53 protein-coding genes, 1 pseudogene and 2 riboswitches (1 of these 56 only partly in view) are annotated in these 55,581 nt (G+C 74.9%); of the genes and pseudogenes, 19 read left to right on the plus strand and 35 right to left on the minus strand.

Features of this window, described 5'->3' with window-relative positions; translation table 11 throughout:
- Positions 1–1,199 (plus strand): annotated as a pseudogene (locus SM611_RS32685) (hypothetical protein); the annotation flags it as partial.
- Between the two features lie 94 nt (positions 1,200–1,293).
- Positions 1,294–2,430: a helix-turn-helix transcriptional regulator gene (locus SM611_RS32690; RefSeq protein WP_371954192.1), complete on the plus strand. Its 1,137-nt coding sequence runs from the start codon at positions 1,294–1,296 to the stop codon at positions 2,428–2,430.
- A gap of 58 nt (positions 2,431–2,488) precedes the next feature.
- On the opposite strand, the gene SM611_RS32695 is transcribed toward SM611_RS32690, so the two are convergent.
- The 6 genes from SM611_RS32695 to SM611_RS32720 all read right to left on the minus strand — a co-directional run bounded on the left by SM611_RS32695 (position 2,489) and on the right by SM611_RS32720 (position 7,856).
- Entirely contained in the window at positions 2,489–3,115 is a 627-nt protein-coding gene (locus SM611_RS32695; RefSeq protein WP_371954193.1) for an ATP-binding protein, read from the minus strand.
- 357 nt (positions 3,116–3,472) lie between these two features.
- The gene (locus tag SM611_RS32700; protein ID WP_371954194.1) at positions 3,473–3,673 is read right to left on the minus strand and encodes a DUF3040 domain-containing protein; all 201 of its coding nucleotides are present in this window, start codon (positions 3,671–3,673) and stop codon (positions 3,473–3,475) included.
- Between the two features lie 57 nt (positions 3,674–3,730).
- A complete protein-coding gene (locus tag SM611_RS32705; RefSeq protein WP_371954195.1) occupies positions 3,731–5,305 on the minus strand; it encodes a glycoside hydrolase family 10-like protein in 1,575 nt (524 codons plus the stop codon).
- A gap of 171 nt (positions 5,306–5,476) precedes the next feature.
- The gene (locus SM611_RS32710) at positions 5,477–6,427 is read right to left on the minus strand and encodes a S1C family serine protease (protein ID WP_371954196.1); all 951 of its coding nucleotides are present in this window, start codon (positions 6,425–6,427) and stop codon (positions 5,477–5,479) included.
- Between the two features lie 62 nt (positions 6,428–6,489).
- The gene (locus tag SM611_RS32715) at positions 6,490–7,011 is read right to left on the minus strand and encodes a GNAT family N-acetyltransferase (RefSeq protein WP_371954197.1); all 522 of its coding nucleotides are present in this window, start codon (positions 7,009–7,011) and stop codon (positions 6,490–6,492) included.
- 44 nt (positions 7,012–7,055) lie between these two features.
- Positions 7,056–7,856, minus strand: coding sequence for an SDR family NAD(P)-dependent oxidoreductase (locus tag SM611_RS32720; protein WP_371954198.1), 801 nt, complete (start codon positions 7,854–7,856; stop codon positions 7,056–7,058).
- A gap of 114 nt (positions 7,857–7,970) precedes the next feature.
- Here SM611_RS32720 and SM611_RS32725 point away from each other — a divergent pair, with 114 nt between their 5' ends.
- From SM611_RS32725 to SM611_RS32750, 6 genes are all read left to right on the plus strand, one after another.
- On the plus strand, positions 7,971–8,657 hold the full coding sequence (locus tag SM611_RS32725) for a spermidine synthase family protein (RefSeq protein ID WP_371954199.1): 687 nt from the start codon (positions 7,971–7,973) through the stop codon (positions 8,655–8,657).
- A gap of 129 nt (positions 8,658–8,786) precedes the next feature.
- Positions 8,787–9,374 (plus strand): biotin transporter BioY, encoded by a 588-nt coding sequence (locus tag SM611_RS32730; RefSeq protein WP_371954200.1) that lies wholly within the window; start codon positions 8,787–8,789, stop codon positions 9,372–9,374.
- A 212-nt stretch (positions 9,375–9,586) separates the two neighbouring features.
- Positions 9,587–10,822, plus strand: a complete 1,236-nt coding sequence (locus SM611_RS32735) for an isochorismate synthase (protein WP_371954201.1) — start codon at positions 9,587–9,589, stop codon at positions 10,820–10,822.
- A 45-nt stretch (positions 10,823–10,867) separates the two neighbouring features.
- Positions 10,868–11,902, plus strand: coding sequence for a helix-turn-helix transcriptional regulator (locus SM611_RS32740; protein ID WP_371954202.1), 1,035 nt, complete (start codon positions 10,868–10,870; stop codon positions 11,900–11,902).
- Positions 11,903–11,988: 86 nt separating this feature from the next.
- Positions 11,989–12,471, plus strand: coding sequence for a cation:proton antiporter regulatory subunit (locus SM611_RS32745; RefSeq protein ID WP_371954203.1), 483 nt, complete (start codon positions 11,989–11,991; stop codon positions 12,469–12,471).
- Between the two features lie 6 nt (positions 12,472–12,477).
- Positions 12,478–13,728, plus strand: coding sequence for a cation:proton antiporter (locus SM611_RS32750; RefSeq protein WP_371954204.1), 1,251 nt, complete (start codon positions 12,478–12,480; stop codon positions 13,726–13,728).
- 37 nt (positions 13,729–13,765) lie between these two features.
- Here SM611_RS32750 and SM611_RS32755 read toward each other — a convergent pair whose 3' ends face one another.
- Positions 13,766–14,584 carry an Fpg/Nei family DNA glycosylase gene (locus SM611_RS32755; RefSeq protein ID WP_371954205.1) on the minus strand — a complete coding sequence of 273 codons (819 nt, stop codon included), beginning with the start codon at positions 14,582–14,584 and terminating at the stop codon, positions 13,766–13,768.
- A gap of 22 nt (positions 14,585–14,606) precedes the next feature.
- Positions 14,607–15,647 carry a fatty acid desaturase family protein gene (locus tag SM611_RS32760; protein ID WP_371954206.1) on the minus strand — a complete coding sequence of 347 codons (1,041 nt, stop codon included), beginning with the start codon at positions 15,645–15,647 and terminating at the stop codon, positions 14,607–14,609.
- Positions 15,648–15,852: 205 nt separating this feature from the next.
- Here SM611_RS32760 and SM611_RS32765 point away from each other — a divergent pair, with 205 nt between their 5' ends.
- The gene (locus SM611_RS32765) at positions 15,853–16,632 is read left to right on the plus strand and encodes a tyrosine-protein phosphatase (protein ID WP_371954207.1); all 780 of its coding nucleotides are present in this window, start codon (positions 15,853–15,855) and stop codon (positions 16,630–16,632) included.
- 152 nt (positions 16,633–16,784) lie between these two features.
- On the opposite strand, the gene menD is transcribed toward SM611_RS32765, so the two are convergent.
- The 3 genes from menD to SM611_RS32780 form a co-directional block, all read right to left on the minus strand.
- Positions 16,785–18,452, minus strand: a complete 1,668-nt coding sequence (gene menD / locus SM611_RS32770; RefSeq protein WP_371954208.1) for a 2-succinyl-5-enolpyruvyl-6-hydroxy-3-cyclohexene-1-carboxylic-acid synthase — start codon at positions 18,450–18,452, stop codon at positions 16,785–16,787.
- Complete coding sequence (locus SM611_RS32775; RefSeq protein ID WP_371954295.1) at positions 18,449–19,381, minus strand: o-succinylbenzoate synthase; 933 nt, start codon at positions 19,379–19,381, stop codon at positions 18,449–18,451. The genes menD and SM611_RS32775 overlap by 4 nt, the downstream gene beginning before the upstream one ends.
- 85 nt (positions 19,382–19,466) lie before the next feature.
- Positions 19,467–20,366, minus strand: coding sequence for a 1,4-dihydroxy-2-naphthoyl-CoA synthase (locus SM611_RS32780; RefSeq protein ID WP_371954209.1), 900 nt, complete (start codon positions 20,364–20,366; stop codon positions 19,467–19,469).
- A 108-nt stretch (positions 20,367–20,474) separates the two neighbouring features.
- Here SM611_RS32780 and SM611_RS32785 point away from each other — a divergent pair, with 108 nt between their 5' ends.
- Complete coding sequence (locus tag SM611_RS32785) at positions 20,475–21,638, plus strand: AMP-binding protein (RefSeq protein ID WP_371954210.1); 1,164 nt, start codon at positions 20,475–20,477, stop codon at positions 21,636–21,638.
- 482 nt (positions 21,639–22,120) lie between these two features.
- Positions 22,121–23,485 carry an RNA polymerase sigma factor gene (locus SM611_RS32790; protein WP_371954211.1) on the plus strand — a complete coding sequence of 455 codons (1,365 nt, stop codon included), beginning with the start codon at positions 22,121–22,123 and terminating at the stop codon, positions 23,483–23,485.
- A gap of 145 nt (positions 23,486–23,630) precedes the next feature.
- On the opposite strand, the gene SM611_RS32795 is transcribed toward SM611_RS32790, so the two are convergent.
- Together SM611_RS32795 and SM611_RS32800 are read right to left on the minus strand one after the other, a co-directional pair.
- Complete coding sequence (locus tag SM611_RS32795; RefSeq protein WP_371954212.1) at positions 23,631–24,536, minus strand: ABC transporter permease; 906 nt, start codon at positions 24,534–24,536, stop codon at positions 23,631–23,633.
- A 2-nt stretch (positions 24,537–24,538) separates the two neighbouring features.
- A complete protein-coding gene (locus SM611_RS32800) occupies positions 24,539–25,522 on the minus strand; it encodes an ATP-binding cassette domain-containing protein (protein WP_371954213.1) in 984 nt (327 codons plus the stop codon).
- A 118-nt stretch (positions 25,523–25,640) separates the two neighbouring features.
- Here SM611_RS32800 and SM611_RS32805 point away from each other — a divergent pair, with 118 nt between their 5' ends.
- The gene (locus tag SM611_RS32805; protein ID WP_371954214.1) at positions 25,641–26,141 is read left to right on the plus strand and encodes a MarR family winged helix-turn-helix transcriptional regulator; all 501 of its coding nucleotides are present in this window, start codon (positions 25,641–25,643) and stop codon (positions 26,139–26,141) included.
- Here the strand turns inward: SM611_RS32805 and SM611_RS32810 are convergent.
- From SM611_RS32810 to SM611_RS32825, 4 genes are read right to left on the minus strand one after another with little or no spacing between them, the layout of a single operon-like run.
- Complete coding sequence (locus SM611_RS32810; RefSeq protein ID WP_371954215.1) at positions 26,090–26,821, minus strand: sirohydrochlorin chelatase; 732 nt, start codon at positions 26,819–26,821, stop codon at positions 26,090–26,092. The two genes, SM611_RS32805 and SM611_RS32810, sit on opposite strands and share 52 nt — an antisense overlap.
- Positions 26,814–28,004, minus strand: a complete 1,191-nt coding sequence (locus SM611_RS32815) for a uroporphyrinogen-III synthase (RefSeq protein ID WP_371954216.1) — start codon at positions 28,002–28,004, stop codon at positions 26,814–26,816. The genes SM611_RS32810 and SM611_RS32815 overlap by 8 nt, the downstream gene beginning before the upstream one ends.
- Positions 27,988–28,380: a nitrite reductase small subunit NirD gene (nirD, locus tag SM611_RS32820; RefSeq protein ID WP_371954217.1), complete on the minus strand. Its 393-nt coding sequence runs from the start codon at positions 28,378–28,380 to the stop codon at positions 27,988–27,990. Before nirD ends, SM611_RS32815 begins: the two co-directional genes overlap by 17 nt.
- A gap of 56 nt (positions 28,381–28,436) precedes the next feature.
- A complete protein-coding gene (locus SM611_RS32825) occupies positions 28,437–30,515 on the minus strand; it encodes a molybdopterin oxidoreductase family protein (RefSeq protein ID WP_371954218.1) in 2,079 nt (692 codons plus the stop codon).
- 290 nt (positions 30,516–30,805) lie between these two features.
- Between SM611_RS32825 and SM611_RS32830 the strand changes: the two genes are divergently transcribed.
- Positions 30,806–31,300, plus strand: coding sequence for an NUDIX domain-containing protein (locus SM611_RS32830; RefSeq protein WP_371954219.1), 495 nt, complete (start codon positions 30,806–30,808; stop codon positions 31,298–31,300).
- 89 nt (positions 31,301–31,389) lie between these two features.
- On the opposite strand, the gene SM611_RS32835 is transcribed toward SM611_RS32830, so the two are convergent.
- The gene (locus SM611_RS32835) at positions 31,390–31,638 is read right to left on the minus strand and encodes a metallothionein (protein ID WP_371954220.1); all 249 of its coding nucleotides are present in this window, start codon (positions 31,636–31,638) and stop codon (positions 31,390–31,392) included.
- 191 nt (positions 31,639–31,829) lie between these two features.
- On the opposite strand from SM611_RS32835, the gene SM611_RS32840 reads away from it, so the two are divergent.
- Positions 31,830–33,167: a nitrate/nitrite transporter gene (locus tag SM611_RS32840; RefSeq protein ID WP_371954221.1), complete on the plus strand. Its 1,338-nt coding sequence runs from the start codon at positions 31,830–31,832 to the stop codon at positions 33,165–33,167.
- Here the strand turns inward: SM611_RS32840 and SM611_RS32845 are convergent.
- Both SM611_RS32845 and SM611_RS32850 read right to left on the minus strand, forming a co-directional pair.
- Positions 33,128–33,844 carry a maleylpyruvate isomerase N-terminal domain-containing protein gene (locus SM611_RS32845; RefSeq protein WP_371954222.1) on the minus strand — a complete coding sequence of 239 codons (717 nt, stop codon included), beginning with the start codon at positions 33,842–33,844 and terminating at the stop codon, positions 33,128–33,130. The two genes, SM611_RS32840 and SM611_RS32845, sit on opposite strands and share 40 nt — an antisense overlap.
- Positions 33,845–34,003: 159 nt before the next feature.
- The gene (locus SM611_RS32850; protein WP_371954223.1) at positions 34,004–34,420 is read right to left on the minus strand and encodes a plectin; all 417 of its coding nucleotides are present in this window, start codon (positions 34,418–34,420) and stop codon (positions 34,004–34,006) included.
- Positions 34,421–34,536: 116 nt separating this feature from the next.
- On the opposite strand from SM611_RS32850, the gene SM611_RS32855 reads away from it, so the two are divergent.
- On the plus strand, positions 34,537–35,103 hold the full coding sequence (locus SM611_RS32855) for a TetR family transcriptional regulator (protein ID WP_371954224.1): 567 nt from the start codon (positions 34,537–34,539) through the stop codon (positions 35,101–35,103).
- An 8-nt stretch (positions 35,104–35,111) separates the two neighbouring features.
- Here SM611_RS32855 and SM611_RS32860 read toward each other — a convergent pair whose 3' ends face one another.
- From SM611_RS32860 to SM611_RS32870, 3 genes are read right to left on the minus strand one after another with little or no spacing between them, the layout of a single operon-like run.
- On the minus strand, positions 35,112–35,753 hold the full coding sequence (locus SM611_RS32860) for a LutC/YkgG family protein (protein ID WP_371954225.1): 642 nt from the start codon (positions 35,751–35,753) through the stop codon (positions 35,112–35,114).
- The gene (locus tag SM611_RS32865; RefSeq protein WP_371954226.1) at positions 35,750–37,198 is read right to left on the minus strand and encodes a lactate utilization protein B; all 1,449 of its coding nucleotides are present in this window, start codon (positions 37,196–37,198) and stop codon (positions 35,750–35,752) included. Before SM611_RS32865 ends, SM611_RS32860 begins: the two co-directional genes overlap by 4 nt.
- Positions 37,195–37,923 carry a (Fe-S)-binding protein gene (locus SM611_RS32870; protein ID WP_371954227.1) on the minus strand — a complete coding sequence of 243 codons (729 nt, stop codon included), beginning with the start codon at positions 37,921–37,923 and terminating at the stop codon, positions 37,195–37,197. The genes SM611_RS32865 and SM611_RS32870 overlap by 4 nt, the downstream gene beginning before the upstream one ends.
- Positions 37,924–38,199: 276 nt before the next feature.
- On the opposite strand from SM611_RS32870, the gene SM611_RS32875 reads away from it, so the two are divergent.
- Positions 38,200–38,403 (plus strand): DUF5999 family protein, encoded by a 204-nt coding sequence (locus SM611_RS32875; protein WP_131943204.1) that lies wholly within the window; start codon positions 38,200–38,202, stop codon positions 38,401–38,403.
- Between the two features lie 97 nt (positions 38,404–38,500).
- Here SM611_RS32875 and SM611_RS32880 read toward each other — a convergent pair whose 3' ends face one another.
- Positions 38,501–39,136 carry an alpha/beta hydrolase family protein gene (locus tag SM611_RS32880; protein WP_371954228.1) on the minus strand — a complete coding sequence of 212 codons (636 nt, stop codon included), beginning with the start codon at positions 39,134–39,136 and terminating at the stop codon, positions 38,501–38,503.
- Between the two features lie 50 nt (positions 39,137–39,186).
- Here SM611_RS32880 and SM611_RS32885 point away from each other — a divergent pair, with 50 nt between their 5' ends.
- Complete coding sequence (locus SM611_RS32885; RefSeq protein ID WP_371954229.1) at positions 39,187–39,612, plus strand: PPOX class F420-dependent oxidoreductase; 426 nt, start codon at positions 39,187–39,189, stop codon at positions 39,610–39,612.
- Here the strand turns inward: SM611_RS32885 and SM611_RS32890 are convergent.
- Together SM611_RS32890 and gcvP are read right to left on the minus strand one after the other, a co-directional pair.
- On the minus strand, positions 39,609–40,715 hold the full coding sequence (locus SM611_RS32890) for a tetratricopeptide repeat protein (RefSeq protein WP_371954230.1): 1,107 nt from the start codon (positions 40,713–40,715) through the stop codon (positions 39,609–39,611). The genes SM611_RS32885 and SM611_RS32890 overlap by 4 nt on opposite strands.
- Before the next feature lie 132 nt (positions 40,716–40,847).
- Positions 40,848–43,718 (minus strand): aminomethyl-transferring glycine dehydrogenase, encoded by a 2,871-nt coding sequence (gene gcvP / locus SM611_RS32895; protein WP_371954231.1) that lies wholly within the window; start codon positions 43,716–43,718, stop codon positions 40,848–40,850.
- A 59-nt stretch (positions 43,719–43,777) separates the two neighbouring features.
- A riboswitch (glycine riboswitch) is annotated at positions 43,778–43,889 on the minus strand.
- Positions 43,890–43,984: riboswitch (glycine riboswitch) on the minus strand.
- Between the two features lie 283 nt (positions 43,985–44,267).
- Here gcvP and SM611_RS32900 point away from each other — a divergent pair.
- The gene (locus SM611_RS32900) at positions 44,268–46,739 is read left to right on the plus strand and encodes a lysylphosphatidylglycerol synthase transmembrane domain-containing protein (RefSeq protein ID WP_371954232.1); all 2,472 of its coding nucleotides are present in this window, start codon (positions 44,268–44,270) and stop codon (positions 46,737–46,739) included.
- A 3-nt stretch (positions 46,740–46,742) separates the two neighbouring features.
- Here SM611_RS32900 and SM611_RS32905 read toward each other — a convergent pair whose 3' ends face one another.
- From SM611_RS32905 to SM611_RS32940, 8 genes are all read right to left on the minus strand, one after another.
- A complete protein-coding gene (locus SM611_RS32905) occupies positions 46,743–47,339 on the minus strand; it encodes a MerR family transcriptional regulator (RefSeq protein WP_371954233.1) in 597 nt (198 codons plus the stop codon).
- A gap of 342 nt (positions 47,340–47,681) precedes the next feature.
- Positions 47,682–48,152: a bifunctional nuclease family protein gene (locus tag SM611_RS32910; RefSeq protein ID WP_067468341.1), complete on the minus strand. Its 471-nt coding sequence runs from the start codon at positions 48,150–48,152 to the stop codon at positions 47,682–47,684.
- Between the two features lie 142 nt (positions 48,153–48,294).
- Positions 48,295–49,023 carry a transcriptional regulator FtsR gene (gene ftsR / locus SM611_RS32915; RefSeq protein ID WP_371954234.1) on the minus strand — a complete coding sequence of 243 codons (729 nt, stop codon included), beginning with the start codon at positions 49,021–49,023 and terminating at the stop codon, positions 48,295–48,297.
- A gap of 17 nt (positions 49,024–49,040) precedes the next feature.
- Positions 49,041–49,577, minus strand: coding sequence for an FHA domain-containing protein (locus tag SM611_RS32920; RefSeq protein WP_371954235.1), 537 nt, complete (start codon positions 49,575–49,577; stop codon positions 49,041–49,043).
- Between the two features lie 310 nt (positions 49,578–49,887).
- Positions 49,888–50,598 (minus strand): DUF881 domain-containing protein, encoded by a 711-nt coding sequence (locus SM611_RS32925; protein ID WP_371954236.1) that lies wholly within the window; start codon positions 50,596–50,598, stop codon positions 49,888–49,890.
- Positions 50,595–50,927 (minus strand): small basic family protein, encoded by a 333-nt coding sequence (locus tag SM611_RS32930; protein WP_371954237.1) that lies wholly within the window; start codon positions 50,925–50,927, stop codon positions 50,595–50,597. The genes SM611_RS32925 and SM611_RS32930 overlap by 4 nt, the downstream gene beginning before the upstream one ends.
- An 82-nt stretch (positions 50,928–51,009) precedes the next feature.
- On the minus strand, positions 51,010–51,915 hold the full coding sequence (locus tag SM611_RS32935; protein ID WP_371954238.1) for a DUF881 domain-containing protein: 906 nt from the start codon (positions 51,913–51,915) through the stop codon (positions 51,010–51,012).
- Between the two features lie 56 nt (positions 51,916–51,971).
- Positions 51,972–52,610, minus strand: coding sequence for a LysE family translocator (locus SM611_RS32940; protein ID WP_371954239.1), 639 nt, complete (start codon positions 52,608–52,610; stop codon positions 51,972–51,974).
- A 93-nt stretch (positions 52,611–52,703) separates the two neighbouring features.
- Here SM611_RS32940 and SM611_RS32945 point away from each other — a divergent pair, with 93 nt between their 5' ends.
- Positions 52,704–54,044 (plus strand): aminotransferase-like domain-containing protein, encoded by a 1,341-nt coding sequence (locus SM611_RS32945; RefSeq protein WP_371954240.1) that lies wholly within the window; start codon positions 52,704–52,706, stop codon positions 54,042–54,044.
- Positions 54,045–54,073: 29 nt separating this feature from the next.
- On the opposite strand, the gene SM611_RS32950 is transcribed toward SM611_RS32945, so the two are convergent.
- Positions 54,074–55,581: the 3' portion of a sugar phosphate nucleotidyltransferase gene (locus SM611_RS32950; protein ID WP_371954241.1), read on the minus strand. It continues 991 nt past the right edge of the window; 1,508 of the gene's 2,499 nt are visible here — the last part of the coding sequence; its start codon lies off the right edge, out of view — the gene reads right to left on this strand; it ends in the stop codon at positions 54,074–54,076.

Here is a 55,581-nt window from a genome sequence, read left to right on the forward strand (position 1 = left end):
TGCCCGCCCCGGCGCCGGAGCCGTCCCCCGCGCCGCGGCCCGACGCGACCACGATGGACGCGACGGCGGGGAACACGGCCCCCGCCCCCTACCCGCCCCCGGCGCCGGACCCGGTGTGGCCGGTGGAGCCGCAGCGCACGCAGCTGGACACCGACGCGTTCAGGACCCAGCTCGACCCCGGCCCGGCGTGGCCCGGCTCCGGCGCGTCCGCGCGGCCCTCCGCCCCGCCGCCCCTGCCGGAACAGGGTCTGCCGCCGGCCCCGGATCCCCAGGCCGCCCTGCCGCCGATGCCTCCGATGCCGCGGGCCGCCGCGGATCCGGCCCCGCACGCGGACCTGCCGCCCCCGCCGGCGCCGGTCCCCGAGCCGCCGCCCCCGCTGCCGGCCGCGCCGGTCGCCGAGCCGGAGCCGCAGGTCGCCCAGGCGTACGGGATCCGGTTCCTGTGCGGCGCCGACGACATCGAGCGCGTCGTCACCGAGGTGCGGCGGCGCGGCAAGTGGGCGCGGCGGCTGCGCGGGCAGGAGGTGTCGAGCGCGTCGGCGCCCGCGCTGCTGCTGATCGGCGCGCCCTCCAGCGGGCAGCGGCGGCTGGCCCGGATGGTCGCCCGCGCGCTGGCGGAGGTGGAGGCCTCCAGTGGCGAGGTCCACTCCGTCCACGCCGAGGACCTGCGCGAGCACGGCCCCGACGGGCTGCGCGCCGCGCTGGAGGAGCACGCGGGCCACGTCCTGCTGCTGGACGGGCTGGACGGGCTGATCCTGGACGAGGCCGACGGCGCCGCGTACGCGTCCGTGCTGTACCGGACGCGGCTGGAGGGCGTCAACGACACCGCGCTGCTCGGCACGTGCGAGCCGGACCGGGTCGGGGAGCTGTCGGCGGCGTCGCCGGAGCTCACCGCGGATCTGCGCGCGGTGCGGCTGCCGGACCTGTCGGGCGCGCAGGCGCGGGCGGCGCTGGTGCGGCTGCTGGCCGAGGAGCGCAGCCTGCGGCTCGGCGCGGACGCGTGGGAGGTGGTGAACCGCGAGGCGGGGTCGCTGCGCCCGCGCGGGCGGCTGACCGGCGCGCGGCTCGTGGAGGCCTACCTGGACCGGGCCGCGACGCGGCATCTGGGCAGCGCGGAGGCCACGCAGGCGATCGGGAGCGCGCTGTCGCTGACGGCGGCCGACTTCGAGGGCCTGGCGGCGGAGCTGTCCGGCCGCTGACCGCGCACCGCCGGGGCCCGATTCCCCTTGCCCGCAGGGGATTTCGGGCCCCGCGGCGCGGCGGAATGTCGGCGCCCCGGGTCACGATGGGTGCGTGGATCGCGTAGACCGGCTGCTGGCGCTCGTCGCCGAGCTGCGGGCGGCCTCCCCCGAACCGCTGGACCCGGCCGTCCTGGCGGCGCGGCTGGGAGTCAGCGGGCGGACCGTCCGCCGCGACCTGGAGCTGCTCAGCCACGGCGGGCTGCCGGTGCGCTCCGGGCCGGGCCGCGGCTACGTCCTGCCCCCGCCGCCGGACCCGCCGCCGCTGAGCGAGGTCGAGTCGCTGATGGGCCCGGTGCACGGCACGCTCGCCGAGGCGGTCCGCACCCGCCGCGTGGTGCGGCTGGCCTACACCGATCGGGCGGGGGCGCGCAGCTTCCGCGACGTGGAGGCGCACGGCCTGGTCATCGCCCCCTACGGCGAGTACCTGGTGGGGTGGTGCCGGATGCGGGACGGGCCGCGGATGTTCCGGCTGGAGCGGATCGGCGCGGCGTTCCTGTCGGGGCGGGCCGCGGAGGTCCGCGACCTGGACGGGCTGCTGGCGGCGCTGCGGGTGCCGGTGCCGCGCCCTCCCGCGGAGCCGAGCCCGCGCGGCCGGGCGGGCCCGGCGCGGGCCCGGGCGTGGACGCTGGACCGGCTGGAGCACGTCCGGTCGCGGCTGCGCGACGCGGCCGCCGAGGCGCGCGGCCCGGCGGCGCCGGGCCGGCCGGGCGGGGGCGCGGCGGCGCTGCGCGGCGTGCTGGGGCATCTGGCGGAGTGGACGCGCTGGCAGGCGGCGGCGATCCGGTCCGCGGCGACGGGCGAGGAGCCGGTGCCGGCGGGGCGGCGACCGCCGTTCCCGCCGGGGTTCGACCGGGAGATGCCCTACCACGCGCGGGAGCGGATGATCCAGGACGCGATGGCGCTGCGCTCGCTGGGCGAGGTGGCGCGCGACCTGGAGGAGGTGCTGGACTCGGTGGGGCACTGGGCGGCGGACTGCGACGACGCGCTGTGGGAGGACGAGCTGCCCGACCCGCGCCCCTACGGCCCGCCGGGGCCGCCGCGTCCGCTGGCGGACCTGCTGGCGGGCTGGCGGGGCCCGCTCGCCCACATCGAGTGGCATCTGGACCGGCTCACCGACGAGCCGCCGCTGCCGCCGGGCGACGACGAGGAGGAGGTCTGGGTCGTCGACCGCTGCCCCCTGCAGGCCTGACCCGCCCCCCGCCGCCCCCCCGCCGCCCCGGCGTCCGGCACGCGATGCGGGCCGCGGGTCAGGGCGCGGCGCCGGGGGCGGGCCGGCGTGGCGCGGGCACCGCTGCGCCGTCGGCCGGGGCTCCGTCGGCCGAAAGCGTGCCGGCGGGGGCGGTGCCGGGTGGCGGGGTGAGGCGGCGGGTGAACCACACGGTCTTGCCGGGCGGGTGGGGCAGGGCACCGAAGGCGGTGGCGAGGGCGACGACCAGGAGCAGGCCGCGGCCGGCCTCGGACCAGTCCAGGACGCGGGGCGGCCCGCCGGGGGCGGCGGGCGGGGCGGGGTCGGCGTCGCTGACCTCGGCGGTGAGCAGGGTCCCGTCGAGGCGGAGGGCGAGGCGGACGGGGCCGCTGCCGTGTACGACGGCGTTGGTGACGAGCTCGTCGACCATGAGGACGATGTCGCCGGTGTCGGCGGGGTCGGTGACGTGCCAGTCCCGCAGGGCCCGCGCGGTGAGGCGGCGGGCGCGGGACGCGGCGGTGGCGCGGGCGGGCAGTTCCCACGCCGCGGCCGTACCGGCGCGGCCGGTCTCGGTGCCGTCGGTGTCGGTGCCATCGGTGTCCGCGCGGTCCGTGGCGGCGTCCGCGTGCGGGTGGTCTTCGGTCGCGGTCGGTTCGGGCGGTGCCGTCCCGGTCCCGGTGGTCGTCATCGTGCGGTCCCCCGTTTCGTGCGGTCGTAGTCAGGGACGCGCCCGGTCCGGGGGCGGTGCACGGGTGGAGGGAAACCCTCACCCGGGGGTGAGGTGGACCGCGCGCGCGGGTGCCGGTGGAGGAGGCACTCGCCGGGAGCCGTTAGAGTGGACGGGTCGGTGTGGCATGTGTCCCCCGGGCTCTACCTGACGCCTTCGGGGAATACCGCCGGTCCCATGCGGTCCGGGCTGGAGCTTCGTTGTGCCTTTCGCCGTGAGGCGACCACCACACCGGCTTGAACGCCGAGGCCCCGGCGGGTTCGATCTCGCCGGGGCCTCGGCGTTCGCATGTGCGCGGTGCGGGGAGGACGGGTGGTGTTAGAGGACGGCCGCCGCGATGCCGGCGCCGATCGCGGACAGGACGATGATGACGGCGGCGGCGGTGAGGACGATGACGCGGGCGCGGCGCCCGCGGGGGGCGCCGAGGCGGGCGAGGCGCTGGGCCAGCCGCGGGTCGTCCTCGCTCAGGCGGACCTCGATCTGCGTGAGGATCCGCTGCTCCTCCATCGACAGCGCCATGCTTCAAACCTCCGGGGGGTGGTCAGGTGACTGGTTCCTCCCCGCAGATCATGATCATTATCCCTTCGGGGCGTTGACCGTTGCGCCGCGGCCGGGGGCGCTCTGGTGGTGGAGGCGGTCCAGGGCGGTGACGTAGTAGGTGTAGGCGCGGCCGGGTTCGGCGGACGGGTCGATGATGCCGCCGCCGCGGACGTCGGCGATGAGCCGGCCGGGGTCGACGGGGGCGCAGCCGGGGGCGGCGCCGTCCACGCGGTAGACGGCGTAGGAGGCGGCGCCCTGGGAGGGCCGCCAGGTGACGCGGACGCCCTTGTCCTCGGTGACGGCGGCGGTGTCGTGGACGGGCGGGGGCGCGGCGCCGCCGCGGCCGGCGGGGACGGGCGCGATGGCGGGCCGCGCGTAGTGGTCGTCGCGGAGCCGGGCGGCGAACCCGCGGCGGTTGGCGGCGATGTCGGAGGCGCTGAAGAACACGTCGCCGCGGACCTGCGGGTACTTGGCGTTGAGGGTGAGGTGCCGCGACAGTTCGGCGGGCTTCTTCCAGGTGGCGTCGGCTCCGACGCGGTAGGCGGCCTGCCCGATGGTCAGCTGCACGCGGGTGCCCTTGACCTGCGCGGCCCACCAGGCGACGAGCTCGGCGTAGTCGGCGCGGGGGTCGCCGATCGGCCAGTACAGCTGGGGGGTGACGTAGTCGACCCACCCCTTCTTGATCCACTTGCGGGTGTCGGCGTAGATGTCGTCGTAGCTCTGCAGGGCGCGGGTGGACGAGCCGGCGGGGTCGTTGCCCTTGTTGCGCCAGACGCCGAAGGGGCTGATGCCGAACCGGACCCACGGCTTGGCGTCGTGGATCTTCTCCGACAGCGACTCGACGAGGGTGTCGACGTTCTTGCGCCGCCAGTCGCCGCGGTCCATGCCGTTCCCGTGGGCCTTGTAGGTGGCGCCGTCGGGGAACTCGCCGCCCTCGGGGTAGGGGTAGAAGTAGTCGTCGAAGTGCACGGCGTCGATGTCGTACTTGGTCACGACGTCCATGACGGCCTTGGTGGCCAGGTCGCGGACCTGCGGCAGGCCCGGGTCGTACCACAGGCCCGTCCCGTACTTGCGGACCCAGTCGGGGTGCTGCCGGGCGGGGCTCTCGGGCGACAGCTTCTTCACATCGCCCTGGCGGGACACGCGGTAGGGGTTGAACCAGGCGTGGAACTCCAGGTTGCGGGCGTGGGCCTCCTTGAGCATGAACGCCAGGACGTCGTAGCCGGGGTCCTTGCCCTGGGTGCCGGTGATCCACTGCGACCACGGCTCGTACGGGGAGTCGTAGAACGCGTCGGAGTTCGGGCGGATCTGGACGAACACGGCGTTCATGTTCATCGCGGCGGCGGTGTCCAGGAGCTTGACGTACTGCTTCTTCTGGCCGGCGGCCGAGCCGCCGGCGTCCTTGGGCCAGTCGATGCCGCCGACGGTGGCGATCCACATGCCGCGCAGCTGCCGGCCCCTGGAGTCGCCGGGGGCGGCGACCTCGGAGCATTCGGCCTTGGCGCCGGGCGGCACGGGGCCGCGCCCGCCGGCCTCCCGCTCCCCGAACGCGGGGATGCCGCACGCGGCGAGCGCGCCCGCCGACACCCCCGCCGTCAACGCCGCCGCCATTGCCCGGTACCTGGATCGCCTAGCCATAGCGGCCCATTGTTACGCACCCGTTGCGATGCTCGGGCCAGAACGCGAATGCCCGTGTGATCCTCTCCCGTCCCGTTTCACCCGATCCTGCCTTGCGGCGTATCGCAACGAGGCCCGGCGGCGGCGGCCGCCGCCATGGCGCGGTCAGGCGGGTTCGGGGTCGAGCTCGATCGGCTCGGCGATGACGTCGACCATGGCGCCGTTGCGCAGGACGGTGACGGGCAGAGGCCGGCCGATCGCGTCGGCGAACATCAGCTTCTGCAGCGACTGGGCCTGCGATACCGGCGCGCCGCCCGCGGTCAGGACCAGGTCGCCGCGGCGCAGCCCGGCCCGGTCGGCGGGGCTGCCCGGCACCACCTCGGCGACGCGCAGCGCGTCGTCCTGCCCGGTGCGGGCGCGCAGCGCCGCCGGGACGGGGACGGGCGCGGCCGCCAGGCCGAGGAACGCGCGGCGGACGCGGCCGTCGCGCATCAGCGCGGCGATGATCCGCCGCGTCGTCGCGTTGACCGGGACGGCCAGGCCGAGCCCGATCCCCGCGACGGCGGTGCTGACCCCGACGACGCGGCCGGCCGCGTCGGCCAGCGCGCCGCCGGAGTTGCCGGGGTTGAGGGCGGCGTCGGTCTGGATGACGTCCTCGATGACGCGGACGGCGGTACCCGAGCGGGTGGGCTGCGCGGTCGGCAGCGACCGGCCGAGCGCCGACACCACCCCCGCGGTCACCGACCCGGTGAGGCCGAGGGGGTTGCCGACCGCGACGACGAGCTGCCCCACCACCAGCGCGTCGGCGTCGCCCAGGACGACCGGACCGGGGGTCGGGCCGTCCGCGCGCACGACGGCCAGGTCCGACAGCGGGTCGGTGCCGACGACGGTGAAGTCGGCGGTGGCGCCCCCGGCGAACGCGGCCTGCCCGCCCGCCGCCGAACCGACCACGTGGGCGTTGGTCAGCAGGAACCCGTCGTCGGTGAACGCCACGGCCGAGCCGGCGCCCTCGCCGCGGCGGTGCCGGACCCGCAGCGCCGCCACCCGCGGGGTCAGCTCGCGCGCCACGGCCGACACCACGCGGGAGTAGGCGTCCAGCGGCTCGGTCTCGTCCATGCCACCTCCCGGATGATTACATCGTTACACGGTAACCATCCGGGAGGAAGGGGTGTTCCCGGTCACGCCGGGCGCGGGTCCGGCCGCAGAACGCTGTACAGCACCTCGTCGTGGTACCGGCCGCCCAGGAAGCTGTAGCCGCGCATCACGCCCTCCCGCGTGAACCCCGCCTTCTCCAGCGCGCGCTGCTCGGCGACGTTGTCGACGTCGGTCTCGGCCTGGATCCGGTGCACCGGCGTGTGCGCGAACAGGTACTCCACCAGCAGCCGCTGCGCCCGCGTCCCCGCGCCCATCCCGCGCGCCCCCGGCATCAGCGAGATCCCGATGCTCCAGCACCACGTCCGCGCCGCCGGCGTCAGGCGGCGGTAGGACACCAGCCCGAGCCGGTCCCCGCCCCGCACGACCAGCAGGGTCCCGGTGTCCTCGCCGAGCATCCCGTCGGACTGCCAGCGGCGCCGGAACCGGCCCGGATCGAACCAGCCCTCCCACAGGAACGGGCCGGCCAGCTCCGGATCGGTGCGCAACCGCTCCACGAACGGCAGATCGTCCTCGGCGACGGGCCGCAACAGCACATGATCGTTCACGGGTCGCCACCGTAGGGCCCCGCCGCCCCCGCCGCCACCCGGGCTCAGCGCAGCGTCGACAGCCCCCCGTCGACGTGCACGACCTGCCCGGTCACATAGGACGCGCGGTCCGACAGCAGGAACACCGCCACGTCCGCGACCTCCCACGCCGTCCCCTGCCGGTGCATCGGGATCAGCCGCGCGACCTGGTCGCGGCTCCGGTTGCCCGCCGAGGCGTCCCGCCCCATCACCGTGTCGATCAGGCCCGGCGCCACCACGTTCGCGCGGACCCCGCGCGGCGCGCCCTCCGCGGCGATGTGCCGCACCAGCCCCGTCAGCCCCGCCTTCGACGCGTCGTAGGACGGCGACCGCGACCCCGGCTTGGTCCCCGCCAGGGACCCGATGAACACCAGCGACCCGCCCGCCTCCAGCGCCGGCATCGCCGCCTTGCCCACCAGGAACGGCGCCCGCAGGTTCACGTGCAGGACCCGGTCCCAGTCGGCCAGCGCCGTCCCCGCCAGCCCGTACCCGATCCCGATCCCGGCGTTGAACACCACCCCGTCCAGGCCGCCGAGCCCCTCCACCGCCTGCGTGACCACCCGGTCGCACGCCGCCGGGTCGGTCACGTCGGCCACCACCGTGCACGCCTTCCCGCCCTCCGCCGCGATCATCGCGACGGTCTCCCCCGCGGCGTGCTCGTCGACGTCCGCGCACGCCACCATCGCCCCCTCCCGCGCGGCGCACACCGCGATGGCGCGGCCGTTGCCGACCGGCGCGGCGGGCTCGGCGCTCGGCCGCGTCCCCGCGCCGACGACCAGGATCCGGCGTCCGGCCAGCAGCCCGCCGGAGGGGCGAAGATCGGGCATGACCGGCACCGTAGCCGACACCGCCCCGTCCCGCCCAGAGGCGACGCCCGCCCGGGGCCGCCGGGAACGTCCGGAAGCGGCCCGCGAGGGGCGCGAGCGGCTAGGGTGCCGGGCATGGGAACCGCCGCACCCGGACAACCCGTCGTGGTCGAACGCGCCGCCGGCGCCGGCGGCGAACTGGTGCTGCGCCGCGCCGGCGCCGACTACGAGATCATCAGCAACGGCGTGTTCCTCATGGACACCCGCAACGGCGAGTCCGAGCGGCTGCTGGTCCGCGCCGCCGCCGAGCGGCTGGACGGACCGGTCCGGCTGCTCATCGGCGGGCTCGGCGTCGGGTTCTCCCTCGCCGAGGCCCTCACCCTCCCCGACGTGACACACGTCACCGTCATCGAACGCGAACCCGCCGTCATCGGGTGGCACACCGCACGACTGCGCCCCTGGTCGCGCGGAGCGCTGGACGACCCCCGCGTCACCGTCCGGTGCGCCGACCTCCTGGACGCCGTCGCCGACCCCGCCCCCGGCACCGGACGCTTCGACGCGATCTGCCTCGACATCGACAACGGCCCCGACTGGACCGTCACCCCCGGCAACGCCCGCCTCTACGCCCCCACCGGCCTCGACCTGCTCACCCGCCTGCTGACGCCGCGCGGCGTCCTGGCGGTGTGGAGCGCCGGCGCCGCACCGGCGTTCGAGGCGCTGCTGCGCGACCGGTTCGCCCGCGTCGAGGCCCGCCCGGTGCCCGTGCCGCGCGGCGAACCCGACGTGGTCTACCTCGCCGCGCGCCCGCGCCCCGGCGGGTGAGCGCCGCGCGGGACGGGCCGCGCACACGCCCCTACAAAGCGGGACGGGCCGTTTCTGTAGCCCGCGCGACCCTCCCCGAACGTCCAGTTCGCTAGGTTTCGGCCTGACAAAACCTTTTTGGGAGGATCTGTGGCTACTGCCCACGCAACCCAGCGGCGCCCCGCCGTCCTGGGCGACCTGCTGCCCGGTTCCCTGGCCCGCGACGCCGCCCTCGTCGCCGGCGCCGCCGCGTTCGTCGGCGTCGCCGCGCAGATCGCCGTCCCGCTGCCCGGCACCCCCGTCCCCGTCACCGGCCAGACCTTCGCCGTCCTGCTCGCCGGCGCCGCCCTCGGCACCGGACGCGCCGCCCTCGGCATGCTCGTCTACCTGCTCGCCGGAATCGCGGGCGTCCCCTGGTTCACCGACGGCACCTCCGGCGCCGGCTTCCCGACCCTCGGCTACATCATCGGGTTCGTGGTCGCCGCCGCCGCCGTCGGCCGCCTCGCCGAACTCGGCGGCGACCGCACCCCGCTGCGCACCGTCGGCACCATGCTCGCCGGAACCGTCATCATGTACGCCGCCGGCGTCCCCTACCTGATGGCCTCCCTGCACGTCGACCTCGCCAAGGCGATCGACCTCGGCATGACGCCCTTCCTGGCCGGCGACGCCCTCAAGGTGCTGCTGGCGGCCGGGCTGCTGCCCGCCGCCTGGAAGCTCACCGGCGCCGCCCGCCGCTGACACCGCCCCGCATCCGTCCCGTCCCCGCGCATGGGGACGGGACGGACGGGCATACGAGCCCCCACACGCGCCCCGGCCGGCCCCGCACGCCCCCGCACGCCCCCGCACGCCCCCGCACAGGCCCAGCACAGGCCGCCCGTGTGGCGCACACCTCACCCCGCACCCCCGCCCCCACCGTTTGAACAGGTTCAAATCTGTCGTACAGTGGCCTGGTGAAGCTCGCCGTGACAGCACCGGACCGACTCACCGTCCACACCGTCCCGGTCCCCGACCCGGGCGACCTCATCGCACGGCTTCCACACCCCACCGCCCTCGCCTGGATCCGCCACGGCGAGGGCATCGTCGGCTGGGGCGAGGCCGCCCGCCTCACCCTCCCCGGCGGCGACGACCGCTTCGCCGACGCGGCCCGCATGCTCCGCGACCTCTTCGGCACCGCCGACGTCGACGACCCCGTGGCCGTCCCCGGCTCCGGCCCCGTCGCCTTCGGCTCCTTCGGCTTCGACCCCAAATCCCCCGACTCCACCCTCATCATCCCCCGCCGCATCCTCGGCCGCCGCGACGGCCGCGCCTGGCTCACCACCATCGGCGACGACACCGACCCCCTCACCCTCGCCAACCCGCCCCAGCCCCCCACCGCCCTGCACTGGAGCGACGGCGCCCTCCCCGAGAACGACTGGGCCGACGCCGTCGCCACCGCCGTCGACCGCATCCGCGGCGGACGCCTCGGCAAAGTCGTCCTCGCCCGCGACATCACCGCCCGCGCCACCGCCCCCATCGACGCCCGCGCCCTCCTCCAGCGCCTCGCCGCACGCTTCCCCGGCTGCTACACCTTCTCCTGCGCCGGCCTCGTCGGCGCCACCCCCGAACTCCTCATCCGCCGCACCGGCGACGACGTCGAATCCCTCGTCCTCGCCGGCACCACCGCCCGCGGCGACACCCCCACCGACGACCACGCCCGCGCCGGCCGCCTCTTCGGCTCCGCCAAAGACCGCGAAGAACACCGCTACGCCGCCGAAATGGTCCGCGACGCCCTCACCCCCCTCTGCGCCGAACTGACCGTCCCCGCCCAGCCCGAACTCCTCACCCTCCCCAACGTCCTGCACCTCGCCTCCCCCATCCGCGGACGCCTCGCCGCCGACCGCTCCGTCCTCGACGTCGTCGCCGCCCTGCACCCCACCCCCGCCGTCTGCGGCACCCCCACCGACATCGCCCTCGACCTCATCCGCGAACTCGAAGGCATGGACCGCGGCCGCTACGCCGGACCCGTCGGCTGGGTCGACGCCCGCGGCGACGGCGAATGGGGCATCGCCCTGCGCTGCGCCGAGATCGACGGCACCCGCGCCCGCCTCTTCGCCGGCTGCGGCATCGTCGCCGACTCCGACCCCGACGCCGAACTCGCCGAAGCCCGCACCAAGTTCCGCCCCATGCAGTACGCCCTCCACGGCTGACCCGACGGCACACCGACACACCCGAGCACCGGGCACACTGGGACGATGCGCGCGAGCCGGCTGCTGTCCCTCCTGCTGCTCCTGCAGACCCGCGAACGCATGACCGCACGCGAACTCGCCGCCGAACTCGAAGTCTCCGTCCGCACCGTCTACCGCGACGTCGAATCCCTCAGCGCCGCCGGCGTCCCCGTCTACGCCGACCGCGGACCCGACGGCGGCTACCGACTCCTCGGCGGATACCGCACCCGCCTCACCGGCCTCACCGAAGACGAAGCCGCCTCCCTCCCCCTGTCCGGCATCCCCGGACCCGCCACCCAACTCGGCCTCGGCGACGTCCTCGCCGCCGAACTCAAACTCCTCGCCGCACTCCCACCCGCCCTCCGCGGCCGCGCCACCCGCATCCGCGAACGCTTCCACCTCGACGCACCCGGCTGGTTCCGCACCCCCGACGACGTCCCCCACCTGCACGCCATCGCCGACGCCGTCTGGAACCAGCACCGCATCGAGATCGGCTACCGCCGCTGGCGCCACCCCCAGCACGTCACCCGCACCCTCGACCCCCTCGGCGTCGTCCTCAAAGCCGGAACCTGGTACCTCATCGCCCGCCCGGCCCCACCCCCCGACACCACCGACGCACCGGACGGGCCCCGCGCCGCCCTGCGCACCTACCGCATCTCCCGCGTCCTCACCCTCACCACCCGCCACGACCACTTCGAACGCCCCGACGGATTCGACCTCGCCGCCCACTGGGCCGCCTACACCCACCGCTTCGAAGCCGACTCCTACCCCGAGCACGCCACCGTCCGGCTCTCCCCCGACGGCCTCACCCGCGCCCCCATCCTCCTCCCGCCCACCATGGCCCGCGCCGCCATCGACGCCGCCGACACCGCCCCCGACACCGACGGATGGACCCGGGTCACCCTCCCCATCGAATCCGTCCGCCACGCCCACGTCGAATTCCTCAAACTCGGCGCCGACGTCGAAGTCCTCTCCCCACCCGAACTCCGCGACATGATCACCGCGACCGTCCGCGCGCTCGCCACCCGCTACACCCCCGACACCCCCCATCTGCCAGGATGATGACCCGCCAACCGGCGAAAACGCACCCCCGAACCCCCGGTACGGTCGAAACGACCCCAGCACAGTGAGACGGAGGACGAAGCACCGTGGACGTCGAACGGACCGCTTTGCCCGGAATCGGCCTGCAGCACGTCATGACCACCGGGCGCGGCCGCCAACTCGGCGTCATCTCCCACCGAACCGGCCGCCGCGACCTCGTCATCTACGACAAAGAAGACCCCGACAGCTGCATCGCCACCGTCGCCCTCACCCCCGAAGAGGCCAACGCCATCGCCGAACTCCTCGGCACCGGACGCATCGTCGAACACCTCGCCGAACTCCACCGCCAGGTCGAAGGCCTCGTCACCGAGCAGTACCCCATCGCCCCGGGATCCCCCTACGACGGACGCCCCCTCGGCGACACCCGCGCCCGCACCCGCACCGGCGCCTCCATCGTCGCCGTCGTCCGCGACGGACAGGTCCTCGCCAGCCCCCGCCCCGACTTCACCATCACCGCCGGCGACATCATCGTCGTCGTCGGCACCGGAGAAGGCACCTCCGCCGTGGCGCAGATCCTCGCCAACGGCTGACCGCCCATGCACTCAGCCGTACAGCTCATCGAACTCGGCGCCATCATCCTCGCCCTCGGACTCCTCGGCGCCGTCTCCGTCCGCTTCTCCATCTCCCCCATCCCCCTCTACCTCATCGCCGGCCTCGCCTTCGGCTCCGGCGGCATCCTCCCCCTCACCACCAGCGAAGAATTCGTCTCCATCGGCGCCGAAGTCGGCGTCATCCTCCTGCTGTTCACCCTCGGCCTCGAATACACCGCCGGCGAACTCGTCGGCACCCTCCGCACATCCGCACCCACCGGACTCGCCGACCTCGTCCTCAACGCCGCCCCCGGCGTCGCCGCCGCCCTCATCCTCGGCTGGGGCCCCGTCGCCGCCGTCGCCATGGGCGGCGTCACCTACGTCACCTCCTCCGGCATCACCGCCAAAGTCATCGGCGACCTCGGCTGGCTCGGCAACCGCGAAACCCCCGCCCTGTTGTCGGTCCTCGTCTTCGAAGACCTCACCATGGCCGCCTACCTGCCCATCCTCACCGCACTCCTCGCCGGAGCCGGCCTCCTCGGCGGCGCCGCCACACTCGGCATCGCCGCCGCCACCATCACCGCCATCCTCTACATCGCCCTCCGCCACGGAAAACTCGTCGAACGCTTCGTCGCCAGCCCCAGCGAAGAAGTCCTCCTCCTCAAAGTCCTCGGCCTCACCCTCCTCGTCGCCGGCATCGCCCAGCAACTCCAGGTCTCCGCCGCCGTCGGCGCCTTCCTCGTCGGCATCGCCCTGTCCGGCAGCCTCGCCCACACCGCCCAGAAACTCCTCGCACCCCTCCGCGACCTCTTCGCCGCCGTCTTCTTCGTCTTCTTCGGCCTCCACACCGACCCCGGCGACCTCCCACCCGTCCTCGGCATCGCCGCACTCCTCGCCGCCACCGGCGTCCTCACCAAAATGGCCACCGGCTGGATCGCCGCCCGCCGCGCCGGCGTCGCCACCACCGGACGCCTGCGCGCCGGCGCCGCCCTCGTCCCCCGCGGCGAATTCAACATCGTCATCGCCGGCCTCGCCGTCAGCGCCGGAACCAACCCCCGCCTCGGCCCCCTCGCCGCCGCCTACGTCCTCATCCTCGCCGTCGTCGGCCCCGTCCTCGCCCGCGGCACCGAACCCCTCGCCGCCCGCCTCCGCACCCGCCGCGCACAGCGCCGCGCCCCGCAGACCGACGACGACGTACCGGTGATCCCCCGCCCCGTCCCCACCGGCGACACCGGCCCCACACCCACCATCACCTGACCGCCCATCACCTGACCGCCCGGCCCCTCCGCGGACGTCACCCGCCCGCGGACGGCTGGCACCCCGGACACCAGAACAGATTCCGCGACGCTACCTCCGCCGCCGCCACCGGCGTCCCGCACACCAGGCACGGCAACCCCGCACGCCGGTACACGTACACCTCACCACCATGATCGTCCACCCGCGGTGGACGCCCCATCGCCTCCGGCGTGTGCTCAGGACGAACCGTGTCGATCCGCCCCGCCCGCACACCCTCCGCCATCAGCAGCACCAGATCGTCCCAGATCGCCGCCCACTGCCCCGCCGCCAGCCGCCGCCCCGGCAACCGCGGATCGACCCCCTGCCGGAACAGCACCTCCGCCCGGTAGATGTTCCCCGGCCCCGCCACCACCGACTGATCCATCAGCAGCACCGAGATCGGCGTCCGCGACCGGCTGATCCGCCGCCACGCCACCTCCGGATCGGCGTCCGCCCGCAGCGGATCCGGCCCCAGCCGGTCGCGCAGCACCTTCACCCCGCCCGGCTCCAGCACCTCGCACGTGTTCGGACCCCGCAGATCCGCGAAATGCCCCCCGCCCGACAACCGCAGCCGCACCACCCCCACCGGCTCCGGCGCCGGCAGCTCCCCGAACCCGAACCGGCCGTAGATCCCCAGATGGACGTGCAACGTCACCTCGTCGTCGAACCCGAGCAGCAGATGCTTCCCATGCGCGTCCGCGTCCACCAGCACCCGCCCGTCCAGCCGCAGCGCACCCTCCGCGAAACGCCCCTGCGGGCTCACGGCGGCGACGGCGAGGCCGCCGAACATCCGCTGATGCTCGGCGGCCAGGCGATGAATCGTGTGTCCCTCGGGCATGGCCCGGAGCATAGCCCCGCCCCTACCGCAGCGGCTCCCCGATCTCCCGCATGTGACCGAGAGCCTGCCGGTACGACTCCACCAGCCCCGTCTCGGTGTACGGCAGGCCCACCGCCGCGCAGTGCTCCATCACCATCGGCCGCACCCGACGCAGCCCGCACCGCGGGATCCCCGGGAACAGGTGATGCTCGATCTGGTAGTTCAGCCCGCCCATCAGCCAGTCCGTGACCACCCCGCCCCGCACGTTCCGCGACGTCAGCACCTGCCGCCGCAGATGCCCCCACCGCTCACCCGGCTCCGGCATCGCCATCCCCTTGTGGTTCGGCGCGAACACCGCCCCCAGGTGCACACCGAAAAGCGCGTGCTGCACCGCGATCAGCGCCACCGCCTGCGGCACCGGCAGCAGCGTGAACGCCAGCGCCAGATAACCCGCCGCGTGCACCAGCAGCAGACCGCCCTCGACCAGTCGGTCGCGCCGGGAACGCCCCCGCAGGAACAGCAGGCTCCCCACTTTCAGATTGACGCCCTCCAGCGTCAGCAGCGGGAAGAACAGCGCCGCCTGATGCCGCGCCACCCACCGCGCCACACCCCGCTTCCGCCCGGCCTGCTCCCGCGTCCACGCCAGCACCCCCTCGCCGACGTCCGGGTCCTTGCCCACATGGTTCGGGTTCGCGTGATGCCGGTTGTGCTTGTCGTTCCACCACCCGTGCCCCATCCCCAGCAGCAGATTGCCCAGCAGCAGGCCGAGCCACCGGTTCGCCCGCGCGCTCCGCGCGATCTGCCGGTGCCCCGCGTCGTGCCCGAGGAACGCCGCCCGCGCCGCGAGGACGGCGAGCGGGACGCCCAGCAGGACCGTCCACCAGCTGTCCCCCGCCCACGCGACCGCGGCCCACACCGCGGCGGTCGCGGCCAGGTTCAGCCCGATCGCCCGCGCGTAGTACCCGCGGCGGCGCTCCAGCAGCCCGCTCTCGCGGACCCGCCGCGCCAGCGGAGCGAAGTCACTCCCGGAAGACCTCCCGGGAGTCGCCGCCGGAGCGGACGGGACGTGCAGGGTCGCGGGCATGGAGCCTCCAGTTCGAGCGGGAAAGACGACTACCCGAAAGCTACGCAGTGTGAGACCGTGCGGTCGCCACGCTGCGGAGCCATACCCGCCCTGGCTCGAAGGTCCCGGTAACACCCGATGTCCCTCGCTCCCCCGGGCGACCCGCCCGGCACGGCAGGACCCTGCGTAAAAGACCGGGGACCGCCGCCATATAAGGTCATAAGTCATGGACGATGGCACGCGGTGGATCGAACTGGACGGTGCGGTCAACGCCCGAGACCTCGGCGGGCTCCCCGCGGCAGACGGCCGGACCACCCGGCGGGGACGCGTGCTCCGCTCCGACAACCTCCAGGACCTCTCGGTCGGCGACCTTCGCGTCCTCCTCGACGACTACGCGCTGAAGAACGTCATCGACCTGCGCAGCGACGCCGAGGTCCGGCTCGAAGGCCCCGGCCCCCTCACCCGGATACCGACGGTGACCGTCCACCACCTGTCACTGTTCGCCGAGGGAGGCCGCCACACCGATGTCGCCGCCGATGTCAGCGCCGCCGACGTCGACAAGGCGCTCCCCTGGCAGGACCGCACGACCGGCCACTACCTCGGCTACCTCGCCGACCGCGGCGACTCCATCGTCGCCGCCCTGCGCGTCATGACCCGCACCGACGGCTCGTCACTGGTGCACTGCGCGGCCGGCAAGGACCGCACCGGGGTCGTCTGCGCCCTCGCCCTCGACGCCGCCGGCGTCACCCGCGAGGCCATCGTGGCCGACTACGCCCAGACCGGCGAACGCCTCGACGCCGTCCTGGACCGGCTGCGCGCCAGCGACACCTACGCCGCCGACCTCGACTCCCGCCCCGCCGAGACCCACCAGCCGCACGCCGCCATGATGGAGAAGCTCCTCGCCCGCGTCGACGAGGAGTTCGGCGGGACGCTCGGCTGGCTGGCCGGTCATGGCTGGACGCCCGAGGACACCGACGCCCTTCGCGAACGCTTCTTCGCCGTCTGACCCATCGACCCAACACCGGACGCGACCTCGATGTTGCTGATGGATTTGTTTCTTGACGATGGAGCGAGCAGTGCTACCGCCCAGGGCCTTTACACTGTAAGTTCAAGGGTGAAGCATTCGACGCCGCCGGATCGCGGCGCCAGTGCGTCGGGTCAGGCCAGAGTCTCGCGGACGGCGGCCTGCGCGGCCTTGCGGAGGTCGGCGTGCAGGGCCGCGTTCGCCTCCCTGCCGGTACGCGCCTCGATGATCCGCAGCCCCTCCCCCGCCATCGCCTTCGGCAGGTCGGCCGCGGCCTCCAGCCGCCGGTACGGGACGCCGTGCGCGGCGGCGACCGCCTCCACGTCCACCTGGTGCGGCGTGCCGAAGACCCGCTCGAACGGGCCGCGCAGCGCCGCCTGCGGCAGCAGCGAGAAGATCCCGCCGCCCTGGTTGTTCACCACGACGATCGCCAGGTCGGGACGCCGGTCGTACGGGCCGACGATCAGTCCGTTCTGGTCGTGCAGGAACGCCAGATCGCCCAGCAGCGCGTAGGAGCGGCCGCTGTGCGCCAGCGCGGCCCCCATCGCCGTGGAGATCAGCCCGTCGATGCCGCTCGCGCCCCGGTTCGCCATGATCCGGATGCCGCGCCGCGGCCGCATCACCTGGTCCAGGTCCCGGATCGGCATGCTCGCCGCCGTGAACAGCAGCGAACCGCCCGGCAGCCCCGCGACCAGGTCACGGGCCAGCCGCGGCTCGCTCACCTCCGGCACCGCGTCCAGCACCGCGTCGATCGCCGCCGCGGCGGCCAGGTCCGCGCTCCGCCACGACTTCAGCCACGCGTCGTCGCCCGACACCACCGGGATCTCCACCTCGGGAGCCACCTGCGTCGCCGACCGGACCGGGTCCGGCCAGCGCGTCAGATCAGGCGCCAGCACGATGTGCTCCTCCGCGCGGCGCAGCAGCGACAGCAGCGGACGCGACAGACCCGGCTTGCCCAGCGTCACCACCACCTCGGGGCGGTGCGTCTCCACGAACTCCGGGACGCCCAGCAGGAAATGGTGCGACGACAAGGCGTGGTCGCCGTAGCGGGCGTTGCCATTCGGCTCCGACAGCACGGGCCAGCCGGCCATCGACGCCGCCGCCACGTACCGCTTCACGTTCACGGCGCCGTCCCCCACCACCAGGACGCCGCGGCGGGTCGGCGGGACGTGCAGCACCGACCCCGGCGTCGCCGGGCGCACCTTCGTCCACGCGCCCGTCTCGTCACCGTCGAGAGGCTCGCACCACGTCCCGTCGCCGTCGGGGATCAGCGGCTCCCGGAACGCCGCGTTCAGGTGCACCGGCCCAGGCGACGGCGCCTGGGCCGCCCCCCACGCCCGGCTCACCAGCGACCGCCAGTACGCCACCATCCCGGGACGGTTCTCCGGCACGCCCACCTCGGTGCTCCACCGCACCGCCGTCCCGTACAGCTTCACCTGGTCGATCGTCTGGTTCGCGCCGGTGTCGCGCAGCTCCGGCGGACGGTCCGCGGTGAGGACCACCAGCGGGACGCCCGACTCGTGCGCCTCGATCACCGCCGGATGGAAGTTCGCCGCCGCCGTCCCCGACGTGCACACCAGCGCCACCGGACGACCGGACCGCTTCGCCAGCCCCAGCCCGAGGAACGACGCCGACCGCTCGTCGATCCGCACGTGCAGCCGCAGCCGCCCCGCCTCCTCGGCCGCCTGCAGCGCCAGCGCCAGCGGCGCCGACCGGGACCCAGGCGCCAGCACCGCGTCCGTCATCCCGCAGCGCAGCATCTCATCGACCAGGACGGTCGCCAGCGCGGTCGCCGGGTTCACGACGCCGCCCCGATCACCGCGGGGCCGTCCATATGCTCCTGCGCGGCCAGGACCCGGGCCCGCCATCCCGCCGCGTCGGGCGCCTCCCAGCGGCGCAGCGCCTCCTCGTCCACCGCGGGCCGCCGCACCTCGATCTCGCCCCCCACCGGACGCAGCGGATCGCCGGCGACGTCGCCCTCCAGCAGCGACAGCGTCCCCAGCCCGCACGCGTAGGGCAGCTCCGGCAGCGCGGCGGCCAGCGCCACCCCCGCCGCCAGCCCCACCGACGTCTCCACCGCGCTCGACACCACCACCGGCAGGCCGCACGCCTCCGCGACCCGCAGCGCCGCCGCGACCCCGCCGAGCGGCTGCACCTTCAGCACCGCCACGTCCGCGGCGCCCGCGGCCCGCACCTTCAGCGGGTCCTCGGCACGGCGGATCGACTCGTCCGCGGCGACCGGCACGTCCACCCGCCGCCGCACCAGCGCCAGCTCCTCCAGCGTCGCGCAGGGCTGCTCGGCGTACTCCAGCTCCCAGCGGTCCAGCGCCCGGATCATCCGGGCGGCGTGGTCGACGTCCCAGCCGCCGTTCACGTCGATGCGCACGCGGCCGTCCGGCCCGATCGCGTCCCGGACGGCCTCGACCCGCGCCATGTCGTCGGCGTCGCCCTGGCCGCGCTCGGCGACCTTCACCTTCGCGGTCCGGCAGCCGGACTCCTTGGTCATCGCGAACGCCCGGTCCGGGCCGACCGCCGGGATCGTCACGTTCACCGGGATCCGGTCGCGGACGGGCGCGGGCCAGCCCTCGTGCGCGGCCTCCCGGGCGGCGGCCAGCCAGCGGGCGCACTCGGCGGGGCCGTACTCGGCGAACGGCGAGAACTCCCCCCAGCCGGCGGGGCCCTGGATCAGGACGCCCTCCCGGCGCGTCACACCGCGGAACCGCGTCCGCATCGGGATGGAGTAGACCCGCACCCGCTGACCCCCTGACCTGCCTACCGAATCACGGTATTCCGGACCACACCGTGCCTTGGGTCCATTAGTAGTACCACGGGAAACGCGACCAATCGGGGTCGCGCTTCTCCAGGAACGCGTCCCGGCCCTCGGCCGCCTCGTCGGTCCCGTAGGCCAGGCGCGTCGCCTCCCCGGCGAACACCTGCTGCCCGACGAGCCCGTCGTCGATCAGGTTGAACGCGTACTTCAGCATCCGCTGCGCCGTCGGGCTCTTGCCGTTGACCTTCCGCGCCCATTCGAGGGCCGTCGCCTCCAGCTCGGCATGCGGGACGACGGCGTTGACCATGCCCATCCGGTGCGCGGCCTCGGCGTCGTAGGTGTCGCCCAGGAAGAAGATCTCGCGGGCGAACTTCTGCCCGACCTGCCGCGCCAGGTACGCCGACCCGAACCCGCCGTCGAAGCTCGCCACGTCCGCGTCGGTCTGCTTGAACCTGCCGTGCTCCCGGCTGGCGATCGTCAGGTCGCACACCACGTGCAGGCTGTGCCCGCCGCCCGCCGCCCAGCCCGGCACGACGCAGATGACGACCTTGCCCATCATCCGGATCAGCCGCTGCACCTCCAGGATGTGCAGCCGCCCGGCCCGCGCCGGGTCGATCGTCTCCGACGTCTCGCCCTCGGCGTACTTGTAGCCGTCCTTGCCGCGGATGCGCTGGTCGCCGCCGGAGCAGAACGCCCAGCCGCCGTCCTTCGGCGACGGCCCGTTGCCCGTCAGCAGCACGCACCCGATGTCGCTGGACATCCGCGCGTGGTCCAGCGCCCGGTACAGCTCGTCCACCGTGTGCGGACGGAACGCGTTGCGCACGTCCGGGCGGTCGAACGCCACCCGCACCGTGCCGTGGTCGACGGCGCGGTGGTAGGTGATGTCGGTGAAGCCGAAGCCCTCGACCTCTTTCCAGGCGTCCGCGTCGAACAGCTCAGAGACCATGTGTTCCTCTCCTCGGCGACCGCGCCGGCCGGGTCGCGGTCGGTCGTGACCCATTCAACCGCTCCCGTGTTTGAACGCGTTCAGCGGGGTCGTCTACGCTGGTGGGATATGGGTCGCCCACTGCACGCCGTCGTCCTCCCGCCCGGCCCCCGCCTGCTGCGAGCCCTGGCGGACGCGCTCGACGGCGGACCCGCCGTCTGCCCGCTGCCCCCCGGGCTGCCCGCACCGGCCCTGCGCGCCCTGCTGGACGCGCTGTCCCCGGACGCGGTCGAGACCGCGGACGGCCTCGCCCCGCACTCCCCCGGCGGCTCGCACGCCCCCGTGGACGCCGGCACCGCCGTGCTGATCGCCACCTCCGGATCCACCGGAGCCCCCAAGTTCGTCGAGCTGTCCGCGGCCGCGCTGCGGCACTCGGCCGCCGGCACCCTGGCCCGCATCGGGGCCGGCCCCCGCGACCGCTGGCTGTGCTGCGTGCCCACCAGCCACATCTCCGGCGTCCAGGTCCTCGTCCGCTCCCTGGTCGCCGGCACCGACCCTGTCCTCGCGCCGCGTTTCGACGCCGCCGCCGTCGCGCGGGCGGACGGCCTGCACGTCTCGCTCGTCCCGACCCAGCTGCGCCGCCTGCTGGACGCCGGCGCCGACCTGTCCCGGCTCGGCGCGATCGTCCTCGGCGGCGCCGCCGCCGCGCCCGGCCTGCTCGCCGAGGCGCGCGGCCGGGGCGCGCGCGTCTTCACCACCTACGGCATGAGCGAGACGTGCGGCGGCTGCGTCTACGACGGGACGCCGCTGCCCGGCATGCGGGTCGCGCTCGGCGACGGCGGCCGGATCCGCCTGTCCGGCCCGTCCCTGTTCACCGGCTACCGGCTGCGGCCGGACCTGACCGCCGAGGCCAGGGACGGCGGCTGGTTCGTCACCCAGGACCTCGGCGCCATGGAGGACGGCCGGCTCCGGGTCCGCGGCCGCGTCGACGACGTGATCAACACCGGCGGGGAGAAGGTCGTCGCCGGCGAGGTCGCCGCCGCGCTGTCGCGGCACCCGGCCGTCCGGGACGTCGTCGTCGTCGGACGGCCCGATCCCGAATGGGGCGAGCGCGTCACCGCCGTCGTCGTCCCCGCGGGCTCCGCCGCCCCCGAACTGCCCGACCTGCGCGCCCTCGTCCGCGAGACGATGCCCGCCTACGCGGCCCCCCGCGAGCTGGAACTGGTGGAGGCCATCCCGCTGCTGGCGTCCGGGAAGCCCGACCGCGCCCGCCTGCGCTCCGCCGCACCCTGACCTCGTCCGCCCGCGCACGGATCCGCGCATGACCGGGGTGATCACGCGGGGAGGGGACGACCATGGCCGGACGGCTGATCGCCCCGCTGCGCCGCAGCGGCACCCCGCCTCTCGCCGCCACCCCCTCGAACCCGTCCCCCACGATGATCCTGACCTGCAGGAACGGGGGATCGCGTGGTACGGCCGGCCGCTGTGGCCGAGGGGGCCGGACGGATAGTGGCGTTGGTCACGCTGATACCGCCCGGCGCCTTTACGAAGTAAGGTGAGATCGGTTCTGGTCAGAGGTATGAAACGGCCCATTCCGGGCACCGGACGCGTCTGGATCGTTCCTCCGCGATCCTCCGGCGGGCCGCCGCTCCCCTGGCCGCGGGAACAATGACCCGGCCGTGCGACGTTCCGTTAAGTGCGTGCGCTACCAGCGAACACCACCAGCGAACACAATCCGCGCCGCACTCACACACCGAAGGGAGGGGGGTGTCCCCATGCCGCGAAGCGCCGTCGAGACCCCGCTCACGGAGACGGCGGGCCCCGCGCTCAACGAACTCCTGAAGCGTGGCCGTGCCCAAGGGCGCCTCTCGCTCGACGAGGTGCGGGGGGCCTTCGAGAGCGCCGGGATCAGCCCGGCGCAGGGCCGTTCCATCCTGCGCGAGCTGTCCGAGGCCGGCATCAGCCTGGCGGGCGAGGCCGACACCGTCCGCAAGATGGCCGCGGCCGCCGACCACGACGGCGGGGAGACCGCCCAGGCGACGCCCGGCACGGCGCCGGCGCGTCCCGCGAAGAGGCGCACCCCCCGCAAGGCCGCGGGCAGCCCCTCCGGCAAGGCCGCGGCGGGCCCCGCGGACGCCACGGACGCACCCGCCGACGCGCCCGCCGACGAGGCGTTCGAGGTCACCGAGGTCGAGGCCGCCGACACCCCCGCCGACCTGGACGACCAGTCGACCACCATGGGCGACTCGGTCCACACCTACCTCAAGGCCATCGGACGCCGCCAGCTGCTCACCGCCGAGCAGGAGGTCGACCTCGCCAAGCGCATCGAGGCCGGGCTGTACGCCGAGCACAAGCTGGAGACCGGCGACCTCTCCCCCGCCCTGCGCGCCGACCTGGAATGGGTCGCCGCCGACGGCCGCCGCGCCAAGGCCCACATGCTGGAGGCCAACCTCCGGCTCGTCGTCTCGGTCGCCAAGAAATACTCCGACCGCGGGCTGTCGCTGCTGGACGTCGTCCAGGAGGGCAACCTCGGCCTGATCCGCGCCGTGGAGAAGTTCGACTACTCCAAGGGCTACAAGTTCTCCACCTACGCCATGTGGTGGATCCGCCAGGCCATCCAGCGCGGCTTCGCCGACTCGGCCCGCACCATCCGGCTGCCCGTGCACGTGCTGGAGATGCTCAGCAAGCTGAGCCGCGTGGAACGCGACATGCACCAGCGCCTCGGCCGCGAGCCCACCCCGGAGGAGCTCGCCGTCGAGCTGGACAAGAGCCCCGAGCAGGTCCGCGAGCTGCTGCGCACCAGCCGCCAGCCGATCAGCCTGGACTCCACCATCGGCGAGGACGGCGAGACCCGCATCGGCGACCTCATCGAGGACACCGACAGCCCCGAGGCATCCGAGCTGGTCGACCGGCAGCTGATGGCCGACCAGCTGCGCCGCACCCTCGACATCCTGTCGCCGCGCGAGGCCAAGATCATGGCGATGCGGTTCGGGCTGTACGACGGGACGCCGCGCACCCTGGACGAGATCGGCAAGGCCCTCGGGCTGACCCGCGAGCGGATCCGCCAGCTGGAGAAGGAGTCGCTGTCCAAGCTGCGGCACCCCAGCAACGCCCGCCCGCTGCTCGACTTCGCCGTCTGAGATCCCGCACGCGCAAGGGGCCCCGCCCGGAACGTTCCGGGCGGGGCCTTCCCGACCATGGCGGCGATGCCGCGCGGGGTGGAACGTGCACAACAAGTCACGTACGGCCCGTGCGGTTCATCACGGTGCGTGACGGCGGTGTTCCCTAGTCGGCGCGGCGGAACTCCCAGATGGCCACCGCCATCAGAGCGAAGCCCATCCCGAGGACGATGACGATCTCCAGCCAGACCGGGACCGTCCAGCCGTTCCACGTCACGCCCGGGTCGAACGTGGCCAGCAGCCGCGGCGAGACGTCCAGGTGCGCGAACACCACGTGCCGCATCGGGTCGACCGCGTAGGTGAGCGGGTTGAAGCGGGTGAGGATGCTCAGCCACGTGGGCAGGCCGTTCAGCGGGTACAGCGCGCCCGACAGGAACATCATCGGCATCATCGCCATCTGCATGAGCCCGAAGAACGCCTGCATCTGGGTGATCCGCGCCGCCATCATCACGCCGAACCCCGTCAGGGCGAACGCCCCGATGAACATCAGGCCGATGAGCTGCGCCATCAGCGCGGGATCGTAGGGGACGCCGGCGAGGGGCGCGAGCATCACGATCACCACGCCCTGCAGCGTCGCCACGACGGCGCCGCCGATGCACTTGCCGACCACGATCGCGCTGCGGCTGACCGGCGCCACGAGCATCTCGCGCAGGAACCCGAACTCGCGGTCCCACACGATCGACCCCGCGGAGAACATCGCGGTGAACATCACCGACATCGCGCACACGCCGGGGTAGATGAACGTCTTCAGGTCGACGTCCCCGGCCGGGCCGCCGCCGCTGGTCACGAGGTTGGACAGGCCGGTGCCCATGACCAGCAGCCACAGCACCGGCTGGACGAGGCCCGACACCATGCGCAGCTTGTCCCGCCAGAACCGGATCAGCTCGCGGTGCAGGACGATCTTCACGGCGCGCAGGTCCTGCCGCGGGCCGCGCTCGGGCACCCGCACCCGCACGACCTCGGGGACCGTCCCCCGCCCCGCCTTCTCCGCCTTCTCCGCCGTGCTCGCCATCGTCATCTCCTCGCCGCGCGCATCGCCATCCGCATCCGGTCGCTCCCCGACGCCTCGGCGTCCCGGATCGTGGAGCCGGTGAAGGACATGAACACGTCGTCCAGCGACGGCCGCGCCACGTTCACCGACCGGATCGGGACGCCCAGCTCGGCGAACAGCCGCGGCACGAACGCCTCCCCGGAGGCCACCGAGAACGTGACCGCGCCCTCCGACACGACCGCCTCCAGCCCGAACCGCTCCCCGATCTCGGCGATCGCCGCCAGGTCGTCGGCGGTCTGGATGCGGATGCGGTCCTCGCCGACGCCCGCCTTCAGCGCCTCGGGGGTGTCGAGCGCGACGATCCGCCCCGAATCCATGATCGCGATGCGCTCGCAGAACTCGGCCTCGTCCATGTAGTGCGTCGTCATGAAGATCGTGATCTCCTCGGCGCGCTGCAGCTGCCGGATGTACTCCCAGATCGACGCCCGGGTCTGCGGGTCCAGCCCGACGGTCGGCTCGTCCAGGAACAGCACCCGCGGAGAGTGCAGCAGCCCCCGGGCGATCTCCAGCCGGCGCTTCATGCCGCCGGAGTAGGTCTGCACCAGGTCGCCGCGGCGGTCCCACAGGTTGACCATCTCCAGCACCTGGCGGATGCGGCCGGCCGTCACCGAGCGCGGCACCCCGTACAGCTCGGCGTGGAAGCGCAGGTTCTGCTCGCCCGACAGGTAGCCGTCGAGCGTGGGGTCCTGGAACACCAGTCCGATGTTGCGGCGCACGCTGTCGCGTTCGGCGACCACGTCGTGGCCGGCCACCCGCGCGCGGCCGCCGGACGGGCGCAGCAGGGTGCAGAGCATGTTGATGGTCGTGGACTTGCCCGCGCCGTTCGGGCCGAGGAAACCGAAGATCTCCCCCGCCCGCACGGTGAAGTCGATCCCCCGCACGGCCTCCACGTCGCCGAACTTCTTGATCAGGCCGTCGACCTCGACGGCGGGTTCCCCGTCCGGCATGGGGGCCTCCCCTCCGTATGGAATCGCGCGCCCATCTTTGGGCTGTCCAACGGTAGGAGTATCCTATCTCTCACGTCAAGAGAGATAGGACAGCCCAAACGACTCCGAGGAGCCGGACGTGACGGACCAGTCCGACCCGATGTACGACTCGCCCACCTACCTCATGTTCGAGACGGTGCGCCTCGTCCGGCGGACCGCGGCGCGGATGCTCCCCGGCCAGCCGCGGCTGCCCCACCTGCTCGTCCTGTGGTGCGTGGCGCGGTCCGGCCCGCTGTCCCAGCGCGAGGTCGCCGAGCGGCTCAGCATGGACCCCGGCGACCTGGTCGGCATCGTGGACACGCTGGAGAAGGCCGGCCACGTCGAGCGCCGCCGCGATCCCGGCGACCGGCGCCGGTACGCGCTCGACGCCACCGAGAACGGACGGCTGTTCCTCGGCGAGAGCCTCGACGCCCGCGTCCGGCTCAACGAGCTCCTGTTCGAGCCGCTGTCACCGGCCGAGCGGCGCCTCTTCAAGGAGATGCTGCTGCGCGTGCTGGCCCACCACGACGACCGGTTCGCCGGGACGCTTCAGCGCACCGGGAGGGCCGCGGAGCCGATGCCCGACCGCGCCTCGTCGTAGCGGCGCAGGACGAGGCGCGCCGCGGCGCCGTCCGCCCCGATCGGCGCGGACACCGCGTCCGCGCCGCACGCCCGCGCCCGGTCCAGGAACCGGCCGGGCGCGAGCAGGTAGGACGCCACGACCACGCGCCCGGCACCCCGGCGGCGCCGTTCCGCGACGACGTCCGCCAGGGCGGGGCCGCCCGCCGCGACGAAGCCGTGAGTGACGGGCCGCCGCAGCCGCCGCGCCAGCAGCCGGGCGGCGGCCCGCACGTCATCGGCCCCCGCGGGGTCGGCGGACCCCGCCGCGGCGAGGACGACGGCGTCCTCGCTGCGCGGCGGAATCCGGGTCTGCGCGCACTCGCCCAGGCGGCGGGCGAGCGCCTCGGCCAGCAGCGCGTCGGGGCCGAGCGGCCGGGCCGTCACCGCGCCGGGCAGCAGCCGCGCGGCGCGGTCCGGGATGTCGATCAGCGCGTGGTAGCCGCGCGCCAGCATGAGCGGCACCACCACGACCGGCCCGCCGCCGAGCCGGGACGCGGCCCCCTCCAGCGAGGGCTCCGACAGCTCGCCGTACGCCTCCGCGACCCGCAGCCCGGGCCGCATCGCCCGCACCCGGTCCAGGAGGGCGCGGGCGGCGGCGGGCCCGGCCGGGTCCCGCGTCCCGTGCGCGACGGCCAGCAGCGCCGGGCGCGAGTCAGCCACCGGCGCCCGCCGGGAGCCGGTCCACCAGCCGCGGGTCGCACGCCAGCCGGTAGCCGCGCTTGACGACCGTCTCCACGATTCCCGGCCGGCCGAGGCCGCGGCGCAGCCGCGCCACCGCCATCTCGACCGCGTGCTCGTCGGCCTGCGGCCGCGCCTCCCGGCCCCGGGGGACGCCGTTGCCCGCCGGGCGGCTCGGCAGCGCGCCGCACAGCTCCGCCCGCGACACCACGTGCCCCGGGCGCCGCGCCAGCGCCCGCAGGATCGCCATCGGCGCCGGCGCGATCGGCCGCAGCTGCCCGTCCAGCACGACGGCGTGCCCGCGCAGCTCCAGCGACGTCCCGCGCACCGACAGCCGCCGCGACCGGCGCCGCGGCAGGTCCGTGACCAGGGCGCGAACGAGCGCGCCCAGCCGGGCCCGCTCCGGCTGGACGGTCGGGACGCCGTGCTCGGTGAGCGCCCGCGCGGTGACGGGCCCCACGCACGCCGCCACGACGTGCGTGCGCATGGCCTCCAGCAGGGCCTCCTCCAGCCCGTCCTCCGCGGCGACGGCCAGCGTCGCGGCGACCGCCGGCGCGCTGGTGAACGTGATGGCGTCGACCGTGCCCGCGACCGCCTGGCCGGCGAGCCGGCGCAGCGGCGAGGGGTCCTCGGCGCGCGACCACCGGTACACCGGGATCTCGATCACCTCGGCGCCCGCGGCGCGCAGCGCCCCGGTCAGCTCCGGCTGCCGCTCGCCGTACAGCTGCACGGCGACCCGGGTGCCCGCCAGGTCCTTCCCGAGCAGGTGCCGGGTCACCTCGGCGCACCCCTCGGAATCCGGCGACCACGCCTCCCGCAGCCCGGCGGACCGGATCGCGCCGCGCGCCTTCGGGCCGCGCGCCACGATCTCGGCCCCGGCGAGGCGGGCGACGAGCGCGTCGCGCAGCCCGTGCCCGTCCGCCGCCTCCAGCCACGCCCGGAAACCGATCCCCGTCGTCGCGACGACGTGGTCCAGCGGCCCCGCGGCACACTCGCGGGTGGCCTCCAGCAGTTCGGCGTCGTCGGCGATCGGGACGAGCCGGATGGCGGGCGCCAGCACGACCCTGGCGCCGCGCCGCTCCAGCAGCGTCGCGAGCTCCTCGTGCCGGCGGGCCGCCGTCACGCCGACGGCGAACCCGGCCAGCGGCTCACTGCCGGTGCTCATCGGTGAGCGCCACCTCCACCCGGTCCCCGGTGCGGCGGACCCGGAAGGCCGGCACCGCCACCCGCGGGTCGTCCAGGCACGCCCCGGTCCGCAGGTCGAACACCTGCTTGTACATGGGGGACGCCACGGTCGGCGTCCCGTCGCGTGTGCCGAGGATCCCGCGCGACAGCACGTAGGCGCCGCTGAACGGGTCGAGGTTCGACAGCGCGTACAGGGTGCCGTCGAACACGCGGAAGACCGCCACCTGCGTTCCGTCCACCATCGCGCAGACACCGCGCTCGGGGATCAATCCGGCGTAGGAGCAGATGTCGAACCAGCGAGCCGCCGTCCGGCCCGCCCGGTCCCTGGTGATCGTCGCTTCGGGTGTCGTGGTCATGAGCCGATCCTCCGTAAGGGCGGTTTCGCCGCTGGGTCTCCTTTGTCACCGCCGTGTTAAAAGGGACTCACTCCCACCCGGACGGCGCACACCTTGAACTCCGGCATCCGCGACACCGGGTCGAGGGCGGGGTTGGTGAGCAGGTTCGCCCGCCCCTCCCCCGCCCAGTGGAACGGGACGAAGACGGTGTCGCTGCGGATCGCGTCGGTCAGCCGCGCCCGCACGGTCACCGCGCCGCGGCGGCTCTCCACCCGGACGTCGGCGCCGTCCTCGATGCCGAGGCGTTCGGCCAGGTCGGGATGCATCTCGACGAACGGCCCCGGCGCGGCCTCGGCCAGCGCCTGCACGCGCCTCGTCTGCGCGCCCGACTGGTACTGCGCGAGGACCCGGCCCGTGGTCAGGTAGACGGGGTGGTCCTCGTCGACGTCCTCGGCGGGGCCGTGGTGCTCGACCGGGACGAACCGGGCCCGCCCGTCCGGCGTGGCGAACCCGTCGAGGTAGGGGCGCGGCGTGCCCGGGTGGTCCGGCGAGGGACAGGGCCAGAACACCCCGCCCTCGGCCTCGACCCGCGCGTAGCTGATGCCGGCGTAGTCGGCGACGCCGCCCGCGCTTGCCCGGCGCAGCTCGCCGAACACCGTCTCCGGGTCGGTGCTCCACTCCCCCGGCGCCTTCAGCCGCTCCGCGAGCGCGCCCATGATCTCCAGGTCGGTGCGGACCCCGGCCGGCGGCGGGACGGCCCGGCGCCGCCGCAGCACCCGGCCCTCCAGGTTCGTCATCGTCCCCGACTCCTCGGCCCACTGCGCGGACGGCAGCACGACGTCGGCGCGCCGCGCGGTCTCCGACGGCACGAAGTCGGCCACCACCAGCAGGTCCAGGGCGCCGAGCCGCTCCTCCACCCGCGCGGCGCGCGGCGCCGACACCACCGGGTTCGACCCGAACAGCAGCAGCGCCTTCGGGCCGCCGCCGGTGCCGAGCGCCGACAGCAGCTCGTACGCCGACCGCCCGGGGCCGGGCAGGTCGGCGGGGTCGACGCCCCAGACGGCCGCGACGTGCGCGCGGGCCGCCGGGTCGTCGATCTTCCGGTAGCCGGGGAGCTGGTCGGCCTTCTGCCCGTGCTCGCGCCCGCCCTGCCCGTTGCCCTGCCCGGTCAGGCACCCGTAGCCGGACCCCTCGCGGCCGGGCAGCCCGAGCGCGAGGGCCAGGTTGATGAACGCGCCGACCATGTCGGTGCCGCGCGCGTGCTGCTCGGCCCCCCGCGCGGTCAGCACGTGGGCGCGGCCGGCGCGGGCCAGCAGCCGCACGGCCTCGCGCAGCGCGGGGACGGGGACGCCGGTGATGCGCTCGACCCGGTCCGGCCAGTAGGCGTTGACGACCGTCCGGACGGCCTCGAACCCGGTGGTCCGGGCGGCGATGTAGTCCTCGTCGGCCAGGCCCTCGGCGAGCGCCAGGTGCAGCAGCCCGTTGGCGAGGGCGACGTCGGTGCCGGGCACCGGCTGGAGGTGCAGGTCGGCCTGGCGGGCGGTGGCGGTGCGGCGCGGGTCCACCACGATGAGGGCTCCGCCGCCGTCGCGCATCTCCGCCAGGTGACGCATGAACGGCGGCATCGTCTCCGCCGGGTTCCCGCCCGCGAGCAGGACGGCGCCCGACGCCGCCAGGTCCGTGACCGGCCCCGGCAGCCCGCGGTCCATCCCGAACGCCCGGGCGGACGCCGCCGCGGCCGACGACATGCAGAACCGCCCGTTGTAGTCGATCTGGGACGTGCCGAGCGCGAGACGGGCGAACTTCCCGAGCTGGTACGCCTTCTCGTTGGTCAGCCCGCCGCCGCCGAACACCGCGACGGCGTCCGGACCGTGCAGCGCCCGCAGCCGGGCGGCCTCGGCGGCGACGCGGTCGAGCGCCTCGTCCCAGGTGCAGGGCTCCAGCGGCGCCTCCCGGCCGCTCCGCATCAGCGGGGTGGTCAGCCGGTCGGGGACGGTCAGCACCTCCGCCGCCGTCCAGCCCTTCTGGCACAGCCCGCCGCGGTTGGCGGGCACGTCGTCGCGCGGAGTGACCCGCACGGCGCCCGCGCCGGCCGCGTCCAGGGTCATGCCGCATTGAAGGGCGCAGTACGGACAGTGCGTGGGAGTCCCGGTCATGCGCCGAGACTCGGCGGGCGCCGTTTCGCCGCGGAGTCCCCGGTGTGACCCCGGCGTTAAATGCGGTTCACGCGCGGCGTCCGCCGAGGTCAGGACGCCCGCCCGGGGCGCCGCCCCCGGGCCTTGACGAACGCGTGTCAAGCGTTGTCGATCCCTGTCATGGCCTATTCGTCATTATTTGCCCGATTACCGAACGGATTCGTGGTCGTCCGGCGATCTCGTGGACGGATGCGGCCCCCGCCCCCCGCCCGCCCCGATCATCCCCCGGTGATCACGCCTAACCTCGGTACATGCCCGACCTTGCTTACTACGCCTCCCTGCCGCGCGCCCGCGGCGCCGCGGCGGCCCTGCTCCTGGACGACCTCGGGCGGGTCCTGCTGGTCAAGCCCACCTACAGCGAGGGCTGGTACCTGCCCGGCGGGGTCATCGAGGCCGACGAGTCCCCGCTGTCGGCGTGCGTGCGCGAATGCGAGGAGGAGCTCGGCCTCGTCCCCCGGCTGGACGGCCTGGCCTGCGTCGACTGGGGCTCGCCGCGCGACGACGGAGTCGACGCCGTCAACGTGTTCGTGTTCGGCGGCACGATCACCGGCGCGGAGATCGCGGCGATCCGGCTGCCGCCCGAGGAGCTGTCCGACCACGTCCTCGTGGCGCCGGAGAAGATCCCCGAACTGGCCCCGCCGCACGTCTCCCGCCGGATGGACCCCAGCCTGCGGGCCATGGCCGACGGCCGCGCCGTCTACCTGGAGGACGGGCGCGAGCAGCGGTTCGGCGCGCACCGGGCCTGAACCGGCCCGCGACCGAGCCGGCACCCGCGCGAGCCGGGCCCGCACCGGGCCGACCGCACCGGGCGACCCGCACCGGGCCGGCCCCGGTCTCAGACCGGGACCGCGTCCTTGATCTGGCGCGCGCCCTCCGGGTCGACGGCGCGGGCGCAGTGCGCGCAGCAGTAGAAGTGCCCGCTCACCTCCACGCCGTGCCCCATGATCCGGCACTGGCAGTGCTCGCAGATCGGCGCCATCTTCGTGACCGCGCACTCGAACGAGTCGAACGTGTGCACCTGCCCCTGCGCGTGCACCTCGAAGGCCATCGCGTAGTCGTTGCCGCAGACCTCACAGGTCGCCATCGGTCTCACTCCGTTTCCCCCGCCGCTCGCGACCACTGCCTACCCGGCCCGGCCCGGGTCTACCCCGGGTCTCACCGCCGGACGTGCCGCCCTGTGCGACGGAGTTATCACCGGCGTATGACCGGCCACACGCCCCCGAAACCACGCCTCCCTACGGTCGACCCGTCCGAACCGACCAGGGAGAGCACCTCATGACCGTCACCACCCAAACCCCGCGCGGGGACCGCGCCCGGCCGGCGAAGGGCCGCTGGATCGAGGACTGGCGGCCCGAGGACCCCGCCTTCTGGGCCGGCGGCGGCGCGCGCGTCGCCCGCCGCAACCTGATCTACTCGATCATCTCCGAGCACATCGGGTTCTCGGTGTGGACGCTGTGGTCGGTCCTCGTGCTGTTCCTCGGCCCGGCCTACGGCATCGACCCGGCGGGCAAGTTCACCCTCACCGCCGTCCCCGCCCTCATCGGCTCCGCGCTGCGCATCCCCTACACGTTCGCGGTCGCCCGCTTCGGCGGCCGCAACTGGACGGTCTTCAGCGCGGCCCTGCTGCTCGTCCCCGCCGTGCTCGCCGCGTTCCTGATCGAGCCCGGCGTCTCGTTCACCACGCTGCTGGTCCTCGCCGCCGTCGCGGGCGTCGGCGGCGGCAACTTCGCGTCCTCGATGGCCAACATCAACGCGTTCTACCCGCAGCGGCTCAAGGGGTGGGCGCTCGGGATCAACGCCGGCGGCGGCAACCTCGGCGTCGCCGTCGTCCAGCTCGTCGGGCTCCTCGTCCTCGCCACCGCCGGCAAGGACCACCCGGGGCTCGTCGCGGGCGTCTACATCCCGCTGATCGTCCTCGCCGCCCTCGCCGCCTGGCTGCGCATGGACAACCTCGCGCACGCGCGCAACGACCGGCGGGCGATGCGGGACGTCTGCAAGGACGCCCACACCTGGATCATGTCGGTGCTCTACATCGGCACGTTCGGGTCGTTCATCGGGTTCGGGTTCGCGTTCGGGCAGGTCCTGCAGGTGCAGTTCGCGGACGACTTCGACACCCCCGTCAAGGCCGCCTACCTGACGTTCCTCGGCCCCGCGCTCGGCTCGCTGCTGCGCCCCGCCGGCGGGCGCCTGGCCGACCGGCTCGGCGGCGCCGCCGTGACCTTCTGGACCTTCGTCGCGATGGCCGCGGCCGCCGGCCTGGTGCTGGCCGCGTCGACGAGCGGGTCCCTGCCGCTGTTCCTCACCGGGTTCGTCCTGCTGTTCGCGTTCAGCGGCATCGGCAACGGCTCCACCTACAAGATGATCCCCGCGATCTTCCGCGCCAAGGCCCCCGAGGCCGAGGCCCGCCGCCTGTCCGGCGCGCTGATCGGCATCGCCGGCGCCGTCGGCGCGCTGGGCGGCGTGCTCGTCAACGTCGCGTTCCGGCAGTCGTTCCTCGCCTCCGGAACCGGCGACGGCGCCTACATCGCGTTCATCGCCTTCTACGCCGTGTGCTGCGCCCTCACGTGGCTGGTCTACCTGCGGGACCGCCCCGGCAGGCCCGAGGGCGTCTGACGCCCGGACCGCCGCCGCGACCGGCCGGACCTGTCACCCGGCCGGTCGTCGGGCTCGGGCCAGCGCGGCGACCGGCCCGACGAGCGCAGCACCGCCTCCCACGCGTCCCCCGACGCGAGCGGCAGGTGCGGGACGCCCCAGTGCCACGCCGACACCAGCAGGTCCGGGTCGCGCGGCCGGTAGTCTGCGCCGGTCGCGCGGGCCATGTCCCAGGCGTGCAGGTGCCACTCCACGCACGCCGCGCCCGCGTGGTCGCCGACCGTGTACTTGGTGCCCCGGTAGATCAGGTGCGTCCGGTCCCACATGTCGGGCAGCAGGTCGGCGTACGCCCCGGCCGACACCCCGAAGGACATGATCCGGTCGGGGCCCGGCTCGGGCGGTAGCACCGCGAGCTCGGCCGCGTTCTGCCGCGCCTGCTGCCGGATCAGCACCGCCGTCGCCGCCTCCTGCGCGAACAGCGTCGCCAGCCGGCTGTCCGGCGCGTCCTGGAGGTACTCCAGGTAGTTCTCCGCGACGCAGCGCAGGTGCCCGGCGAGGTCGATCAGCCGCCAGTCGGCGCACGGCGTCGGCACGTCCCAGTCGCGGACGGCCCCCGCCAGCGCGCGGATCGCCTTCACCCCGTCCTGGTAGGACTCGAGTACGCGGCACCGGTCCGGCGGCGTGCGCTCCACTGACATCCCCCAACGTCCAGAGCACCGTGTGCCCTCTCCGCCGGGGCGCGTCCGCGCGCACGCTGTCGCGGCGGGGCGCCCCCGGCGTTCCCCGAGAGGGCAGACTCTCAGAGTTCGGTGGCCGGTGCCACCCGGTGACGCTGTGTCGTCACCCGAGCGGGCGGCTCAGCCGAGCGCGGACGGCACCGTCTTGAAGCTCAGCCGGTGCGCCTCGCGGGCCGTGCGCAGCCGGTCGACCTCCTCCGTCCACGGGCGGACGGCCGGGCGCGCCTTCGCCTTGCGGTAGGCGATCTCGGCGGCGCGGCGCGTCTTGGCGTCCTGCGCGGCGGTCGAGTACGCCTTGGGCCCCATGGCGACCCGCTCGGACGCCTCGGCGGCGGCGAGCGCCGCCGTCATCGCCTTGTCGAACACCACCGTCAGCGCGCGCAGCTCCGGCCCGGTGACGTCCGCGGCCTGCGCCTCGCGCAGCGCCCGCTCCGCGTCGCCGGCCGCCGCGAGCCTGCCCTCGTACTCGGCGGCCAGCCGCTGGTCGGCCTCGTACTGCTCCGCGACGTCCTTGCTCACACGGCGGCCCAGCGGCATGGTGGTACTCCCTCGACGGTCTGCGATGCCTGATCGAGGTAAGCGTACGCGGGGTTCCGGCGTGTCATGGCGGCGGACACCCGGCTCCGGCCCTTTACGTAGTAAGGTGCGGTCTCATGGTCAGGCAGCCCAGCATCAACGCCCAGCACCGCGCCCCGCTGTCCACCGAGCGGATCATCGAGGCGGCCCTGCGGATCGTCGACGGCCAGGGGCTCGGCCGCCTCACGATGCGCCGCCTCGGAGACTCCCTCGAGGTCGAGGCGATGGCGATCTACCACCACCTCCCCCGCGGCAAGGAGCAGCTCCTCGACGGCCTCGTCGCGCACGTCGCCTCCGCCCCCGCGGACGACGCCCCGTCGCGGCGCTGGCAGGACGTCCTGCGCGGCTGGGCCGCCGACTACCGGGGGCGGCTGATGGCGCACGCCGGGGTCCTCCCTCTCGTCGTCACCCGCCGCAACCCCGCCGCGCTCACCGCCACGGTCGCGTCCCTGCGCGAGGTCATGCGGCGCGGGGGCGTCGCCGAGGACGCGGCCGCCGTCGCCGCGCACGCCCTCCTCAGCTACGTGATCGGACACACCGCCCTGGAGGTGCGCGGCACCGGCGAGGACGGCGCCGACCGCGCCGTCGACTGGGACGCGCGCTTCCAGGCCGGCCTCGACCTGCTCCTCACCGGCGTGCGGTAGCCGCCCGGTCAGTCCTCCACGACGAGGATCTCCAGCTGGAGCGGTCCGTGCACGCCCTCGACCCGCCGCAACTCGATGCCGTGGGTGGCGGACGGACCGCTGATCCACGTCAGCGGCCGCGCCGGGTCCAGGCGGGAGACCGCCTCCGGGACCGTCCCCACGATCTGGTCGGCGTGCACCACGCACAGGTGGTAGCCGGGCACGAGCGTGAGGGCCCGCCGCCCCTGCGCCCGGCCGCCGTCCAGGACGACCGTGCCCGTCTGCGCGATCGCCACCGCGCAGCCGGTCACCGCGCCGTCCGCGGCGGCCAGGGCGTCGGCGTCGAGCGCCGGGGTGTCGGCGAGCGCACGGACGCCGTCCAGCTCGGCGAGCCAGCCGTACGGCAGGTCCGCCGGGACGACGATCTGCTTGGCCTCCCGCCCCCACAGCGCGGCGGCCACCGCGGTGCCCAGCTCGTCCGCGCCGACGTGCCGGACCGCCGCCCGGTTGTCGGCGACCCGCTCGGTGAACAGGGCGAGGACGTCCGCCCGCGTCGCCGCCTCCGCCTCCGGCAGCCGCCGCGCGTAGCCGCGCGGCACGGGCGGGCGCGCGCCGCGCGACCCGCCGAGGGCCTCGCGGACCCGCCGCAGCACCTCATCGCGCGCGGTCACGCCCGGGTCCTGTCCCACCAGGCGCGGAAGCTCTCCGCGGGCGGCGCGGGCAGGTCGCGGGCCTCCGTCCACGTGCCGAGCAGGCCGGGCAGGCGGCGGATCCGCCCGCCGCGCGACAGCAGCCGCGCCCACCGGGTGCCGCGCCGCAGGACGGTCTCGTGGCGGCGCGGGTCGCCCATCGTCCAGGCCAGGCCGCGCATCAGCACCATCTCGGGCGGCGGGACGGGCCGCCGGCGGCGCGACTCCACCACCGTGCCGCGCAGGTGGACCAGCACCTCCGGGATGTCGATCTTCACCGGGCAGACGACGGCGCAGGCGCCGCAGAGCGTGGACGCGTACGGCAGCGACGCCATGGCCGCGCTCTCCACCCCGCGCAGCTGCGGGGTGAGGATCGCGCCGATCGGCCCCGGATAGACCGGCCCGTAGGGCCGCCCGCCCGTCCGCTCGTAGACCGGGCAGACGTTCAGGCAGGCCGAGCAGCGGATGCAGCGCAGCGCGGCGCGCCCCACCTTGTCAGCGAGGGCCCTGGTGCGGCCGTTGTCGAGCAGGACGAGGTGGAACGCGCGCGGCCCGTCGCCCGGCGTCACCCCCGTCCAGGACGAGACGTACGGGGTCATCCGGTCGCCGGTCGACGCGCGCGGCAGGAGCTGAAGGAACACCTCCATGTCATCCCATGCCGGGACGACCTTGTCGATGCCGGCGACGCAGATCAGCGTCTCCGGCAGCGTGAGGCACATCCGCGCGTTGCCCTCCGACTCCGCCACCACGACCGTGCCGGTCTCGGCCACCAGGAAGTTCGCGCCGATGATCGCGACGCGGGCGCGCAGGAACCGCTCGCGCAGGTGGGCGCGGGCCGCCGCGGCGAGCGCCTCGGGGTCATCGGCCGCGTCGGGCCCGGCGGCGGGCAGGCCGCGCCGGAGCAGCGCGCCGATCTGGGCGCGGTCGCGGTGCGCGACCGGTGACAGCAGGTGGGACGGCTCGTCCTCGCCGAGCCGGGCGGCCAGGTCGGCGAGCGCGGTCTCCCGGACGGTCACGCCCATGCGGGCCAGCGCGCCGTCCAGGCCGATCTCCCGGACCGCCAGCGACGCCGACCGGACGACCTCCGTCGCGCCGGCGTCCCGCACCAGGCCGGCGACGACGCGGCGCGCCTCGGCCACGTCCGCCGCCCAGTGCACGGTCCCGCCCGCCTCCGTGACGGAGCGTTCCAGCTCCTCCAGGTGGACGTCGAGGTCGCCGAGCGCGGCGTCCCCGATGGCGCGGCCGGCCTCGCGCAGGCCCTCCCAGTCGGCGGGCTCGGCGGTCGCGGCGGCCGTCCGCGCGCGGAGCGCCGCGGTCGCGCCGCGCAGGTTGCGCCGCAGGCCGGTGTCGGCCAGCGCGGGCCGCGCGGCGGCGGCGAACTTCGGCATCGGCAGCGGGACGGGCCCGCCGGGCGGCGCGCCGGTCATGCCGGACCCGTCGCGGCGAGGATCTCGGCCAGGTGCATCGTCCGCACGCCGGCCCGCAGCCGCGACAGCGCCCCGCCGATGTGGGCGAGGCAGGAGTCGTCGACCGCGCACACCACGTCCGCGCCGGTGTCGCGGACGTGCCTGACCTTGTCGGCGACCATCGCGACCGACACGTCGGCGTTCTTCATCGCGAACGCGCCGCCGAACCCGCAGCACTCCCCGGCGGCCGGTAACTCGACCAGGTCGAGGCCCTTCACCGCGCGCAGCAGCCGCAGCGGCCGGTCGCCGATCCCAAGCGTCCGCATCGACTGGCAGGACGGGTGGTAGGTGACCCGGTGCGGGAAGTAGGCGCCGACGTCGGTGACGCCCAGGACGTCCACGAGGAACTCGGTCAGCTCGTAGACGGCGATGCCCTCGGCGGCGCGGGCCAGGCCGGGGTCGCGGGCCGCCCGCGCGATCCTCGGGTAGGCGTCCCGGACGGCGGCCGCGCAGGACGCGGACGGCGCGACCACGACGTCGCCGCCCTCGAACGCCGCGGTGTAGGCGCGGGCCAGGTCGGCGGCCTCGCGGTGGTAGCCGGCCGTCCAGTGGATCTGGCCGCAGCACGTCTGGCCTGGTGGGAATACCACCTCGTGGCCAAGGCGTTCCAATAGGACGGTCACGGCCTTCCCCGTGTCGGGGAACAGCGCGTCATCGAAGCACGCGACGGACAACGCGACCCGCATCGGCCTCACTCCCCCTACGCCGTGACGGCGTTCCCCGCCCGACATCGTAAGGGGTTACGCGCCCCCGGCGTGTCGTTCTCCGTCCGTCGCCGCGCGGGAGGGACCCTGTGCCTGGCACCTCGGGGTGAGGATGATCACACCGTTCCGGTACTGCGGTACCAACGGACAACCGTCCCAACGGGCTATAGCCGATGGGGGCGAACCACTTCACACTGGGGTGCGTCAATTAAGGAAAGCACCCACGACCCGACCAGTAGTTGAGACCGGAGGCACACGATGTGCCCGCACCAGCCGCCCTGTCCCTCGCACGACGCACCCGACCGCGACGCCGCCCGGACGCTGGCCGCCCACCCCGAGCAGGGGTGGAGCCTGCTGTGCAACGGTGTCGTGCTCTTCGAGGACACCGGTGAGCTGCTGCCCGACGGGGGAGTCATCGCGCCGCACCGGCCGACGGACCTGCAGGCGCCGTCCGCCGCTTGAGCGGTCTCCACGGGGGACTAGTTCAAACGGGTGATCACCTCGGGGGCAACGCCCACCACTGCCCTTGACCTCTGGGCCCGCCCGGGCCCAGAGGGACCTACTCCAGGCCCGTCCGCACCGGACGGGCCGTCCTTCTGCCAGGGGCCGTCCACTTCTTGAGCCACGGCTCCACCGCCCGGCCGACCGCTGCGGGGTCCTTCCCCAGATCGTGCCGCTCCCCCGGCAGCACCGCCACGTGCGCCGCGTCCGCCGCGTCCGGCACGCCGAACGGGTCGCGATCGCCGTTGACGACCAGGACCTCCGCGCCGGCCCCGCGCAGCTCGTCCACCCGTGTCTTCTCCGGCCTGCCGGGCGGGTGCAGCGGGAACGCCAGGGCCACCACGCCCACCGCCCCGGCCGCCCGTGCCGTGCGGCACGCCACCCGGGCGCCGTTGCTCCGGCCGCCCTGGACGAGCGGGGCGCCCGCGAACCTCCCCCGCAGGCCCCCGACGATCTCCAGCCACGCCTCGTCCTGCTTGACGGGCGAGCCGGGCGCCCGGCGGCCCGCGTACCGGAACGGCTGGGTGACCCGCGCGACGGCGCCGCCGAGCCCGAGCGCCGCCTCCCGGACGGCGAGCAGGTCGGGCGCGTCCACGCCCCCGTTCGACCCATGCGTCAGGACCAGCAGGAACGCCGGGTCGTCCACCGCGTCGAGGGTCACCTCGCCGGGCCCGTGCGCCGTCACGACCTCCATGCGCTCACCGTAGCCGCACCGTCCGGCGATCTTTGCGGCAGACTGGCCGCATGGAGAAGATGACCGACGCCGAGTGGCGCGCGTTCGTCATGGAGGGCACCCGCACCGGCAAGGCCGGCGTCACCCGCAAGGACGGGACGCCGCACGTCACGCCGATCTGGTTCGTCCTCGACGGCGACGACCTCCTGTTCAACACGGCGCGCGACTCGGTCAAGGGCCGCGCCCTCGCCCGCGACCCGCGCGTCTCCGTCTGCGTGGACGACCAGGTCCCGCCGTTCTCGTACGTGCAGATCCAGGCGGAGGCCGCCCTCATCGACGACCTGGACGAGATGCGCCGCTGGGCCGCCGCCATCGGCGGCCGCTACATGGGCGCCGCGCGGGCCGAGGAGTTCGGGGCGCGCAACGCCGTCCCCACCGAGTACCTCGTCCGCGCCCGCGTCACCAGGGTGATCGCGGAACGCGGCATCGCCGACTAGCCCTCCGGCCAGTTCGCCACGGTCGTGCCCATCGCCAGGCGGAGCCGCTCGGCGAAGCTCTCGTGCAGCAGCGGGCCCCACGGGTAGCCGCTCGGGACCCGCACCGCGCCGCCGAGCACCTCGTGGGCCTCGTCCCCCCGCCGCTCGGCGTACCGGACGGCGAGCAGCGCGTACATGTGGTCGAGGGCGCCGAACGCCTCGCCGGCCAGCGCGGGGAGCGTCCCGTCCGACACGGCCTGCTCGACGACCGGCTCCCACCACAGGTCGGCCTCGCCGTCCTCCTCGCCGAAGTCGCGGCGCAGCCTCGCCCGCACCTGCGGCGCGATGCCCGGGTCGGCCAGCCCGCGCCGCCACACCTCGCCCGCCTCGGCGCCGCGCCCGCGCAGCGGCAGCGTCCGCGCCAGCAACTCGGTGGCCAGCGGGCCGGCCTCGGGGTCGGACGGCTCCTCCGCGAGCGCCGCGCCGAACGCGCCGATCGCCTGGTCGAGGTAGGAGATGCCGAGCGCGACGGCGAGCCGCGCGTACGCGTACGGCGCCGCCTCGCGGTCGATGAGCCGGAGCCCGGCGGTCAGGATCCGCTGGGCGCGCGCCGGGTCGGCGCGCTCCAGGAGCCGCTGCGCCAGGTCGTGCGCGGCGAGCGGCCCGTACTCGGCGTCCCCCGTCCCGACCGCCGCCTCCCAGTGGTCCCGGGCCGTGTCGAAGTCGCCGGCGTCGTCGGCGATCCGGGCCAGGGCCAGGTGGGCGGGCGGCAGGTAGGCGGGGTTGCCGAAGTCGACCACCGCGCCCCAGGCGGGCGCCGCGTCCGCGGGCTCGCCGGCCCGCTCGTGCGTGAGCGCCAGGTGGTAGGCGGCGCGCGGGCCGTACTCGGGGTCGGCGGTGGCGATCGCGACCTGGTCGGCCTCCCTCGCCCGCTCCACCTCCCCCGCGTCGTCGAGGACGACGGCGAGCCCGAGCGCGGCCTGCGCCCGGCAGGGCGTCTCGCCCATGGCGAGCACCTTCTCGAACAGCAGCGCCGCCTGCCCGGCCGCACCGCTCTCGGCGAGGCCGCGGGCCTCCTCGCACATCCGCGCCGGGTCGGACGTCTCGTCCGGCAACTCGCTCATCGGCCTCTGCCCTCTGGGGGTTTCTGAAGTCGGCACAGAGACTAGCGACCCGGCCGCGCCGCGTCCCGCGACGACACCCCGAAACCCCCACCAAGATCACTAATTGCGGGCGTTCCGGGGAGCCGGGCGGGCTCAGTCCTCGAAGGCCTCCGGGGGCGGGCAGGAGCAGACCAGGTTGCGGTCGCCGTACGCCTGGTCGATGCGGCGGACGGGCGGCCAGTACTTGTTCTCGCGCAGGGACGGGACGGGGTAGGCGGCCTCTTCGCGGCTGTAGGCGTGCTTCCAGTCGTCGGAGACCATGCTCGCGGCCGTGTGCGGGGCGTTCTTCAGCGGGTTGTCCTCGCGGTCGTAGCCGCCGTCGGCGACGCGCTGGATCTCCCGGCGGATCTCGATCATCGCGTCGCAGAAGCGGTCCAGCTCGGCCAGGTCCTCGGACTCGGTCGGCTCGATCATCAGGGTCCCGGCCACCGGGAAGGACAGGGTCGGGGCGTGGAAGCCGTAGTCGATGAGGCGCTTGGCGACGTCCTCCGCGGTGATCCCCGTCTCCTTGGTGATCTTGCGGAGGTCGGCGATGCACTCGTGCGCGACCAGGCCGTTCCGGCCGGTGTAGAGGATCGGGTAGTGCGGGCCGAGCCGGGCGGCGAGGTAGTTCGCGCCGATGATCGCGCTCTCGGTGGCGGCGCGCAGGCCGTCCGGTCCCATCATCGCGATGTAGGCCCAGGAGATCGGCAGGATGCCCGCCGAGCCCCACGGGGCGGCGGAGATCGGGCCGACGCCGGTGTCCGGGCCCGCCTCGGCGCGCAGCGGGTGGTTGGGCAGGAACGGGGCGAGGTGCTCGCGGACGCCGATCGGGCCGACGCCGGGGCCGCCGCCGCCGTGCGGGATGCAGAACGTCTTGTGCAGGTTGAGGTGCGAGACGTCCGAGCCGAACTCGCCCGGGCGGGCCAGGCCGACGAGGGCGTTGAGGTTGGCGCCGTCCACGTAGACCTGGCCGCCCGCGTCGTGCACGGCCGCGCACACGTCGGTGATCGTCTCCTCGAAGACGCCGTGCGTCGACGGGTAGGTCACCATGATCGCGGCGAGCCGGTCGCCGTGCTTCGCGATCTTCGCGTGCAGGTCGTCCAGGGCGACGTTGCCGCCCTCGTCGCACTTCACGACGACGACCCGCATCCCCGCCATGACGGCGCTGGCGGCGTTCGTGCCGTGCGCGGAGGAGGGGATCAGGCAGACGTCGCGGTGCGCCTCGCCGCGGGAGGCGTGGTAGCCGCGGATGGCGAGCAGGCCGGCCAGCTCGCCCTGCGAGCCCGCGTTCGGCTGGACGGAGACCTTCGCGTACCCGGTGATCTCGGCGAGCGCGGCCTCCAGCTCGCCGATCAGCTCGACGTACCCGGCGGCCTGGTCGACCGGGGCGAACGGGTGCAGGTCCGCGAACTGCGGCCAGGTGACCGGCTCCATCTCGGCGGTGGCGTTCAGCTTCATCGTGCAGGAGCCGAGCGGGATCATGGAGCGGTCGAGCGCGATGTCCTTGTCCTGGAGGCGGCGCAGGTAGCGCAGCATCGCGGTCTCCGAGCGGTGCGCGTGGAAGACCGGGTGGGTCAGGTAGGGGCTCTCGCGGCGCAGCGCGTCCGGGATCGCCTCCTCGGCGCCGTCGGCGGCCGCCGCGCCGAACGCCGCGAGGACGGCGGCGACGTGCCCGGGCAGCGTGGTCTCGTCGCAGGCGATCCCGACCCGGTCGGGGCCGTCCGGGCGCAGGTTGATCCCGCGCTCGCGGGCGGCGGCGACGACCTCGGCGGCGCGGCCGGGCACACGGGCGAGGACGGTGTCGAAGAACGAGCCGTGCACGACCTCGACGCCGGCGGCGCGCAGCCCCGCGGCGATCTCGGCGGCGCGGCGGTGCGCGCGCTGCGCGATCGCGGCCAGGCCCTCGGGGCCGTGGTAGACCGCGTACATGCTCGCCATCACGGCGAGGAGCACCTGGGCCGTGCAGATGTTGCTGGTGGCCTTCTCGCGGCGGATGTGCTGCTCGCGGGTCTGCAGCGCCAGCCGGTAGGCGGTGGCGCCGTCCGCGTCGACGGACACGCCGACGAGGCGCCCGGGAAGCTGCCGCTGGATGCCCTCGCCGACCGCCATGTAGCCGGCGTGCGGGCCGCCGAACCCGTAGGGGACGCCGAACCGCTGCGCGGACCCGACGGCGATGTCGGCGCCGGACTCGCCCGGCGGGCGCAGCAGCGTCAGCGCGAGCAGGTCGGCGGCCACGACCGCCTTGGCGCCGCGCTCGTGCGCCTGCGCGATGACCGGCTCCAGGTCGCGGACGGCCCCGGACGCGCCCGGGTACTGCAGCAGCACGCCGAAGAAGTCGCCGTCCGGCAGTCCGGCGGACAGGTCGGCGGTGACCACCTCGATGCCGAGCGGGATCGCGCGGGTCCGGACGACCTCGATCGTCTGCGGGAGGGCGTCGGCGTCGACCAGGAACGTGCCCGGCTCCTTGCGCTTGGACACGCGGTGGGCGAGGGCCATCGCCTCGGCGGCGGCGGTCCCCTCGTCCAGCATGGACGCGTTGGCGACGGGCAGCCCCGTCAGGTCGGCGACCACCGTCTGGAAGTTGAGCAGGGCCTCCAGGCGGCCCTGCGAGATCTCCGGCTGGTAGGGCGTGTAGGCGGTGTACCAGCCGGGGTTCTCCAGGACGTTCCGCAGGATCACGCCCGGCGTGACCGTCCCGTGGTAGCCGAGCCCGATCATGGACGTCAGCACGGTGTTGCGGGACGCCAGTTCGCGGAGCCGGTCCAGCGCGGCGGTCTCGCTCAGCGCGGGCGGCAGGTCCAGGGAGCGGGCCGTGCGGATCGCGGCGGGGACCGCGGCGTCGACCAGCGCCTCCGCGCCGGAGTAGCCGATGGCGGCCAGCATCCGGGCCTGGTCGTCCGGGCCCGGGCCGATGTGCCGGTCGGCGAACGCGGAGCGCGGATGCTGCGGCGCGGCCACGGGGGCGAAGAACTGGGCGGTCATGGAGAGCCTCCTGGCAGCTGCGGTCGCTCAGGTCCGCCGCCGGCACGGGCCGGCGGCGCGTCTCCCCCTCTGTCATCGGCACCTGAGAGCTTCACCCGCGCGGCGGGGTTTCCCCTTCGGTGAGCCGCCGCCCCCCGAGTGCGGGGACCGGCGCCTGCTTTCCAGAGGTGCCTCGCCCGAGCGGTCCTTTTGCCTGAGAGGTTCCGGGGAGGTTGCCCCTTCGGCGTCCCACGCTGGCGGCGTGGGATCTCTCCCGCCCAGGGTCGACGGCATGTCCTGGACGAAACCCTACCCAATGACCCGCCCGGTCGATCGTCCCGGCCCCCGCCGCCGGGAGCGGACACGGGGGCGTCCTTCCGGCGCCGGAACCGTACCGGCCGGTACGATGTGCTCACTCACCTGGGACAAGACGGACCTCGGGCCATGGGGGCGGAGATGGGGCTGCGAGGTGCGCGCGCGACGGGCCGGATGCCGGGACGGCACTCGACGGCGCGCGACCGGTTCTGGGACGCTGATCACGATGACGGATGGCCGGGGCGGCGGTACCGCGTGACACGGACCCACGACGGCGCGGCGCGCCCGCGGCACGGCGCCACCGCCGCCGGGGTGCCCGTCGACGAGCCCGCCCAGCCGGACCGGATCCGCCGGCCGTCCGACGCGATCAGGTTCGCGGCGTCGCTGGTGGGGCTGGCCGCGGTGATGCTGCTGGTGTCGATCGCGCAGCAGACCACGCACGGGCTGCAGACCGACATCGTGCAGGGCACCGCGCACGCGCCCCGGCTGCTGCTGACGCTGGCGACGCTCGTGTCGAGCTTCGGGGTGCTGGCGGTGCCGATCGCGTTCGCCGTCGAGCGGCTGTTCCACAAGGACGGCACCCGGGTCGCGATCGCGCTGCTGGCCGCCGTGATCGCGTTCGGCGTCACGGTGGGGCTGGACGACCTGGTGGTGCGGGCGGCGCCCGGCGGCGTCCTGGACTCGCTGATCTGGGGCGGCACCGAGACGGCGCCCGTGCACACCGACATCGCCCCGGTGATCGCGTTCGTCAGCGCGGTCGGGATGGCGGGGCGCTCCCGCTGGCAGGCCGCGACCTGGACCATGATCGGGCTGGCGGCGCTGACCGGGCTCACCGCGTCCTACGCCTCGGTCGCCGCGCTCGCGGCCACCTACTTCCTCGGCCGCGCCATCGGCCACGGCACCCTGTACGCCGTCGGGACGCCGAACCCGCGGCCGACGGGGGCGGCGGTCGTCGCGGCCCTGGAGCGGCTCGGGCCGCGGCCCGTGCGGGGCGCGCGGCTGGACGACCCCGCCGACGACGCCGAGGCCGGCCGCCGCTACGGCGTCGTCCTCGCCGGGCGTCCCGCGGGCGGCCGGGTCCCCGCCGGGCGGGGCGCGCACGGCGACTGGGACCTGGAGATCCGCGTCCTGGACCGCGACCAGCAGACCGCCGGGCTCCTCTACCGGATCTGGCGGCTGCTGCGGCTGCGCGCCACCACGACCGGGCGGACGCTGCGGTCGCTGCGCCGGTCCCTGGAGCAGGAGTCGCTGATGGCGTACGCGGTGGACGCGGCGGGCGTCCGGACGCCGCGGCTCACCGGAACCTGCGAGGTCGGCACGGAGGCGGCGCTGCTGGCCTACGAGCACGTGCCGGGGCGGCGGCTCGGCGACGTGCCCGCCGCGGAGATCACCGACGAGCTGCTGACCGACGTGTGGCGGCAGTTCCGGGCGATGCAGGGCGGCCGGCTCGCGCACCGCCGGCTGCAGGAGGACGCGCTGCTGATCGGCGAGGACGGCCTCCCCTACGTCACCGACCTGCACGCCGGGGAGACCGCGGCGGGCGACCTGGCGCTGCGCCTCGACCTCGCGCAGCTCCTCACCACGCTGGCGCTGCGGACCGGGCCCGAGCGGGCGGTGCGGACCGCCGCGTCCGTGCTGGGCGAGGAGGCGCTGGGCGGCGCGGTGCCGCTGCTGCAGCGGGTGGCGCTGTCCCGGGCGACGCGGCAGGCGCTGCGGCGCGACCGGGACCTGCTGACCCGCATCCGGGAGCAGATCGTCCAGCTGAAGCCGGAGACCGAGGCGGCGCCGGCCAGGCTGGAGCGCTTCCGCCCCCGGACGATCTTCAGCGTGGTGGCGCTGTCGGTCGCCGCGTACATCGTCATCCCGCAGGTGACCAGCCTGGACGTCGGCTACCTGGCGGCCACGGCGAGCTGGCACTGGGTCGTCGCCGCCCTCGGCGCGGCGGCGCTGACCTACGTCGCGGCCGCGCTCATGCTGATGGGGTTCGTCCCGGAGCGGCTGCCGCTGCGGCGGACGGTCCTGGTGCAGGTCGCCGCGTCGTTCGTGAAGCTGGTGGCGCCTGCGGCGGTCGGCGGCGTCGCCGTCAACACCCGCTACCTGCAGCGCTCGGGGGTGCGGCCCACCCTGGCGGTGGCGAGCGTCGGCGCGTCGCAGCTGGTCGGGATGGTCACGCACATCCTGCTGCTGGTGCTGTTCGGGTTCCTCACCGGCTCCACGGCGAAGGCGACGCAGGACCTGGCGCCGTCCCGCACCATCGTCATCGCGGTGCTCGCGCTCGGGCTGGTGGCCGGTCTGGCGCTGACGGTCCCCCGCGTCCGGCGTGTCGTCGCCTCGCGCCTGAAGAGCATGTTCTCCGGCGTGGTGCCCCGCCTGGTGGACGTCCTCCAGTCGCCGAAGAAGCTGTGCACAGGCATGGGCGGCACGCTGCTGCTGACGCTGGCGTTCGTCCTGTGCCTGGACGCGTCGATCCGCGCGTTCGGCGGCTCGCTGCCGTGGACGACGGTGGTGCTCGTGTTCCTCACGGCGAACGCGGTGGGGTCGGCGGCGCCCACCCCGGGCGGTCTCGGCGCGGTCGAGGGAGCGCTGACGCTCGCGCTGACGATCTCGGGCCTGTCCGCGGAGACGGCGACGTCCGCGGTGCTGCTCTACCGGCTCTTCACCCTGTGGCTGCCGGTGCTGCCGGGCTGGGGGGCGTTCGCCTTCCTCCAGCGTAAGGAGGCGCTCTGAGCGTCAGCCGGTGCGGCGCGCCCGCCGCCGGTTGGCGAGTTCATCGCGGGGGTGTTCGGGAGGGTCCGTGGCCGCCCGCTCGCCGGGGAGCTCCGCGAGGCTGCCCTCCACCTCCTGCCACACCCGCCCGAGCGCTATGCCGAACACGCCCTGCCCGCCCTGGAGGAGATCGACGACCTCGTCGGCCGACGTGCACTCGTACACGCTGACGCCGTCGCTCATCAGCGTGATCTGGGCGAGGTCCTGCACCCCGCGATCGCGCAGATGCGTCACGGCCGTCCGGATCTGCTGCAGCGACACGCCCGTGTCCAGCAGCCGCTTCACGACCTTCAGCACCAGGATGTCGCGGAAGCTGTACAACCGCTGGCTGCCCGATCCGTGCGCCGGGCGGACGCTCGGCTCGACCAGCTTCGTCCGGGCCCAGTAGTCGAGCTGCCGGTAGGTGATCCCCGCCGCGGCGCACGCCGTCGGGCCGCGGTAACCGACATCCTCCGGCGGCGCGGACACCTGCGTGTCGAAGAGCAGGCCCTGCTCTCCGGCACGGCGGGACGCCACGTGCCTGTCGGGGGTCGCCTTGCCCTCGCCGCTGCTCACCGCCACGCGGACCTCCGGCTTCTATCACCCCGCGGCGCTTCGTCAAGGGGGTTTGACGAATTACACCACGGGTGTTCCACCAGCACGGTAGGTGCCGGTCAGGGTGTGGTCAACGTTCACCGTCGGCGCGTCGCATGCCCGGATGAACCGGCTTCACGTGGGCAAACTGCGCACCTCCGCCACCCACCCACTCCTACCCCGATGCTCCCCCGCCAAAAACCACCAGGTCCAGGACATGCGGCATTTATTACAACCCCTCGCCCGAACGCGGCGGCAGGGGCCGCGGGAGCCCGCTCCGCCCGCGGGCGCGCCTTCGCCGCCGGACGCCGCCGGACGCCGCCCGTGCCGTCAGCCGGCGCGGCCGAAGTCCTCGGGGGAGATCGTGTCGAGGAACTCGCGGAACTTCTCGACCTCGTCCTCCTGCTCGTCCGGGATGGCGACGCCGGCCTCTTCGAGGACGTCCTCGCTGGCGAAGATCGTGGCGCCGGTGCGCAGGGCGAGGGCGATGGAGTCGGACGGGCGGGCGCTGACCTCGACGCCGTTGGAGAAGATCAGGTCGGCGAAGAAGATGCCCTCGCGCAGGGCCGTGATGTTCACGGTGCGGAGCTGGACGCTGAGGGCGTCCAGGACGTCGCGGAACAGGTCGTGGGTCAGCGGCCGCGCGGGCAGCACGCCCTGCTGCGCGAAGGCGATCGCGGTCGCCTCGACCGCCCCGATCCAGATGGGCAGGTAGCGGTCGCCCTCCGTCTCCTTCAACAGGACGATCGGCTGATTGGAGGGCATCTCGACCCGGACGCCGACGACCTCCATCTGCTTCACTGCGGCTCCCTGCTGGTTCTCGCTGTCTCGATCACCACGTGCAGCGGGTCGATTCCTGACCGAACCATGTAGCCAACGTACACCCAGGCCCGGACACCTCGTCGCGCCGCCGCCGCGAGAAAATCCTCCGCGGCGCCCATGATCAGTGGTCGAGGCTTTCGCTGAGCCCCGCGCTGACCAGGGCGGAATGCAGCCGGACCGACAGCGCCGCGATCTCGCGGGCGGTTTCGGCGGCCTCCTCGTGGGCGCCGCGGCTGCGGCGGCGCAGCTGCGGCGCGACCATCTGCTCGATCAGCCCGACCTGGCGGTCGGCGGCGGCCTTCACCGCGCGCAGGTGCCGGACCTCGAAGCCGAACTCGCCGAGCGCGGCGGCGATCCGGCACACGCCGAGGGCGTTCCCCTCGTAGTGCGAGCCGCTGCGGTGGACGAGGCCGTACTCCTCCAGCCGGGCGAGGAGGGCCTCGTCGATGCCGGCGCCGTCGAGGAGCTGGCGGCGGGTGAGGCGGACGTCGGGGTCCGCGGCGGTGGTGTCCGCCGCCACCAGGGTGCGGGGCAGGGTGCGGGGGCGGCGGGACGGCGCCTCGCGGGCGCCGAGCGGCGGGACGCTCTCGCCGCGGTCCCGGGCCTCCAGGTGCTGCCTGATCACGCGCAGCGGCATGTAGTGGTCGCGCTGCGCGGTCAGGACGAAGCGGAGCCGCTCCACGTCCGCGGCGCCGAACTTGCGGTACCCGGACGGGCTGCGCTGCGGCTCGACCAGGCCCTCGGACTCCAGGAACCTGATCTTGGAGATGGTGATGTCGGGGAACTCGGGCCGCAGCAGCCCGAGCACGTCCCCGATCGTCATCAGGGTCCGGGCCGGCTCCGGGTTCAACGCCCCTCCCGTTCCGTTCAGCCGTGCGCCGGGTTGGTCAGGAACACCAGCCGGAACTTGCCGATCTGCACCTCGTCGCCGCCGGACAGGCCGGCCTGGTCGACCCGCTGCCGGTTGACGTAGAGGCCGTTCAGGCTGCCCACGTCCCGGACGGAGAAGGCGTTGCCCTGCCGGGAGAACTCGGCGTGCCGGCGGGAGACGGTGACGTCGTCCAGGAAGATGTCGCTCTCGGGGTGCCGCCCCGCGGACGTGCGGTCCTTGTCGAGCAGGAAGCGGCTGCCGGCGTTCGGGCCGCGCTTGACGACGAGCAGCGCGGTGCCCGGGGGCAGCGCCTCCATCGCCATCTGGTCGGGGCCGGCCGGTTCGTCCGCGCCCGTGTCGGTGTCCAGGGCCTCGAACCCGCCGATGGAGATCGTGGACGTGGACTCGCCGGGCGACTCGCGGTACGGCGGCGGAGCGGCCGGACTCCGGGTCAGCGGAGTGCCGCAGTTCGAGCAGAAACGGGCATCATCCGGGTTGGCGTGACCGCACTGCGTGCAGTAGACGCTCGGCATCGATCGGCTCGGCCTCCTACCATCGGCGTGCCGCACGCGGACGCCCCGCCGCAGCGGGAGCCGCCTGCGCCACGCGCATCCTTCACCCAACCCACGCCGGGGACCCGCCCCCGGCCACGGTCCAACTCACCGCCCGCTCACGCGACGGTCGCCGCAACTTACGCGGGTATTACCCGAGGGGTCAACTGAAACGGTGAGCCGACCGGACCAAACTACCTTCGCCGCTGATCGCAGGTCTACGCCGCCGCGCGGACCGCGGCGATCGCGACGCTCGAGCCGGTCGCCCGGTTCACCGCTCCCCCCGTTCCCTCTAGGGAGACCGTACCGCGCCGACGGTCACTTTCGCGCGCGGGGTGATCAGGACGGTGGCTCCGACGCCCCGCAGCGTCCTGACGAGCCCGCCCGGGATGTTGAGCGCGGTGGTCATCGTGTGGGTGTCGCCGATGGCCAGGAACCGGTAGGGCGCGGACACGGGCCGGCCGTCGACCCGGACGCCGTCGCGGCCGTCCAGGAAGTAGGTGTCGACGCCGACGCGGACGTCGTTGACCTGGACGACCTCGGCGCCCGCGTCGCGGAGCTCCTGCAGGGCGTCCAGCAGGTTGATCGCCTTGACGCCCGACCCGGGGTCGCCGATCAGCAGCTCGATGCCGGGGCCCTCGGCCGGGAGCGTCCCGGCGAGGAGGCCGTAGGTGGTCGCCCGCTCGCGCGCGTCCTCCAGCGCGGTGCCGCCCTCGGCGTCGCGCTCCAGGCGGGTCCGGGTGGCCTCGAGATCGCGCAGGTCGGTCCTCAGCCGCTCGGACCGCTGACCCAGATCGGCCAGGATCCCGACGAGCTCGTCCTGCCGGGCGGTGGCGAACGTGGTGTCCCGCTGCGTCGACCGGACCTGCGCGACGGCCGCGAAGCCGAGCACGAGGCACAGCAGCCCGCCGGCGATCTGGCCGGCGCCGACTCGGGGACGCGACAGCGCGGCGAGCCCGCGCAGGCCCGCCGGACGCCCCTCCCCGTGCTCGCCGCCGGTCATGCGCCGAACAGCTTCCGCCGGATGCCGGCCACGTTGGAGAAGATCCGGATGCCGAGCACGACCACGACGCCCGTGGACAGCTGCGACCCCACGCCCAGCTGGTCGCCGAGGAGGACGATCAGCGCGGCGATGACGGTGTTGCCGACGAACGAGACCACGAAGACCTTCTCGTCGAAGATCCCCTCCAGCCGGGCCCGGACGCCGCCGAACATGGCGTCGAGCGCGGCCACGATCGCGATCGGCAGGTAGGGCTGCAGCCACAGCGGCACGTCCGGCTGGAGCATGAGGCCCAGCCCGACCCCGATGACGAGACCGATCAACGCGATCACTTGCGCCTCCCCGCTCCCCCGCACGCCGGAGCCCGGCCCGCGGTCCCCCGGCCCGCCGGCCGGCCGGTCCCTGGCCGCCCGCTCATCCGCCGTCCTCCTGGCCCGGGGCGGCGTAGCGCAGGCGGCTCGGGCCCGCCGCGGGCAGGTGCGCGCCGGACGCGCGGCGGACGTCGTACCGGATTCCGAAGCGGTCGTGCAGGGTGCCGAGCCGGCGGTCGGCGGGCGAACCGGCGAAGGCGTCCCGCAGGCGGTCCGGGTCGCCGAGCGCGGTCACCTCGTAGGGGCCGTTCAGCGGCCGGTAGTCGACCATGATCGCCTCGCCCGCCGTGCGGATCGCGGTGGTCGGCGCGAGCCGCTGCCCGTTGACGCCGATCGCGGCGGCGCCCGCCGCCCAGAGCCCGTTCACCAGGACCTGGAGGTCCTGATCATAGACCCGGCCGCCGTCGGCGGCGTGCCGCGGCGCGGCGGGTCCGCCGGGGCCGGTGCGCGGGGCGTCGGCGAGGGTGACCGCGATCCCGTCGCCGGCGGCGGGCAGGGCGGCCGCGGCGGCGCCGGCCCGGGCCAGCCGCTGCCGGACGCGGCGGCCCTCGTCGCTGCGGACGAGCGCGCGGGCCCGGTGCCGCTCGGTGTCGGACCGCAGCCGGTCGAGGCGGCTCTGCAGGGCGTCCGTCTCGGCGGTGCGGGCATGGATCTCGCCGATGAGGCGGGACCGCTGCGCGGCCGCCACCGGCTCGCCCCGGCGCGCCCGCGCCCCCGCGACGGCGATCAGCGTCCCGGCGAGGACGAGGACGAGCAGGACGCCCGCCCCCCGGGGCCGCCCCCGCCGGGGCGCGGCGGGGCCGGCGGCGGCGCGGCGGGCCGCGGCCTCAGCGTAGCCGGGGTCGAGGAGCTTGCCGGCGAGCAGGTCGGCGAGCAGCGACGCCGGGGCGTCCGGCCGCCGCCCGGGCGGGCGCCGGCGCTCATCGGGGTCGTCCGGTCGTGCGATCACCGCCCCATCATGGCAAGAGCCCGCGATCCCGAGCGCACGGCGGGGGCGGGGCGGCGTCAGGCGGCGGCGGGGCGGTAGAGGCCGATGTGGACGGCGAGCGCGGCGAGGACCGAGCCCATCAGGTAGCGCTGGACGCGCTGCCAGCCGGGCCGGCGCGCCAGGAAGGCGGCGATGCCGCCCGCGCCGAGCACGATGAGGCAGTTGACGGTGAGCGCGATGGCGACCTGGAGGAGGCCGAGCAGCAGGATCTGGACGGCGATGCGCCCGCGCTCCGGGTCGGCGAACTGCGGCAGCAGCGACACGTACAGGATCGCGATCTTCGGGTTGAGCAGGTTGGTGACCACGCCCATCGTGAACAGCCGGCGCGGCGGGTCGGCGGGCAGGTCCTTCGGCGCGAACGCGGCCGTCCCGCCCGGCCGCAGCGCCTGCCAGGCGAGCCAGAGCAGGTAGCCGGCGCCCGCCAGCTTGATCGCCGTGTAGAGGGCCGGGACGAGCGTGAAGACGGCGGTGAGCCCCGCGGTGGCGGCGGCGACGTAGACCAGGAAGCCGGCGGCCACGCCGGCGAGCGAGATCAGCCCGGCGCGGCGGCCCTGCGTCACCGAGCGCGACACCAGGTAGATCATGTTGGGCCCGGGCGTCAGGACGAGCCCGAGGGCGAAGGCGGCGACCGCGGCCGCCGCCGTGAGCGAGATCATCGTACTCCTCGTGTGTCAGGGAATTCGATGCTAGATCTCTGAGATTGCTCGGTGCAATACCATGGAATGCACTCGGTGCAATGTGGAGGACGCATGGAGGATTTCCGTCAGGTCGCCGACGAGGTGGCCGCCGACATCGCGGCGGGCCGGCTGCGGCCGGGCGACCGGCTGCCGCCGCAGCGCGCCTTCGCCCGCGAGCGCGGCATCGCCGGCTCCACGGCGAGCCGCGTCTACCGGGAGCTGGGCAGGCGCGGCCTCGTGGTGGGCGAGGTCGGGCGCGGCACGTTCGTCCGCGCGGCCGGGCGCCCGCCCGCGCCCGCGCTCGCGGAGCCGGCCGGGGCGCGCGTCGACCTGGAGGCGAACTACCCCCTCGTCCCGGAGCAGAGCGCCCTGCTCGCCGCCGGGATGGGGCGGCTGCTGCGCCCGGACGTCCTGGACGCGGCGCTCGGCCCCGCGGGCGTCGCGGGGACCGCCGCCGCCCGGGAGGCCGCGGCGGCGCTGCTGGCCGCCCCCGGCCTGCGGCCCGACCCGGCCCGGGTGCTGTTCGCCGGGAGCGGCCGACAGGCGATCGCGGGCGCCGTGGCGGCGCTCGTCCCGCCGGGCGGGCGGCTCGCCGTGGAGGCGCTCACCTACCCGGTGGTCAAGGGGATCGCGGCCCGGCTCGGCGTCACGCTCGTGCCGGTCGCGGCCGACGAGCACGGGCTGCGCCCCGACGCCCTCGCCGCCGCGCACCGCGCCGCCCCGTTCGGCGCGCTCTACGTCCAGCCGACGCTCCACAACCCGCACGGGACGACGATGCCCCGGGCGCGCCGCGCCGAGATCGCCGGCGCCCTGGAACGGCTCGGCGTCACCGCGGTCGAGGACCGCGTCTGGGCGTTCCTGCCCGCCGACGGGCCGCCGCCCCTCGCGAGCCTGGCACCGGACCGCACCGTGCTGGTCGACGGCCTGTCCAAGCGCCTCGCGCCGGGCCTCGGCCTCGGGTTCGTCCTGCCGCCCGCCGGCCTGGCCGGACGCGTCGCCGCCGCGCTGCGCTCCGGCGCCTGGGGCCCGTCGCGCTTCGCGCTGGAGGCGGCGACCGGCTGGATCGCCGACGGGACCGTCGCCGCCGTCACGAGCGCCAAGCGCGCCGACGCCGCGGCCCGGCAGCGGCTCGTCGCCGAGCGCCTCGCCGGCGCCGCCGTCCGCACCGGGCCGTGCTCCTACTTCTGCTGGTGGGACCTGCCGCCCCGGTGGCGCGCGGAGACGTTCGTGGCGGCCGCCGCGCGGCACGGCATCGCCGTCACCCCGGCCGCCGCCTTCGTCGTCGGGACGGGCGCCGCGCCCCGCGCGATCCGCATCGGCCTGGCGTCACCGCCGCTGGAGACCCTGGCGGGCGCCCTGGACGTCCTCGCCGGCCTCGCCGCCCAGAACCCCGACGACGCGCCCATCGACTGACCGGGCCGCGCCGGCCGGCGCGGCCGGGGTCAGGAGCCCGCGTGCTCGACGACGGCGGCCCATTCCTCCAGGAGGGACTGGGCGGCGTCGGCGTCCGGGCCCTCGGCCCACAGATGGGTGACGGCCTCCGCGGGGTCGGGCAGGACCAGCACCCAGCGGCCGTCGTCCTCGACGACGCGGACGCCGTCGGTGGTGTCGATGGCGCGGTCCCCGGCGGCCTCCACGACGTGGCGCATGACGCTGCCCTTGGCCGCCCACGGCGTGGGGACGGAGCGGCGCAGGAGGTGCGCGTCGGGGATGCGGCTGTCGATCTGGGACAGGGTCAGGCGCGTGCGGGCGACGAGGCCGACCAGGCGGACGAAGGCCGCGATCCCGTCGACGGTGCCGCTGAACTCGGGCATGAGGAAGCCGCCCCGGCCGTCCCCCGCGAAGATCACGCTGGGCTGCGCGGCGGCCTTGGTGAGGACGTCCTGGGACGTGGACGTCCACTCGACCTGGACGCCGTGGAACCGGCACACCTGCTCGGCGACCCGCGTCGTCGTCACCGGCAGCGCCACCTTGCCGCCGCGGCGCTCGGCGGCGACCAGGTCGAGCATCACGAGGAGGGCGCGGTCGTCGCCGACCAGTTCGCCGTTCTCGTCCACGAGGGAGATCCGCTCCCCGACGGGGTCGAAGCGGACGCCGAACGCGGCCCGCGACGAGGAGACGAGGTCGCCGAGGCGCTCCAGGTCGCGCATGCGCTCGGCGAGCGTCTCGGTCGGGTTGGCCTCGTCGAGGCCGGCGTTGCGGGTGAGGACCTCCACGCCGACCTTGCCGAGGAGGTTCGGCAGGACGAGCGAGGCGACGCCGCCCGCGCAGTCCAGGACGATCTTCAGCCCGGCCTCGCGGACGCCGCGGATGTCGACGCGGCGGAGCAGGTCGCGGGTGTAGGTCTCCACGACGCGCGGCGGGTAGGTCAGCTCGGCGATCTCGCCGGGGAACGCGCGGCGGTACTCCTGGCGGCCGAAGACGCGCTCGAGCTTGCGCTGCGCGGCCTGGGACAGGTCGGCGCCGCCCGCGTCGAGGAACAGGATGTCGACGCCCTGCGGGTCGCCGAGGGTGGTGCGGATGTAGATGCCGCCGACGGCGTCCTCGCGGCCGGTCTCGAACCGGGCGACGGTCAGCGGGGTCGCCTCCAGGTCGTTGACGTTGATGGCGCTGGCGGTCAGGGCGCTGTTCACGGCGCGTTTCAGGGTGCGGGCGGCGCGGGACACGTCGCGCCCGGTGACGACGGTCGTGCCCTTCTTCAGGGTCGTCGCGTAGGCGCTGGCCAGCCGCACCGCCAGCTCGGGGGTGATCTCCACGTTGACGAGCCCGGACACGCCGCGCGGCCCGAACAGGTTGCGCTGCCCGCGCGACTCCCAGATCACGCTGGTGTTGACGACCGCGCCGGCCTCGATGGTCTTGAACGGGTAGACCTTCACGCCGCTGGAGACGTACGCCTCCGCCTCGATGACGCACTCGTCCCCGATGACCGCGCCCTCCTCGACGCGGGCGC

Origin of the sequence: Actinomadura monticuli (genome assembly GCF_041463655.1) — a bacterium.
Lineage (GTDB): Bacteria > Actinomycetota > Actinomycetes > Streptosporangiales > Streptosporangiaceae > Spirillospora > Spirillospora monticuli.

Bases quoted from the DNA above. Each gene is read 5' to 3' on its own strand.
- SM611_RS32840 (WP_371954221.1), top strand. From the start codon at position 31,830: ATGACCGTCACCACCCAAACCCCGCGCGGGGACCGCGCCCGGCCGGCG.
- SM611_RS32830 (WP_371954219.1), top strand. From the start codon at position 30,806: ATGCCCGACCTTGCTTACTACGCCTCCCTGCCGCGCGCCCGCGGCGCC.
- SM611_RS32790 (WP_371954211.1), top strand. From the start codon at position 22,121: ATGCCGCGAAGCGCCGTCGAGACCCCGCTCACGGAGACGGCGGGCCCC.
- SM611_RS32750 (WP_371954204.1), top strand. From the start codon at position 12,478: ATGCACTCAGCCGTACAGCTCATCGAACTCGGCGCCATCATCCTCGCC.
- SM611_RS32835 (WP_371954220.1), bottom strand. From the start codon at position 31,638: ATGGCGACCTGTGAGGTCTGCGGCAACGACTACGCGATGGCCTTCGAG.
- SM611_RS32850 (WP_371954223.1), bottom strand. From the start codon at position 34,420: ATGCCGCTGGGCCGCCGTGTGAGCAAGGACGTCGCGGAGCAGTACGAG.
- SM611_RS32785 (WP_371954210.1), top strand. From the start codon at position 20,475: ATGGGTCGCCCACTGCACGCCGTCGTCCTCCCGCCCGGCCCCCGCCTG.
- SM611_RS32800 (WP_371954213.1), bottom strand. From the start codon at position 25,522: ATGCCGGACGGGGAACCCGCCGTCGAGGTCGACGGCCTGATCAAGAAG.
- SM611_RS32775 (WP_371954295.1), bottom strand. From the start codon at position 19,381: ATGCGGACGCGGTTCCGCGGTGTGACGCGCCGGGAGGGCGTCCTGATC.
- SM611_RS32755 (WP_371954205.1), bottom strand. From the start codon at position 14,584: ATGCCCGAGGGACACACGATTCATCGCCTGGCCGCCGAGCATCAGCGG.
- nirD (WP_371954217.1), bottom strand. From the start codon at position 28,380: ATGACCACGACACCCGAAGCGACGATCACCAGGGACCGGGCGGGCCGG.
- SM611_RS32710 (WP_371954196.1), bottom strand. From the start codon at position 6,427: ATGGACGAGACCGAGCCGCTGGACGCCTACTCCCGCGTGGTGTCGGCC.
- SM611_RS32740 (WP_371954202.1), top strand. From the start codon at position 10,868: ATGCGCGCGAGCCGGCTGCTGTCCCTCCTGCTGCTCCTGCAGACCCGC.
- SM611_RS32700 (WP_371954194.1), bottom strand. From the start codon at position 3,673: ATGGCGCTGTCGATGGAGGAGCAGCGGATCCTCACGCAGATCGAGGTC.
- gcvP (WP_371954231.1), bottom strand. From the start codon at position 43,718: ATGACCGCCCAGTTCTTCGCCCCCGTGGCCGCGCCGCAGCATCCGCGC.
- SM611_RS32720 (WP_371954198.1), bottom strand. From the start codon at position 7,856: ATGCCCGATCTTCGCCCCTCCGGCGGGCTGCTGGCCGGACGCCGGATC.
- SM611_RS32705 (WP_371954195.1), bottom strand. From the start codon at position 5,305: ATGGCGGCGGCGTTGACGGCGGGGGTGTCGGCGGGCGCGCTCGCCGCG.
- SM611_RS32825 (WP_371954218.1), bottom strand. From the start codon at position 30,515: ATGACCGGGACTCCCACGCACTGTCCGTACTGCGCCCTTCAATGCGGC.
- SM611_RS32925 (WP_371954236.1), bottom strand. From the start codon at position 50,598: ATGACCGGCGGCGAGCACGGGGAGGGGCGTCCGGCGGGCCTGCGCGGG.
- SM611_RS32880 (WP_371954228.1), bottom strand. From the start codon at position 39,136: ATGGAGGTCGTGACGGCGCACGGGCCCGGCGAGGTGACCCTCGACGCG.
- SM611_RS32940 (WP_371954239.1), bottom strand. From the start codon at position 52,610: ATGATCTCGCTCACGGCGGCGGCCGCGGTCGCCGCCTTCGCCCTCGGG.
- SM611_RS32945 (WP_371954240.1), top strand. From the start codon at position 52,704: ATGGAGGATTTCCGTCAGGTCGCCGACGAGGTGGCCGCCGACATCGCG.
- SM611_RS32780 (WP_371954209.1), bottom strand. From the start codon at position 20,366: ATGGTCTCTGAGCTGTTCGACGCGGACGCCTGGAAAGAGGTCGAGGGC.
- SM611_RS32920 (WP_371954235.1), bottom strand. From the start codon at position 49,577: ATGCCGAGCGTCTACTGCACGCAGTGCGGTCACGCCAACCCGGATGAT.
- SM611_RS32885 (WP_371954229.1), top strand. From the start codon at position 39,187: ATGGAGAAGATGACCGACGCCGAGTGGCGCGCGTTCGTCATGGAGGGC.
- SM611_RS32765 (WP_371954207.1), top strand. From the start codon at position 15,853: ATGGACGATGGCACGCGGTGGATCGAACTGGACGGTGCGGTCAACGCC.
- SM611_RS32855 (WP_371954224.1), top strand. From the start codon at position 34,537: ATGGTCAGGCAGCCCAGCATCAACGCCCAGCACCGCGCCCCGCTGTCC.
- SM611_RS32845 (WP_371954222.1), bottom strand. From the start codon at position 33,844: ATGTCAGTGGAGCGCACGCCGCCGGACCGGTGCCGCGTACTCGAGTCC.
- SM611_RS32815 (WP_371954216.1), bottom strand. From the start codon at position 28,004: ATGAGCACCGGCAGTGAGCCGCTGGCCGGGTTCGCCGTCGGCGTGACG.
- SM611_RS32875 (WP_131943204.1), top strand. From the start codon at position 38,200: ATGTGCCCGCACCAGCCGCCCTGTCCCTCGCACGACGCACCCGACCGC.
- SM611_RS32865 (WP_371954226.1), bottom strand. From the start codon at position 37,198: ATGACCGGCGCGCCGCCCGGCGGGCCCGTCCCGCTGCCGATGCCGAAG.
- SM611_RS32760 (WP_371954206.1), bottom strand. From the start codon at position 15,647: ATGCCCGCGACCCTGCACGTCCCGTCCGCTCCGGCGGCGACTCCCGGG.
- SM611_RS32725 (WP_371954199.1), top strand. From the start codon at position 7,971: ATGGGAACCGCCGCACCCGGACAACCCGTCGTGGTCGAACGCGCCGCC.
- SM611_RS32795 (WP_371954212.1), bottom strand. From the start codon at position 24,536: ATGGCGAGCACGGCGGAGAAGGCGGAGAAGGCGGGGCGGGGGACGGTC.
- SM611_RS32890 (WP_371954230.1), bottom strand. From the start codon at position 40,715: ATGAGCGAGTTGCCGGACGAGACGTCCGACCCGGCGCGGATGTGCGAG.
- SM611_RS32870 (WP_371954227.1), bottom strand. From the start codon at position 37,923: ATGCGGGTCGCGTTGTCCGTCGCGTGCTTCGATGACGCGCTGTTCCCC.
- SM611_RS32695 (WP_371954193.1), bottom strand. From the start codon at position 3,115: ATGACGACCACCGGGACCGGGACGGCACCGCCCGAACCGACCGCGACC.